The organism is Pseudomonas sp. MWU16-30323 (genome assembly GCF_020515595.1).
GTDB classification, from domain to species: Bacteria; Pseudomonadota; Gammaproteobacteria; order Pseudomonadales; family Pseudomonadaceae; genus Aquipseudomonas; species Aquipseudomonas yamanorum.
In genome coordinates this window covers 1-47,655 of sequence record NZ_JAIWYM010000039.1, presented here as the reverse complement: position 1 = coordinate 47,655, position 47,655 = coordinate 1, and the positions used below count along the sequence as shown (strand labels likewise).

51 protein-coding genes are annotated in these 47,655 nt (G+C 59.7%); 19 read left to right on the top strand and 32 right to left on the bottom strand.

Features of this window, described 5'->3' with window-relative positions:
* Positions 1–60: 60 nt before the first annotated feature.
* On the bottom strand, positions 61–765 hold the full coding sequence (locus LIY45_RS27695) for an SDR family oxidoreductase (RefSeq protein ID WP_226478271.1): 705 nt from the start codon (positions 763–765) through the stop codon (positions 61–63).
* Between the two features lie 100 nt (positions 766–865).
* Between LIY45_RS27695 and LIY45_RS27690 the strand changes: the two genes are divergently transcribed.
* From LIY45_RS27690 to rarD, 3 genes are all read left to right on the top strand, one after another.
* Positions 866–1,768: a LysR family transcriptional regulator gene (locus LIY45_RS27690; RefSeq protein WP_017480392.1), complete on the top strand. Its 903-nt coding sequence runs from the start codon at positions 866–868 to the stop codon at positions 1,766–1,768.
* 76 nt (positions 1,769–1,844) lie between these two features.
* On the top strand, positions 1,845–2,855 hold the full coding sequence (locus tag LIY45_RS27685) for an aldo/keto reductase (protein WP_226478270.1): 1,011 nt from the start codon (positions 1,845–1,847) through the stop codon (positions 2,853–2,855).
* Between the two features lie 136 nt (positions 2,856–2,991).
* Entirely contained in the window at positions 2,992–3,873 is an 882-nt protein-coding gene (gene rarD, locus LIY45_RS27680) for an EamA family transporter RarD (protein WP_226478269.1), read from the top strand.
* A 7-nt stretch (positions 3,874–3,880) separates the two neighbouring features.
* On the opposite strand, the gene LIY45_RS27675 is transcribed toward rarD, so the two are convergent.
* From LIY45_RS27675 to LIY45_RS27665, 3 genes are all read right to left on the bottom strand, one after another.
* Positions 3,881–5,068: a DUF6543 domain-containing protein gene (locus LIY45_RS27675; RefSeq protein ID WP_226478268.1), complete on the bottom strand. Its 1,188-nt coding sequence runs from the start codon at positions 5,066–5,068 to the stop codon at positions 3,881–3,883.
* Positions 5,069–5,226: 158 nt separating this feature from the next.
* Positions 5,227–6,303: a 4-hydroxyphenylpyruvate dioxygenase gene (gene hppD / locus LIY45_RS27670; protein WP_226478267.1), complete on the bottom strand. Its 1,077-nt coding sequence runs from the start codon at positions 6,301–6,303 to the stop codon at positions 5,227–5,229.
* Positions 6,304–6,552: 249 nt separating this feature from the next.
* The gene (locus tag LIY45_RS27665; protein ID WP_226478266.1) at positions 6,553–7,476 is read right to left on the bottom strand and encodes a DMT family transporter; all 924 of its coding nucleotides are present in this window, start codon (positions 7,474–7,476) and stop codon (positions 6,553–6,555) included.
* 77 nt (positions 7,477–7,553) lie between these two features.
* Between LIY45_RS27665 and LIY45_RS27660 the strand changes: the two genes are divergently transcribed.
* The 3 genes from LIY45_RS27660 to LIY45_RS27650 all read left to right on the top strand — a co-directional run bounded on the left by LIY45_RS27660 (position 7,554) and on the right by LIY45_RS27650 (position 10,644).
* Positions 7,554–8,426 carry a LysR substrate-binding domain-containing protein gene (locus LIY45_RS27660; RefSeq protein WP_226478265.1) on the top strand — a complete coding sequence of 291 codons (873 nt, stop codon included), beginning with the start codon at positions 7,554–7,556 and terminating at the stop codon, positions 8,424–8,426.
* A gap of 111 nt (positions 8,427–8,537) precedes the next feature.
* On the top strand, positions 8,538–10,082 hold the full coding sequence (locus LIY45_RS27655; RefSeq protein ID WP_226478264.1) for an EAL domain-containing protein: 1,545 nt from the start codon (positions 8,538–8,540) through the stop codon (positions 10,080–10,082).
* 196 nt (positions 10,083–10,278) lie between these two features.
* Positions 10,279–10,644 (top strand): histone-like nucleoid-structuring protein, MvaT/MvaU family, encoded by a 366-nt coding sequence (locus LIY45_RS27650; RefSeq protein WP_076016182.1) that lies wholly within the window; start codon positions 10,279–10,281, stop codon positions 10,642–10,644.
* A gap of 170 nt (positions 10,645–10,814) precedes the next feature.
* On the opposite strand, the gene LIY45_RS27645 is transcribed toward LIY45_RS27650, so the two are convergent.
* Positions 10,815–11,351 (bottom strand): DUF4946 domain-containing protein, encoded by a 537-nt coding sequence (locus tag LIY45_RS27645; protein ID WP_017480384.1) that lies wholly within the window; start codon positions 11,349–11,351, stop codon positions 10,815–10,817.
* A 193-nt stretch (positions 11,352–11,544) separates the two neighbouring features.
* Between LIY45_RS27645 and gloA the strand changes: the two genes are divergently transcribed.
* Positions 11,545–12,066, top strand: a complete 522-nt coding sequence (gene gloA / locus LIY45_RS27640) for a lactoylglutathione lyase (RefSeq protein ID WP_017480383.1) — start codon at positions 11,545–11,547, stop codon at positions 12,064–12,066.
* Between the two features lie 63 nt (positions 12,067–12,129).
* On the opposite strand, the gene ahpF is transcribed toward gloA, so the two are convergent.
* The 3 genes from ahpF to LIY45_RS27625 all read right to left on the bottom strand — a co-directional run bounded on the left by ahpF (position 12,130) and on the right by LIY45_RS27625 (position 15,462).
* Positions 12,130–13,695: an alkyl hydroperoxide reductase subunit F gene (gene ahpF / locus LIY45_RS27635; protein ID WP_226478263.1), complete on the bottom strand. Its 1,566-nt coding sequence runs from the start codon at positions 13,693–13,695 to the stop codon at positions 12,130–12,132.
* A gap of 127 nt (positions 13,696–13,822) precedes the next feature.
* On the bottom strand, positions 13,823–14,386 hold the full coding sequence (gene ahpC / locus LIY45_RS27630) for an alkyl hydroperoxide reductase subunit C (RefSeq protein WP_003173835.1): 564 nt from the start codon (positions 14,384–14,386) through the stop codon (positions 13,823–13,825).
* 149 nt (positions 14,387–14,535) lie between these two features.
* Positions 14,536–15,462 carry a tyrosine-type recombinase/integrase gene (locus LIY45_RS27625; RefSeq protein ID WP_226478262.1) on the bottom strand — a complete coding sequence of 309 codons (927 nt, stop codon included), beginning with the start codon at positions 15,460–15,462 and terminating at the stop codon, positions 14,536–14,538.
* 161 nt (positions 15,463–15,623) lie between these two features.
* Here LIY45_RS27625 and LIY45_RS27620 point away from each other — a divergent pair, with 161 nt between their 5' ends.
* Positions 15,624–16,631 (top strand): DNA-binding protein, encoded by a 1,008-nt coding sequence (locus tag LIY45_RS27620; protein ID WP_226478261.1) that lies wholly within the window; start codon positions 15,624–15,626, stop codon positions 16,629–16,631.
* Here LIY45_RS27620 and gorA read toward each other — a convergent pair whose 3' ends face one another.
* Both gorA and galU read right to left on the bottom strand, forming a co-directional pair.
* Positions 16,632–17,990, bottom strand: coding sequence for a glutathione-disulfide reductase (gene gorA, locus LIY45_RS27615; protein WP_226478260.1), 1,359 nt, complete (start codon positions 17,988–17,990; stop codon positions 16,632–16,634).
* A 103-nt stretch (positions 17,991–18,093) separates the two neighbouring features.
* Positions 18,094–18,933 carry a UTP--glucose-1-phosphate uridylyltransferase GalU gene (gene galU / locus LIY45_RS27610; RefSeq protein WP_003212579.1) on the bottom strand — a complete coding sequence of 280 codons (840 nt, stop codon included), beginning with the start codon at positions 18,931–18,933 and terminating at the stop codon, positions 18,094–18,096.
* Positions 18,934–19,240: 307 nt separating this feature from the next.
* Here galU and LIY45_RS27605 point away from each other — a divergent pair, with 307 nt between their 5' ends.
* Both LIY45_RS27605 and LIY45_RS27600 read left to right on the top strand, forming a co-directional pair.
* Positions 19,241–19,426 (top strand): hypothetical protein, encoded by a 186-nt coding sequence (locus LIY45_RS27605; RefSeq protein ID WP_003212580.1) that lies wholly within the window; start codon positions 19,241–19,243, stop codon positions 19,424–19,426.
* Between the two features lie 145 nt (positions 19,427–19,571).
* Complete coding sequence (locus LIY45_RS27600) at positions 19,572–19,856, top strand: hypothetical protein (protein WP_003212581.1); 285 nt, start codon at positions 19,572–19,574, stop codon at positions 19,854–19,856.
* On the opposite strand, the gene LIY45_RS27595 is transcribed toward LIY45_RS27600, so the two are convergent.
* From LIY45_RS27595 to LIY45_RS27580, 4 genes are all read right to left on the bottom strand, one after another.
* Positions 19,857–20,087 carry a hypothetical protein gene (locus LIY45_RS27595; protein ID WP_226478259.1) on the bottom strand — a complete coding sequence of 77 codons (231 nt, stop codon included), beginning with the start codon at positions 20,085–20,087 and terminating at the stop codon, positions 19,857–19,859.
* Between the two features lie 63 nt (positions 20,088–20,150).
* On the bottom strand, positions 20,151–21,062 hold the full coding sequence (locus LIY45_RS27590; protein ID WP_226478258.1) for a c-type cytochrome: 912 nt from the start codon (positions 21,060–21,062) through the stop codon (positions 20,151–20,153).
* Positions 21,059–21,709: a c-type cytochrome gene (locus LIY45_RS27585; RefSeq protein WP_226478257.1), complete on the bottom strand. Its 651-nt coding sequence runs from the start codon at positions 21,707–21,709 to the stop codon at positions 21,059–21,061. The genes LIY45_RS27590 and LIY45_RS27585 overlap by 4 nt, the downstream gene beginning before the upstream one ends.
* 195 nt (positions 21,710–21,904) lie before the next feature.
* On the bottom strand, positions 21,905–22,255 hold the full coding sequence (locus tag LIY45_RS27580; protein WP_017480375.1) for a hypothetical protein: 351 nt from the start codon (positions 22,253–22,255) through the stop codon (positions 21,905–21,907).
* 211 nt (positions 22,256–22,466) lie between these two features.
* On the opposite strand from LIY45_RS27580, the gene LIY45_RS27575 reads away from it, so the two are divergent.
* The 4 genes from LIY45_RS27575 (at position 22,467) to ada (ending at position 24,865) form a co-directional block, all read left to right on the top strand.
* Positions 22,467–22,769, top strand: a complete 303-nt coding sequence (locus LIY45_RS27575) for a DUF1883 domain-containing protein (RefSeq protein WP_010171402.1) — start codon at positions 22,467–22,469, stop codon at positions 22,767–22,769.
* 11 nt (positions 22,770–22,780) lie between these two features.
* Positions 22,781–22,945 (top strand): hypothetical protein, encoded by a 165-nt coding sequence (locus LIY45_RS27570; RefSeq protein WP_226478273.1) that lies wholly within the window; start codon positions 22,781–22,783, stop codon positions 22,943–22,945.
* Between the two features lie 98 nt (positions 22,946–23,043).
* The gene (alkB, locus tag LIY45_RS27565) at positions 23,044–23,724 is read left to right on the top strand and encodes a DNA oxidative demethylase AlkB (RefSeq protein ID WP_226478256.1); all 681 of its coding nucleotides are present in this window, start codon (positions 23,044–23,046) and stop codon (positions 23,722–23,724) included.
* A 76-nt stretch (positions 23,725–23,800) separates the two neighbouring features.
* A complete protein-coding gene (ada, locus tag LIY45_RS27560; RefSeq protein WP_226478255.1) occupies positions 23,801–24,865 on the top strand; it encodes a bifunctional DNA-binding transcriptional regulator/O6-methylguanine-DNA methyltransferase Ada in 1,065 nt (354 codons plus the stop codon).
* A gap of 6 nt (positions 24,866–24,871) precedes the next feature.
* On the opposite strand, the gene LIY45_RS27555 is transcribed toward ada, so the two are convergent.
* On the bottom strand, positions 24,872–25,456 hold the full coding sequence (locus LIY45_RS27555) for an ABATE domain-containing protein (RefSeq protein WP_226478254.1): 585 nt from the start codon (positions 25,454–25,456) through the stop codon (positions 24,872–24,874).
* A gap of 176 nt (positions 25,457–25,632) precedes the next feature.
* On the opposite strand from LIY45_RS27555, the gene LIY45_RS27550 reads away from it, so the two are divergent.
* The 5 genes from LIY45_RS27550 (at position 25,633) to modC (ending at position 30,347) form a co-directional block, all read left to right on the top strand.
* Positions 25,633–26,511 carry an alpha/beta hydrolase gene (locus LIY45_RS27550; protein ID WP_226478253.1) on the top strand — a complete coding sequence of 293 codons (879 nt, stop codon included), beginning with the start codon at positions 25,633–25,635 and terminating at the stop codon, positions 26,509–26,511.
* A gap of 110 nt (positions 26,512–26,621) precedes the next feature.
* Complete coding sequence (locus tag LIY45_RS27545; RefSeq protein ID WP_226478252.1) at positions 26,622–27,686, top strand: nitronate monooxygenase; 1,065 nt, start codon at positions 26,622–26,624, stop codon at positions 27,684–27,686.
* Between the two features lie 127 nt (positions 27,687–27,813).
* Positions 27,814–28,581 (top strand): molybdate ABC transporter substrate-binding protein, encoded by a 768-nt coding sequence (modA, locus tag LIY45_RS27540; protein WP_017480368.1) that lies wholly within the window; start codon positions 27,814–27,816, stop codon positions 28,579–28,581.
* A complete protein-coding gene (modB, locus tag LIY45_RS27535) occupies positions 28,582–29,262 on the top strand; it encodes a molybdate ABC transporter permease subunit (RefSeq protein ID WP_076016198.1) in 681 nt (226 codons plus the stop codon).
* Positions 29,262–30,347, top strand: coding sequence for a molybdenum ABC transporter ATP-binding protein (modC, locus tag LIY45_RS27530; RefSeq protein WP_226478251.1), 1,086 nt, complete (start codon positions 29,262–29,264; stop codon positions 30,345–30,347). Before modB ends, modC begins: the two co-directional genes overlap by 1 nt.
* Before the next feature lie 17 nt (positions 30,348–30,364).
* Here modC and LIY45_RS27525 read toward each other — a convergent pair whose 3' ends face one another.
* The 17 genes from LIY45_RS27525 to LIY45_RS27445 form a co-directional block, all read right to left on the bottom strand.
* Positions 30,365–31,501 (bottom strand): OmpA family protein, encoded by a 1,137-nt coding sequence (locus tag LIY45_RS27525; RefSeq protein ID WP_226478250.1) that lies wholly within the window; start codon positions 31,499–31,501, stop codon positions 30,365–30,367.
* 23 nt (positions 31,502–31,524) lie between these two features.
* Positions 31,525–31,965: a type VI secretion system baseplate subunit TssE gene (tssE, locus tag LIY45_RS27520; RefSeq protein ID WP_226478249.1), complete on the bottom strand. Its 441-nt coding sequence runs from the start codon at positions 31,963–31,965 to the stop codon at positions 31,525–31,527.
* A gap of 3 nt (positions 31,966–31,968) precedes the next feature.
* Positions 31,969–32,505 (bottom strand): type VI secretion system lipoprotein TssJ, encoded by a 537-nt coding sequence (gene tssJ, locus LIY45_RS27515; RefSeq protein ID WP_226478248.1) that lies wholly within the window; start codon positions 32,503–32,505, stop codon positions 31,969–31,971.
* Positions 32,486–33,583 carry a type VI secretion system baseplate subunit TssG gene (gene tssG / locus LIY45_RS27510; protein ID WP_226478247.1) on the bottom strand — a complete coding sequence of 366 codons (1,098 nt, stop codon included), beginning with the start codon at positions 33,581–33,583 and terminating at the stop codon, positions 32,486–32,488. The genes tssJ and tssG overlap by 20 nt, the downstream gene beginning before the upstream one ends.
* Positions 33,547–35,316, bottom strand: a complete 1,770-nt coding sequence (gene tssF, locus LIY45_RS27505; protein WP_226478246.1) for a type VI secretion system baseplate subunit TssF — start codon at positions 35,314–35,316, stop codon at positions 33,547–33,549. The genes tssG and tssF overlap by 37 nt, the downstream gene beginning before the upstream one ends.
* A 23-nt stretch (positions 35,317–35,339) precedes the next feature.
* A complete protein-coding gene (gene tssA, locus LIY45_RS27500) occupies positions 35,340–36,923 on the bottom strand; it encodes a type VI secretion system protein TssA (protein ID WP_226478245.1) in 1,584 nt (527 codons plus the stop codon).
* A complete protein-coding gene (locus LIY45_RS27495) occupies positions 36,920–40,282 on the bottom strand; it encodes an ImcF-related family protein (RefSeq protein ID WP_226478244.1) in 3,363 nt (1,120 codons plus the stop codon). The genes tssA and LIY45_RS27495 overlap by 4 nt, the downstream gene beginning before the upstream one ends.
* Positions 40,269–41,279 (bottom strand): hypothetical protein, encoded by a 1,011-nt coding sequence (locus tag LIY45_RS27490; RefSeq protein ID WP_226478272.1) that lies wholly within the window; start codon positions 41,277–41,279, stop codon positions 40,269–40,271. The genes LIY45_RS27495 and LIY45_RS27490 overlap by 14 nt, the downstream gene beginning before the upstream one ends.
* A gap of 107 nt (positions 41,280–41,386) precedes the next feature.
* On the bottom strand, positions 41,387–41,650 hold the full coding sequence (locus LIY45_RS27485; RefSeq protein ID WP_226478243.1) for a PAAR domain-containing protein: 264 nt from the start codon (positions 41,648–41,650) through the stop codon (positions 41,387–41,389).
* Positions 41,647–43,989 (bottom strand): DUF2235 domain-containing protein, encoded by a 2,343-nt coding sequence (locus tag LIY45_RS27480; protein ID WP_226478242.1) that lies wholly within the window; start codon positions 43,987–43,989, stop codon positions 41,647–41,649. The genes LIY45_RS27485 and LIY45_RS27480 overlap by 4 nt, the downstream gene beginning before the upstream one ends.
* Positions 43,977–44,504 carry a DUF3304 domain-containing protein gene (locus LIY45_RS27475; protein WP_226478241.1) on the bottom strand — a complete coding sequence of 176 codons (528 nt, stop codon included), beginning with the start codon at positions 44,502–44,504 and terminating at the stop codon, positions 43,977–43,979. The genes LIY45_RS27480 and LIY45_RS27475 overlap by 13 nt, the downstream gene beginning before the upstream one ends.
* A gap of 3 nt (positions 44,505–44,507) precedes the next feature.
* Positions 44,508–44,732, bottom strand: coding sequence for a hypothetical protein (locus tag LIY45_RS27470; protein WP_226478240.1), 225 nt, complete (start codon positions 44,730–44,732; stop codon positions 44,508–44,510).
* The gene (locus LIY45_RS27465) at positions 44,720–45,253 is read right to left on the bottom strand and encodes a DUF3304 domain-containing protein (protein WP_226478239.1); all 534 of its coding nucleotides are present in this window, start codon (positions 45,251–45,253) and stop codon (positions 44,720–44,722) included. Before LIY45_RS27465 ends, LIY45_RS27470 begins: the two co-directional genes overlap by 13 nt.
* A gap of 3 nt (positions 45,254–45,256) precedes the next feature.
* Positions 45,257–45,481 carry a hypothetical protein gene (locus tag LIY45_RS27460; RefSeq protein ID WP_226478238.1) on the bottom strand — a complete coding sequence of 75 codons (225 nt, stop codon included), beginning with the start codon at positions 45,479–45,481 and terminating at the stop codon, positions 45,257–45,259.
* Positions 45,469–45,996: a DUF3304 domain-containing protein gene (locus LIY45_RS27455; protein ID WP_226478237.1), complete on the bottom strand. Its 528-nt coding sequence runs from the start codon at positions 45,994–45,996 to the stop codon at positions 45,469–45,471. The genes LIY45_RS27460 and LIY45_RS27455 overlap by 13 nt, the downstream gene beginning before the upstream one ends.
* A 70-nt stretch (positions 45,997–46,066) precedes the next feature.
* The gene (locus LIY45_RS27450) at positions 46,067–46,837 is read right to left on the bottom strand and encodes a DUF4123 domain-containing protein (RefSeq protein WP_226478236.1); all 771 of its coding nucleotides are present in this window, start codon (positions 46,835–46,837) and stop codon (positions 46,067–46,069) included.
* Between the two features lie 4 nt (positions 46,838–46,841).
* A partial coding sequence (locus LIY45_RS27445; RefSeq protein WP_226478235.1) for a DUF2345 domain-containing protein occupies positions 46,842–47,655 on the bottom strand: 814 nt, incomplete at its 5' end.

Sequence of the window (47,655 nt, the reverse complement as noted above, 5' to 3'; positions counted from 1 at the left end):
GCATCGGCTTAAGTGAACAGCATTGCGCCTGAAAGCGGGACCTTTTTTATTCCGCTGCCTTTAGAGCAATCCACCGCCGTCGACATCAATCACGCTGCCAGTGATAAACCCGTTCTCCATCGCCAGCACATACCCGGCTGCCACTTCTTCGGCCTGCCCCACTCGCCCCACCGGCAATGCCCCACCCGCCTTGGCAAACATTGCCAGTCGCTGCTCCTCGGATAAGCCCGAATACGCCTCGGTATCGATCACCCCAGGACTCACCACATTGACCCTGCGTGGCGCCAGTTCCTTGGCCAGTTGCTTGCCCAGCGCTTCAGTGGCCGCATTGATCCCGGTCTTGATGAACTGCCCTGCAACCGTTTTGCGCCCCAATTGCCCCGACGTCAGGGTGATGCTGCCGTGCTCGGTGAGAAAGGGCAGCGCCGACTGGATCGCCCGCAGCGAACCCCAGAGCTTCACGTTGAAGTTGTCTTGCGCCAGGGCCAGGTCCGTCTCGATCAAGGCCTTGGCCTGTACCGCCGGCCCTGCCGTGTAGACCAGATGATCAAACGGCCCCACCGTTTCGAACAAGCGCTGCAACGAGGCCGCATCGGTCACGTCTACCGGCTCGCTGCGCACACCGTTCTCCACGGTTGAAGACAAGCGCCGCCCGGCCAGCACCACCTGGGCGCCGCGTGCCACGGCCTGCTTGGCCACGGCGGCACCAATGCCGCTGCTACCGCCGATGACGATGATGGTTTTGCCGCTGAGGGGAGAAGTCATGGAGCACTACCTGGTTGAGAAAATGAGTTTTCATCTTCCCAGCTTGGCAATCGTTGAAAAATCCCGGTAAAACGACAAGATCTTTAAAGGATTTTTACAGATGAGTTCAATCCTCGACCTTGAAGTCTTCGTACGCACCGCCGACACCGGCAGCCTGTCCGCCGCCGCGCGTAGCCTCAGCCTGACTCCGGCGGCCGCCAGCATTGCCCTCAAGCGCCTGGAAACCCGCCTGGGCATTCGGCTGCTGGCGCGCTCCACCCGCAGCATGCGCTTGACCGAGGAAGGCCGGCGCTACCTGGACAGCGTGCGGGTGGCCCTGGAGGCATTGTCCGAAGGCGAACAGGCGATCAAGCAACAAGGCCAAAGCCTCAGTGGTTTGCTGCAGTTGGCTGCGCCCTCGGATTTCGGACGCAATGTGCTGCTGGGCTGGCTGGATGAGTTCAAGCTCGAACACCCGAACGTTCGCCTGCAATTGCTGCTCAACGACAGCAATGCCGACCTGTTTCGCGAAACCGTCGACATCGCCCTGCGTTTCGGCGTACCACGGGACTCCAGCCTGGTGGCGCTGCCGGTGGTGCCCGACCATACACGGGTGCCGTGTGCCAGCCCCGACTACCTTGCGCGCCACGGCACGCCACAGATCCCTCAGGACCTGGCGCAACACAGCACGCTGCGCTATATGCGCCAGGGTCGGGCGAACAACACCTGGTACTTTCGCCAGGGTGAGCGCCTGCAGGAAGTCGAGGTCAGCGGCGATTACCTGAGTGACGACGGTGAGATCGTGCGGCGTTGGGCATTGGCCGGCCATGGCATTGCTTATAAAGCGCGACTGGATGTAGCCCGCGACATCAAGGCCGGGCGCCTGGTGCCTTTGCTCACCGATTGGCAAGGCGAGCCGACGCCGTTCAACTTGATGTGCCCGCATCGCCTGCAAGTGTCGGAACGGGTCAAGGTACTGCATCGCTTCCTGCAGCTGCGCTGCGCCGAGCTATTACCGCAATAACCGTCCCAGGGCTTGTTCCAGAGCCTTGCTGTCTGGTATTGGATAGGGTCTGTCTCCCCCTTTTGAGGTGTTCACGATGATTTACCGCACACTGGGCCAGTCCGGTTTGAAGGTCAGCGCACTGACCCTGGGCAGCATGATGTTTGGCGAGCAGACCAACACCGAGGATTCGCTGCGCATCATCGACAAGGCCTGGGATCAAGGCATCAACTTTATCGACACCGCCGACGTCTACACCGGCGGGCGCTCCGAGGAGATCGTCGGCGAAGCCATCGCCCGCCAGCGCCAGGATTGGGTGCTGGCCTCGAAGGTCGGCATCGGCCCCGTGGACGGCCTGCCCAACCGCAGCGGCTTGAGTCGCAAGCGGATTTTCAACGCGCTGGAAGCCAGCCTGACGCGCCTCGACACCGATTACCTGGACATCTATTACCTGCACCGTGAAGACCACAACACGCCACTGGAAGTCACGGTTTCAGCGATTGGCGACTTGATCCGCGAGGGCAAGATCCGCCATTGGGGCTTGTCCAACTACCGCGGCTGGCGGATCGCCGAAGTGATCCGCGTGGCCGAGCGCCTGGGGGTGGACAAGCCGATCATCAGCCAGCCGCTGTACAACATCGTCAACCGCCAGGCCGAGGTGGAGCAGATCACCGCTGCCGCCGCCTATGGCCTGGGCGTGGTGCCTTACAGCCCACTGGCCCGTGGCGTGCTCAGCGGCAAATATGCGCCGGACGTAACGCCTGAAGCCGGCAGCCGTGCCGGGCGCCAGGACAAGCGCATCCTGGAAACCGAATGGCGCGTTGAATCCCTGCGCATCGCCCAGCAGATCCAGCAATACACCCAGGGCCGTGGCGTGGGAATTGTTGAGTTTGCGATTGCCTGGGTGCTGAACAATTCGGCGGTCAGTTCGGCGATTGTCGGGCCGCGCACCGAGGCGCAGTGGGATGCCTACACCGGCGCGCTGGAGGTCAAGATCACCGCAGAGGATGAGGCGTTTATTGATTCGCTGGTCACCCCAGGCCATGCGTCGACGCCGGGGTTCAATGACGTGGGCCACTTTGTCTCGGGCCGAATTGCCCGGCCATAAGCACACTTTACGGGAGGATCCGAGCGCTCCTCCCGTAAAGCGCCCCAAAACAGAGCAAACATCTCACCTTAAAAGCACTATATTCCCTCCCTGAAATCTCCCCTCTTTTGTATGAATCGGTTTTCGCGAGGACAGCGTGTCTAAAGGTGTTGTGTTATCGGTCTTGGCCTCGGTGTTGTTTGCCGTGATGTATTACTTCACCTCGCTGCTCACGCCCTTGAGCGGCCTGGAGATCTTCGGCTGGCGGATGTTACTGACGGTGCCCTGCATGACGGTGTTCATGATCGTCAGCGGCGAGTGGCGGCGGGTGTGGGAGTTGGTTCGGCTGGTGGCGGCCAAACCCGAGTTGATCGGCGGGCTGCTGTTGTCTTCAGCCTTGCTGGGGATGCAGTTGTGGCTGTTCATGTGGGCACCGCTCAACGGGCGTAGCCTGGATGTCTCCCTGGGGTATTTCCTGCTGCCGTTGACGATGGTGCTGACCGGGCGCCTGGTGTACGGCGAACAATTGTCACGCCTGCAAAAGGTCGCGGTGTTTTTTGCCGGCATCGGCGTGCTTAACGAGTTGTATCAGGTCGGTGGTTTCTCTTGGGCCACGTTAGTGGTGATCATCGGTTACCCGATCTATTTCATCGTGCGCAAGCGCCTGAAGACCGACCACCTGGGCGGGCTGTGGCTCGACATGGCGCTGATGTTGCCGGTGGCGTTGTGGTTCGTGCAAAGCGGCGAACAGGGGTTTGCCGTGCTCGATGCCCACAAGGGCTTGTACGCCTTGATCCCGATGCTGGGCGTGATCAGTGCCTCGGCGCTGGTGTGCTACATCATTGCCAGCCGCATGTTGGCGTTCAGCCTGTTCGGGCTGCTCAGCTATGTAGAACCGGTGCTGCTGCTCGGCGTGGCCTTGTTGTTGGGCGAAAGCATCAAGGCGGGGGAATGGCTGACGTACCTTCCGATCTGGCTCGCGGTGATGGTGCTGGTGTTTGAAGGCTTCAAGCATTTGGTGCGTCAGCAGAAGGCCTGACAGCGCTTTATTTTGCTGCCATTTCCAGCATCGCAGCCGTTTGCGCCGCCCCCTCTCGGATGGCCCCGTAATACGGAATCCTGCCTTGGATTTCGTCGCCTATTTGCGTCAGTGCGGCGTCCATTTGCGCCTTTTCAACGCCAAACAGCTTACCGAGCCGGTTGCCCTGGTTGAGTTCAAGCAAGGTGCCAGTGACGGGGTTTTTGACGATTTTTTCGATGGACTCCGCCACATCCTCAGGCACGCCCAGTACGATCAAGGCCGTCCCAATGCCGGAACCCGGATTCTTCAGTTGGCGGATGAACTCGTCGAACAGCCCCTGTAAATCGTTGGCACCCACATTATCCAGGCTGACACTGACGACCGTTTTCAAGTACTGCTCTCGCGAGATAGGCGACAGCGGCTGGTCATTGTTCAGGCCGTTTTTCACAAAGTAGAAGTTGCCCTTGTCACCTCCTCCATGGAAGTTGCCGTAGGCATCGTACTGATAGAGTACGGTTTCTCCGTCCGGACGTGTGCCTGCGAAAGTCACCCGGCTTTCAAGGGTCTCAACGTTCAGGTAGGTACCCGTCAGCCCGTTGACCGGTACCGGCGGGACGCTTGTGTGCTTGTCCAGGCGATTGAAGATATCGCCCTTTTCGTAGCCAAAAGGCCCGACCACGGCATTGATATCGTCTGCTGCGAAGCGCGTCATTGTGTCTTTTACCCGCTTTGCGGCAGGCGCATTGCGGGAAAAATGCCCGGCAAATATATCCAGCTTGTCAGGGTCGGTGGCGACCTCTTTGAGCCAAGCGTTCATTTCTTCAAGGTTATTGAATTCGAAGAACGAATTGCCCTCCTCGTCAGGAATGTACAACAGGATATTCGTTCCGGTTTCAGAGGCGGGTACACGTTTGATCAGCAGAATGTCGCTCGACTGGATCCCGTCCACCGCGAACGTGCAGACCTGCGCGCCGACGGTTGATGAGGTACCCGGGGCCAATACGGCATTGGCCACTTCGACGCCTGCAGCGGTCAGCTCGCCTTGCGCACTGCTCCATTCCACGTTCGAGGAAAACGTCACGCGGGCGACAGTGGCAGGACTTAATGGGCAGGAAGCAGTTGGGGCCAAGGGACTGATGGTGGGTACGTCGTTGACGGCTGCTGTCTGATTCAGACCTGGAGGTGGACTACCGGTGTGCGTAATGACTGTCATACCTGAACCTCATCTGGGCATATGCCCCTGAGTAATGCTGGCGGCGAATTCCGTTCCTGGCCGCTGGCAAGCACCTGTGTCCCGATGTTTCTACCGGGCAACAAAAAGCCCGACCGGGTGCAATCCCGGTCGGGCTTTTTTGTGTATCGCTCAGGCGATCAGTCAGCGGTCAACACACCACGACGCACTTGGTCGCGCTCGATGGATTCGAACAGCGCCTTGAAGTTGCCTTCACCAAAGCCGTCGTCACCCTTACGCTGGATGAACTCGAAGAACACCGGGCCCATCAGGGTTTCCGAGAAGATCTGCAGCAACAGGCGCTTGTCCCCCGCCACTGACGAGCCGTCCAGCAGGATGCCCCGTGCCTGCAGTTGATCCACCGGCTCGCCGTGGTTCGGCAGGCGGCCTTCGAGCATCTCGTAGTAGGTGTCTGGCGGCGCGGTCATGAAGCGCATGCCGATCTTCTTCAACGCATCCCAGGTCTTGACCAGGTCATCGGTGAGGAAGGCAACGTGCTGGATGCCCTCGCCGTTGAACTGCATCAGGAACTCTTCGATCTGCCCGGCCCCCTTGGACGACTCTTCGTTCAGCGGGATGCGGATCATGCCGTCCGGGGCGCTCATGGCCTTGGAAGTCAGGCCGGTGTATTCGCCCTTGATGTCGAAGTAGCGCGCCTCACGGAAATTGAACAGCTTCTCGTAGAAGTTCGCCCAGTAGACCATGCGGCCGCGGTACACGTTGTGGGTCAGGTGGTCGATGACCTTGAGGCCCGCACCCACCGGGTTGCGCTCGACACCTTCGAGGTACACGAAGTCGATGTCATAGATCGAGCTGCCTTCGCCAAAGCGGTCGATCAGGTACAGCGGCGCGCCGCCGATGCCCTTGATCGCCGGCAGGTTCAGCTCCATCGGGCCGGTTTCGATATGGATGGGCTGGGCGCCCAGTTCCAGGGCCCGGTTGTAGGCCTGTTGCGAGTCCTTGACGCGAAACGCCATGCCGCACACCGACGGGCCGTGCTCGGCCGCGAAATAGGAGGCGATGCTGTTGGGTTCGTTGTTGAGGATCAGGTTGATCTCGCCCTGACGGTACAGGTGTACGTTCTTGGAGCGGTGGGTTGCGACTTTGGTGAAGCCCATGATCTCGAAGATCGGCTCCAGGGTGCCCGGGGTTGGCGATGCGAATTCGATGAATTCAAAGCCCATCAGGCCCATTGGGTTTTCGTACAGGTCTGCCATTTTCGGTGCCTCATCATCATTCTTGTAATTAACAAATGTTTATTTGCCAGCAAGGATGAGGTCAGCGGGTGGCGCACAGGAGATACCCCGCACGCTGCGGGCGAGGAAGTCACCAAAGATGAGGGGGGACCCGAGTAGCTTCATGGTTACATCAGTCTCTGACGGGCGAGGCTTGCGTTAGCGCAAGTCCTTATTCTTGTATGCGTAAATCGATTCTACACAGCGTAAACAGATTTGTCCGTACTCTTATCAAATCCCCATTGCCCTGGCCCGCGCAAGGGGTTTGTTGCACAGATAGATGCCCAGCAGGATGACCGCCCCACCCAGCAGCATCGGTAGGGTCAGTTGCTCGCCAAGCAGCAATGCGCCGCAGATCACTGCCGTCAGCGGATTGAGGGCGATAAATACACCCGCACGGGTGGCGCCGATGCGGCGCAGGCCATCGTAGTAGCCGATGTAGGCCAGTGCCGAGCCCAGCACGCCCAGGTACAGCAAACTCATCAGTTGGGGCAGATCAATCCGGCCCAATGCGGTCACCGTTAGTCGACCCGTCACCAGCGTGGTGAGCGTCAGCATCAGCGTGCCCAACAGGATCGACCAGGTCACGGTTTGCAACGGGCCCAGGCGCTGGTTGAGGCCCCGGGAAAACAGCGAGTACACGCCCCACCCCACCACGCAGCCGAAAATCAGCAGGTCACCGACCCACGCATCTGCCGCGCCCTGCAGCAACTGCGGGTTGCGACTGACGATCACCAGCCCTGCGCCACCCAGGCACAGCGCGATCCCCACCAGCTTGAAGCAGCCCAGGCGTTCCTTGAACAGCAGCCACGAGGCCAGGCCAATCACTGCCGGGTTCAGCGCTACGATCAACGACGCCCGGGACGCATTGATGTAATGCAGGCCGTAGAAAAAACACAGGTTGTAGAAAAAGATCCCGAAAAAGCCCAGCACCATCAATTGCACCCATTGCGCGGAGGTCGGACGCACCAGGCGAATACGCGCGACGCCCAGGAAGACCAGCAGCGCAAGGCTGGCCAGCACAAAGCGCACGGTCGCCGCCAACAGTGGGTCCAGGCCTGCTGCCAGATAGCGCCCGGCAACGAAGGTGCCGCCCCAGATCATGGTCACGGCCGCCAGCTTCAGATACGTGAGACGGTCAGGGCTCGGGGTCATCAGATTTCTACTCACAGGACACGGGATTGGCTTATTGTTTGGCTAATTCCCGATCATCGTAAAATGAGTAAATACTCATGACCCTTACCCAACTGGAAATCTTTTCCCTGGTGGCCGAACTGCAAGGTTTCACCAGCGCCGCCAATCGCCTGGGCATCAGCCAATCGGCGGTGTCCCATGGGATCAAATCCCTGGAGCAGGAACTGGGTGTGGAGTTGATCCGACGTCATCAGTCCCAGGTCGAACTCAGCGATATCGGCCAACAACTGCTGCTGCGCGCCCGGGCCATGCTCGGGCTGGCCAATACACTGCGACAGGAAGCCGCCGATGCCCGCGGGATGAAGCGCGGTACGCTGCGCATTGGTTCGTTCGGGCCGACTTCATCGATTCGCCTGTTGCCGAAGATTTTGCAACGCTATCGCGAGCGGCATCCGGGCATCGAGGTGCACGTCGACGAAGGCCCTGATCGGCAGGTGATGCAGTGGCTGGAAGAGCGACGCATCGACGTCGGGTTTGTGGTGCTGCCTGAAGAGCGCTTCGATACCTTCCCGCTGATCGAGGATCAGTTGGTCGCACTGCTGCCATCGGGGCATCACCTGGGCGCGCAGCCGAGTGTCAGCCTCAAGGCGCTCTGCGGCGAACCCTTCATCCTGACCCAGGCCGGCTCGTCGGAACTGGTCTCAAGACTGTTCGTCGGGGCCGGGCTGCAGCCGGATGTGCGCTACCGCTGTTCACAATTGCTCAGCACCCTGGACACCGTGCGCCGGGGCGACGGCGTGACCATTGTCGCCGAGTTGTCATTGCCTGAATCCGCAGCGCCGGATTACCTGATCAAGCCGCTCAAGCCTGCCGTCAAACGCCAGGTCGGGCTGGCAGTTCTGGATCGACGACAGTCCTCGCCGGCGACCCTGGCGTTTATTGAACTGGCCACACGTTTGCAGCTTGATTGAGCAGGCAGGGTCGCGTGCCGCCATCTATCATGGCCAATACCAATACGCTTTGTTGGACGTCCCGACCGCATTTGAGCGTCTTATCACCCCCTCCCGCTACAGGCTGCACAAATGCCACTGACCGTCAAAGGCCCACGAAAAACCAGCACCCGCCTCCTGATCACCTTGCTCAGTGGCGCACTCCCGATTTTGCTGGGGGTGCTGATCCTGTACTGGCAAGCCGGGCGCACCCTGGAGTACAGCACCGCGCAAACCGCCCGGGAAGCCGTGCGCCAGTTCGACCTGATGCTCGACAACACCGCCCTCGCCGCCAAGGACTTGCTGCCGCTGGCCGGCCATGAATGTGATAACCCGACACAATTGGCGCTACGGGAACAAGTCACCCGCCGGCCTTTTGTGCGCGCCACGACCTTGTCCTGGCAGAGAAACATCTATTGCAGCTCGTTGTTTGGTGGCAACTACCAGTCGCCGGTCAACCCTGAAGACTACGTCGACGGCCGCCTTTGGCTGATGAAAGGCAACCCGGTGACACCTGACACCGCATTGCTGGTGTATCGCCTCACCGAGGGCGACCGGGGGGCCTTTGCCTCCATTGATGGCTACCACTTGACCAACGCCTTGCGCCTGATCAGCCGATATACCGACCTGGTATTGCAGGTGGGGCCTAACTGGCTGGCGTCGGATGGCAAGGTGCACAGCACAGCGCTGCCGACATTTTCCGTCGCGCACCATCATCTCGACTCCACGCGGTATACCTACAGCGTAGAAGCCGGGATGCCGGAGGGTGAAACCTGGCGCTACATGCAAGCGCGGTATCCTGCACTGTTCGTCCTGGTGGTGTTTTTCGGCGTGTTGGCGGGCATCCTCGCCCACTGGCTGCAAAAGCGCTCATCGGCACCGACCCTCGAGCTGCAACGTGCCTTGGGAGCCAATGAATTCGTGCCCTATTACCAGCCGGTGGTACGTGGCCAGGACATTCGTCAGTGGGCCGGCTGTGAAGTGCTGATGCGCTGGAACCACCCCAAGGAAGGCCTGGTGCGCCCCGACCTGTTCATTCCCCTGGCCGAGCATTCCGGCCTGATCGTGCCAATGACCCGTGCCTTGATGCGCCAGACCGCCCTGCAACTCGCGCCCCACGCCGCGCAGTTCGCGGATGGCTTTCATGTCGGGATCAACATCACCGCCCGCCATTGTCACGACCTGGAACTGGTGGAGGACTGCCGGGAATTCCTCGCTGCCTTCCCGCCGGGCAAGGTGATTCTGGTGCTGGAATTGACCGAGCGCGAGTTGATAGAACCCACGGATGTGACCCGCCAACTGTTCCAGGCGCTGCACGACCTGGGGGTAATGATTGCGATCGACGACTTCGGCACCGGTCACTCGAGCCTGGGTTATTTACGCAACTTCAATGTCGATTACTTGAAGATAGATCAAAGCTTTGTGGCGATGATCGGGGTTGATGCACTCTCACGGCATATACTCGACAGCATCATTGAACTGTCCGCCAAGCTCGACTTGGGCATCGTTGCCGAAGGTGTCGAAACACCAGAACAATGCGAATATCTTGCCGCCCAAGGTGTTGATTTCTTGCAGGGCTACCTGTTTGGCAAGCCAGTACCTTGCAATGAGTTCATTAGATTCCTGAACAGCCATTGAATAGCCATCCACTTCAACAGAAATATTGTTATTTATACAAAAGACATGATTTACTCATGGCTGATTAACTACTACAATTTTTCCTGCCTGTGCTGAATTGGCAGGAAGGCCACTTTTGTTGAGTCGCCTTAAGGCTCTTGGCTTATCGCTTTGTTTGCAGTAGATATCAGCCAAATACACTATTGGAGTATAGATTTTGTCCAGACTCGCCGAATTTCGCGCAGCAGAAAAAGCCCTTCAAGAGCAGCTTGCCCAGCTGGAATCCCTGAAGAACGACGCAGGCCTGAAGAAAGAAATCGAATTCGAAGAAAAGCTGCAAGGGCTGATGAAAACCTACGGCAAAAGCCTGCGCGACATCATCTCCATCCTGGATCCTAACGCGGGCAAGTCCGGCGCTTCCGTCGCCACCGCACCAAAACAGCGCCGTGCACGTGTGGTCAAGGTTTACCACAACCCACACACTGGCGAACTGATCGAAACCAAGGGCGGCAACCACCGCGGCCTGAAGGCATGGAAAGAACAATACGGCGCGGCCACTGTTGATTCCTGGCTTCGCGGCTAATGCTTTGCAGCTAGTACAAACGCACTAAGAAAAGCCCTGCACCTGCAGGGCTTTTTTGTTTACAGGCATCGATATTGAAACAAAACAGGACTCGGACACTTTCAAAAACGAACTTTAAAAAACATTTCACTTTGTTCAAATCGACTAATTTCCTGCCTTGCCTACAGCGCTCAAAGTTTCAGGCTGTCACGCACCGAACTGACTTCATCCTTGCTTGATTCGTAAGCCTGGGCCTGGCCTGCGTATGAAAATACATAGGCCTTATCGGTGTCGACCGCTCCCACCAGGGTTTGCGACAGCACATGCCGACCGTTCTCGGTGATGACACAAGTAGTTTCCAACGCCTCGAGGCGGCTCAATGTTGTGGGATGCATCTTGGTGCACACACTTTGATAACCGCCTTGGGCAAAGTCCTTCTGGATGGACTTGCGCATTTCCAGCAACACACCTTGAAGATTGACCGTATGCCCCGCTTCGATCGGAGTGCCTGTCAACTCCATGACCATCAAGGTCGCGCCATTTTCATCATTCTTGATCGCACGCTGGCGAGACACTGCCGAAGGCTGCGCCGGAGCCTGATCGTCGGGCACCACCTCCTCCACCTGCCAGCCGCTGGGCCAGTGAATTTCCGGGTCAGCCGCCCATGCAGCAGTGCTGCCCAACAACAGGCCCAGGGTACTTAACAGCGGTGCGCGAAATCCGATCATTGCGAAAAACACTCAAGGTTCAAGCGACAAAGTTTGGGCCCCTGCACCCGCTTGCCGCAAGGGTTGCGTGACCTTTTTCATTTGGCGCAACCGGCAGGGCTGCGTATCATGGACCGGCTGCACGGATGCCAGCCGCAAGCCAAGGGATGCTCCAACCGGAGCCACGTTTGCCCCATTTTTCTCTGGAGGGCCCATGAGCCTGCACGAACTGAACACTTTCCCGGGCGTCACCGCCCAGCCTGACACCGCCACCGCGAACTTTGTGTTCAACCACACCATGCTGCGGGTCAAGGACATCACCAAGTCGCTGGATTTCTACACCCGCGTATTGGGTTTTTCCCTGGTTGAAAAACGTGACTTCCCGGAAGCCGAATTCAGCCTGTACTTCCTGGCGCTGGTGGACAAGGCCCAGATCCCGGCCGACGCCGCCGCCCGCACCCAGTGGATGAAGTCGATCCCGGGCATCCTGGAACTGACCCACAACCACGGCACCGAAAACGACGCGGACTTTGCCTACCACAACGGCAACACCGACCCGCGTGGCTTTGGCCATATCTGCATCTCGGTGCCGGACATCGTTGCTGCCTGCGCGCGCTTTGAAGAACTGGGCTGCGACTTCCAGAAGCGCCTGAGTGACGGCCGCATGAAAAGCCTGGCCTTCGTGAAAGACCCGGATGCGTACTGGGTTGAAATCATTCAGCCAACGCCGCTGTAAGGTTCCGCCGGCAATAAAAAACCCCATGATCACTCATGGGGTTTTTCATTTCCGGACCGGAATTTACGCCGGGGCGGAAGTGCGGATCAGGTGATCGAAAGCACTCAGGGAAGCCTTGGCGCCCTCGCCTACTGCAATCACGATCTGCTTGTACGGCACTGTCGTTACGTCACCGGCGGCAAAAACGCCTGGCAGCGAAGTCTCACCACGTGCATCGACGATGATCTCGCCACGAGGAGTCAACTCCACAATGCCTTTGAGCCAGTCGGTGTTAGGCAGCAAACCGATCTGTACAAAGATGCCTTCCAGGTCGAGAGTCTTGAATTCGCCACTGTCGCGATCCTTGTAGGCCAGGCCGGTCACTTTCTGGCCATCCCCCTTGACCTCACTGGTCAGCGCACTGGTAATCACGTCAACGTTCGGCAGGCTGTACAGCTTGCGCTGCAACACGGCGTCGGCGCGCAACTTGCTGTCAAACTCAAGCAAGGTGACGTGGCTGACGATACCGGCCAGGTCGATGGCTGCTTCAACGCCGGAGTTACCGCCGCCGATCACCGCCACGCGCTTGCCCTTGAACAGCGGACCGTCGCAGTGCGGGCAGAAGCACACGCCCTTGGCCTTATATTCCTGCTCGCCCGGCACACCCATTTCGCGCCAGCGGGCACCAGTGGCCAGGATGACGGTCTTGGACTTGAGGGTCGCACCGCTTTCGAAACGGATTTCGTGTAGCTCACCGTTGTTTTTCGCCGGGATCAGCGCAGTAGCACGCTGCAGGTTCATGATGTCCACGTCGTACTGACGCACGTGGGCCTCCAGGGCGCTGGCGAGTTTCGGCCCTTCGGTTTCCTGTACCGAGATAAAGTTCTCGATCGACATGGTGTCCAGCACCTGCCCGCCGAAGCGCTCAGCTGCAACACCGGTACGGATGCCTTTACGTGCAGCGTAGATAGCCGCTGCCGAACCCGCTGGGCCACCGCCGACAACAAGCACGTCGAACGCATCCTTGGCGCTGATTTTCTCGGCGGCTTTTTCGATGCCGCTGGTGTCGAGCTTGGCGAGGATTTCTTCCAGGCCCATGCGGCCCTGGCCGAAGTTCACACCGTTCAAGTAAACGCTCGGCACCGCCATGATCTGACGATCATCGACTTCGGCCTGGAACAGCGCACCGTCGATAGCGACGTGGCGGATGTTCGAGTTCAGTACTGCCATCAGGTTCAGCGCCTGGACCACGTCCGGGCAGTTCTGGCACGACAGCGAGAAGTAAGTCTCGAAGCTGAACTCACCTTTAAGGGCACGAATCTGTTCAATCACTTCGACACTGGCCTTCGAGGGGTGGCCGCCGACTTGCAGCAGTGCCAACACCAGCGAAGTGAATTCATGGCCCATTGGGATGCCGGCGAAACGCAGGCTGATATCGGCACCCGGGCGGTTGATGGAGAACGATGGCTTGCGCGCATCATTGCCATCGCTTTTCAGGGTAATCAGCGTTGAGAGGCTGGCTACGTCCTGCAAGAGGGCAAGCATTTCCTGGGATTTCGCACCGTCGTCGAGGGAGGCGACGATCTCGATCGGCTGGGTGACCCGTTCCAGGTATGACTTCAACTGAGCTTTAAGATTGGCGTCCAACATACGGGCGATTTCCTATTAATTCGATTTATTGCAGACAAAAAAACGCCCGAGCGAATCTCGCCCGGGCGTTTTGAGGGCTGATGCAGCTTACTTAGGTGCGGTCATCCGCCCTTGGTACTTCACAGACTTAGATCTTGCCGACCAGGTCGAGGGACGGAGCCAGGGTGGCTTCGCCTTCTTTCCACTTGGCTGGGCACACTTCGCCCGGGTGAGCAGCAACGTACTGAGCAGCCTTGATCTTGCGCAGCAGCTCGGAAGCGTCACGGCCAACGCCGCCATCGTTCAGTTCAACGATTTTGATCTGGCCTTCCGGGTTGATCACGAAGGTGCCACGGTCTGCCAGGCCAGCTTCTTCGATCAGTACGTCGAAGTTGCGGGAGATGGTCAGGGTCGGGTCGCCGATCATGGTGTACTGGATTTTGCCGATGGCTGGCGAAGTGTTGTGCCAGGCTGCGTGGGCAAAGTGGGTGTCGGTGGAAACGCTGTAGATTTCGACGCCCAGTTTCTGGAATTCGGCGTAGTTGTCAGCCAGGTCTTCCAGTTCGGTTGGGCAGACGAAAGTGAAGTCGGCTGGGTAGAAGAAGACGACAGACCATTTGCCTTTCAGGTCAGCATCAGTCACGTCTACGAAGTTGCCGTTTTTGTAGGCGGTAGCTTTGAACGGTTTTACTTGGCTGTTGATGATAGGCATCGTTGACTCTCCGTCAGGTTTGTAGAAGGGCTTAGTAAGTTGATGGGGTGAATCCTACCCACTCTCCCGGCCGGTGGCTCATTGGCAAACCTGATGCTGACGATTGGTTTTCACTATCAAGGGACGGTATTAATAGAAGAAACCTTAAATCACTCGAGGGATGCTCGGGTCATGCCGAGAAAGGGTGTCGCTTCAACATAGCGCATGGCCGATTTCATGTCTTTCCAGCCGACGTAAGTCATCAGCGACTTCAAGTCCCAGCCGCTGCGGTGGGCCCAGGTGGCAAAGCCCCGGCGCAGGGAGTGGCTGGTGTATTGATCCGCTGCAATGCCGGCGCGCCCCAGGGCCTGGCGCAACAGCGGGATCACGCTGTTGGGGTGCAAGCCCTCCTCGCCCAGGTTGCCCCAGCGGTCTATGCCGCGAAATACCGGGCCACGCACCAGGGCTGAAGCGCTGAGCCACTCGCTGTAGGCCTGAACCGGGCACAGGCGCAGTAACGCCGGCGTCTGGTACGTGCGGCCCAGGTTCTCCCGATCGCTTTTACTGCGTGGCAAATACAGGGTGATGCCCGAGCCGGACACTGCCTGCACATGCTCGATATTCAGGCGGCACAGCTCGTCACTGCGAAAGCCGCGCCAGAAACCCAGCAGGATCAACGCAGCATCACGTTTAGCTCGCAGCCACCGCGGATGATCTTCGGCGCGTCGAGCATCGTTGCCTTCCTGCTCGAGAAACTGAATCACCTGTTCCAAGTGTTGGAGCTGCAATGGCTCCGCCTGTTTTTCCTGGGCCGGGTGCACGGCGCGAATCCCTTTCAGGACTTTACGCACCACCGGCGCCTTGGTCGGATCGGGAAAACCCTGGCTGGTATGCCACTGGGCCAGGGCCGACAACCGCACCTTCAACGTGTTGACCGACAACACGCCCGCATGGGCCACCAGGTAGCGCGCCACGCTGTCGCTGGTGGCCGGCAGGAACCCGCCCCAACTGACCTCGAAATGCTCGATTGCCGCTCGATAGCTGCGGCGGGTGTTATCGCGGGTGGCCGCATTCAGATAACGGTCCAGCTCACTCATACCTGTACTGCCATTGGGCGCTGTCCACTTCAAAACCTTGATCACACGGGATAATACGCCAATATCCCATCTGTTAAATCATCAATTTCGGCTTAAATTTAATCATGATATAGTACGTATATACATACTACGTACCACAGTACTAAATCGACGGAGACTCCATGGCTCGCGGCGGCATCAATAAAGCAGTAGTTCAAACGGCACGCCTGGCGATCCTCGCCCGCGGCGAGAACCCCAGCATCGATGCAGTACGCATCGAGATGGGCAATACAGGCTCGAAAACCACAATTCATCGCTATCTGAAGGAACTGGACGAAAGCGAAAGCCGCCAGACCATCACCGAAGCGCCCATCGACGACGAGCTGGGCGAACTGGTGGCACGACTGGCTCAGCGCCTGAAGGAGAAGGCCCAAGAGCCTATCGACCTGGCCCTGGCGCAGTTCCAGCAACAGAAAGCCGCCCTGCTCGCTCAGGTTGAAGAACTGGAAGCCGCCCACAGCCAGCTCAAGCAACAATTCGATATCCAGGCAGCCGCCCTGGCTGACGAAAGCGCGGCACTGCAAAGCACCCGCTCCAGCCTGCAAACCGAGCAAACCCGCAACGCCGGGCTGAGCCAGGCGTGCAGCGATTACGAGTTGCGGATCAACGACAAGGACGAGCAGATTCGCTCATTGGAAGAGAAGCACCTGCACGCCCGGGATGCTCTTGAGCATTACCGCAACGCAATCAAGGATCAGCGCGAACAGGAACAGCGTCGCCATGAGGGTCAGTTGCAGCAGGTACAGGCAGAGCTACGCCAGGCTCAGCAGAGCGCGATGGTGCGCCAGGACGAGATCACCCAGCTGCATCGCGATAACGAACGCCTGCTGATTGAACATCGAGTGACGGTGAAGGAATTGAACGCACTGCAGGAACAGGCCCGCCAGGACCGCGATCAGCAGCGGCAGCTAAGCGAACAAGTGAACGTGATCGACAGCGAACGCACCCTGTTGCAGGAGCGCTTGCGGGTTGCACTGCTGGAAAGTCAGACGCGCCAGGAAGCGCTGGCCGAGCATCAGCAGGCCAATAAAACCCTGGAGCTGGACCTGGTCAAAGCCCAGGCCAGCATCGAGGCGTTGCGCCTGGCGGCCGTCGTTGCGACGGCGCCAGAGGCAACTACCGAGGGCTGATTACTGCGTCACCGGCGTGCGCATGGTGACGAACTCTTCCGCCGCCGTCGGGTGCACGCCGATGGTTTCGTCGAAATGCTGCTTGGTCGCACCCGCCTTGAGTGCGATCGCCAGGCCCTGCACGATCTCCCCAGCGTCAGGGCCGACCATGTGGCAACCCAGGACCTTGTCGGTCTCGGCGTCCACCACCAGCTTCATCAGGGTCTTTTCCTGACAGTCGGTCAGGGTCAGCTTCATCGGCCGGAAGCGGCTTTCAAAAACCTGCACCTTGTGACCGTCTGCACGGGCCTGCTCTTCGCTCAGGCCCACGGTGCCGATGTTCGGCAGGCTGAACACCGCCGTCGGGATCATCGCGTAATCCACCGGGCGATATTGCTCAGGCTTGAACAGGCGACGTGCCACGGCCATGCCTTCAGCCAGCGCCACCGGCGTCAGTTGCACGCGACCAATCACATCACCAATCGCCAGGATCGACGGCTCGGCAGTCTGGTACAGGTCATCCACCTCGACAAAGCCACGCTTGTCCAACTTGACGCCGGTGTTTTCCAGCCCCAGGTTATCGAGCATCGGGCGCCGGCCGGTGGCGTAGAACACACAATCGGCTTCCAGCACCCGGCCGTCTTTCAAGGTGGCCTTGAGGCTGCCGTCGGCCTGCTTCTCGATACGTTCGATGTCGGCATTGAATTGCAGATCCAGACCACGCTTGGTCAGCTCTTCTTTCAAGTGTGTGCGCACCGAACCGTCAAAACCACGCAGGAACAGGTCGCCGCGATACAACAGCGAGGTCTGTGCACCCAAGCCATGGAAAATCCCGGCGAACTCGACCGCGATATAACCACCGCCGACCACCAGTACCCGCTTGGGCAACTCTTTGAGGAAGAACGCCTCATTGGAGCCAATGGCGTGCTCGCGCCCCGGAATGTCCGGGATCTGCGGCCAGCCGCCAGTGGCCACCAGAATGTGCTTGGCGGTGAAGCGCTCACCGTTGATTTCCACCTGGTGCGGGTCCACCAACCGCGCATGCCCTTCGTGCAGGGTCACGCCGCTGTTAACCAGCAGGTTGCGGTAGATGCCATTGAGGCGGTTGATCTCGCGATCCTTGTTGGCGATCAGGGTCGCCCAGTCGAAGTTTGCTTCCCCCAGAGACCAGCCGAAACCGCTGGCTTGCTCGAAGTCTTCGGCGAAATGCGCGCCGTACACCAGCAGCTTCTTCGGCACGCAGCCCACGTTCACGCAGGTACCGCCCAGGTAGCGGCTTTCAGCCACTGCCACCTTGGCGCCAAAACCTGCAGCAAATCGTGCAGCGCGCACACCGCCGGAACCGGCGCCAATTACATAAAGGTCAAAATCGTAGGCCATTTCACTCTCCTCGGCAGGACAACAGCATACCTGCTTACATGGGACCGAAAAACGAAAAAGCCACCCGAAGGTGGCTTTCCCAGATCAAGCAGGCAACCGTGAATCAGTAAGCCTTGCCAGTCTTGTAGAAGTGCTCGTAGCAGAAGTTGGTTGCTTCGATGTAGCCTTCAGCGCCACCGCAGTCAAAACGACGACCCTTGAACTTGTAGGCAATCACGCAACCATCTTTGGCCTGCTTCAACAGGGCGTCAGTGATCTGGATCTCGCCACCCTTGCCCGGCTCGGTTTCTTCGATCAGCTTGAAGATGTCCGGAGTCAGGATGTAGCGACCGATAATCGCCAGGTTCGACGGAGCATCTTCCGGCGCTGGCTTTTCAACCATGTCGCGTACGCGGATCAGGCCATCGCCGATATCGTCGCCGGCGATCACGCCGTACTTGTTGGTTTCCTGAGGATCAACCTCTTGAACCGCGACGATGGTGCAACGGTACTTCTGGTACAGCTTGACCATCTGGGTCAGGACGCCGTCGCCTTCCAGGTTTACACACAGGTCATCCGCCAGTACCACGGCGAAAGGTTCGTCACCGATCAGCGGGCGGCCGGTCAGGATTGCGTGGCCCAAGCCTTTCATTTGGGTCTGACGGGTGTAGGAGAACGAGCACTCGTCGAGCAGTTTACGGATGCCGACCAGGTATTTTTCCTTGTCGGTGCCCTTGATCTGGTTTTCCAGCTCGTAGCTGATGTCGAAGTGGTCTTCCAGGGCGCGTTTGCCACGGCCGGTCACGATCGAAATTTCGTTCAGGCCGGCATCCAGTGCTTCTTCCACGCCGTACTGGATCAGTGGCTTGTTCACCACCGGCAGCATTTCTTTGGGCATGGCCTTGGTCGCTGGCAGGAAGCGAGTGCCGTAACCGGCTGCTGGGAACAAGCATTTCTTGATCATATGAGTCCTTACAAAGGGCTGTGCGTACGAAATTCGGCGCAGTCTAATCAGGCCGCAGTCACCTTACAATGGGTCCTGCTGGCGTTGCGATGTCAACATAGAGGAAAAATGTCGGCGTAAGTTCCGCCGGCATTCAATCCAGTACCTTCGCCGCTGTTAGAAATCGTCGACTTGTGCCCGTCATTCAAAGGGCTTAAACCTTTTTAGCACGCTTTATGGCGATCGGCACTGACCTGCAACATCTTGCGCCGCCCCGCGCTGTTTGGCGCTATCATTACCGCCTTGAACCAGACAACGAGATTGATAGATGTCAGAACCCAAAGGCGTGAACGGCTACCTGATCACCAAGCGAGCAGATGGCTGGCACTTGATCAACTTCCACGGCGACAGCGTTGCCGGGGCATTCGCGACCGAAGCTCAAGCCTGTGCCGTGGCCGAAGTGTTTGTGGATGAAGCGGGCCATGCGTCGAGCAAGCGTCCCAAAACCAAGTAATACCCGCAGAAACGCCAATCAAGCCTCGTTTATCGAGGCTTTTTTGTGTTTGTCTGTACCTTGATGGCGGTTCGCTATAATCTCGCCTGAAACGCCCCACGACAGTGTCAGCGCTTCCCTTCAACACCCTAATGACGACTCCTACATGAACAAGATCCTGGCACTGATTGCGGTACTGGCGCTTACCGGTGGCTGCACCACCACCTCCGACACCGTGCTGAAAAACGGCGAACAAGGGCTGGCCATCGATTGTTCCGGCGAAGCCAACTCCTGGGCCAGCTGTTATGAAAAGGCTGATGCGTCCTGCGCGGGTACTGGCTACCGGATTGTCGGCACCGAAGGCACACCGGCCCTGAAAGAAAGCGACAAGACCCTGGGCAAGGATGTCGGCAACTACAAGACCCGCAGCGTGACCGTGGTCTGCAAATAATTACATGTGAATTTCGGCGAATTTGATGCCCAGGCCGCGAATGGTCTCGATCAAGTCGTCCAGGCGAGAAAAGGATTCGACTTCGTCCTGGTCATCCACCAGGAAATAGCTGCGGCCGCCGCTCTTCTTGAAGAACACGATCCACTCGCCCGTGTCCGCGGGGTTTTGAATCACATGGGTCGCAGATATATGCCCCCCTGTATGCTGTTCTCTGACTTGCTCACGCTTCATGACTGAACTTCCGAAAAGACAATGCCGCTGATTCAGCGGCATTTTTTGTGGGTGACCGACAGTCTAACGGATGCCTTGGCCGATCAGTACGCCATCGACCGTCTGCCCGTATAGATTGACGCCGTCATTGGCGTGGAATTTCAGCCGGGTTTTCTCCACGGAACCCTCCACCAGGCGCGGGTCCTGGGGGCGCTCGTGGCGGTTGACGTAAGCTGCGACGTCCCAGGCTTGCTGATCGGTCAGGCTGCCGCCCTTGCCCAGGGGCATGTTGTGCTTGATGAAGGACGCGGCGGTGTTGATCCGGTGCATCCCGGCGCCCCAGTTGTAGGAATCTTTACCCCAGAGCGGCGGCATTACGTAGCTGTCACCGACTTTCTGGCCCTGGCCTTCGGCGCCATGGCACACCGCGCATTGGCCCTTATAGACCGCCGCGCCCTGGGCCAGGTCGTAACCCTTGGCGGGTGTCGGCACGTCCGGATAACCACGCCCCGGCAACTCGACGCCCAACGGCGCCTTGCTCGACAGCCAATAGGCATACACCGACAGCGCAGTAATTTCCGGGCTGTCTGCGGCCGGTGGCGTGCCGCCATTCATGCTGAACTGGAAACAACCCTGCAAGCGCTCGGCGAAGGTGTTGACCTTGTCGTTCTTTTTTCGATACGCCGGGTACATCGGGTAGGCACCCCACAACGGCGCGGAATTGGCCAGGCGGCCCTGGTCCAGGTGGCAATTGCTGCAATTGAGGCCATTGCCGACAAATTGCGGCGCCAGGCGCTTGGTGTCGACAAACAGCGCGTATCCCTGTTTGACCAGCTTGCCGTAGGCGTTGTCTGGCAGCTCGCTCTCTTGGGGCGGCTGGAACTGCGCGGCAGCCGTCGAACGGGCGACTGGCTGCAACTGTGACTGGTCTTCCATGGCGATGGTGGCGGCATGGACAGGCACACTGGCGAGGGTTGCCAATAATAAAAGCTTCATGGCCGGGCCTCCTGGCCGCTCAACGACGCAAAATAGGTGGCCACGGCCTGCACTTCTTCAGCGCTGAGGGATTTAGCGATATGGCCCATCAAATCGTTCGGATCGTTATGGCGCGTGCCACTGCGCCAGGCATTCAACTGCGCCGCCAGGTAGGCCGCGGATTGCCCGGCCAGGGGCGGAAATGCGTCGCCAACACCCACGCCGGCCGGCCCATGACAACTGACACACGCCGGAATCTGACGCTCCCACGCGCCTTGCAGAGCAATCTTTTGCGCAGCTTCGGTTGGCATCTCGCTGCGGTACACCGAAACGGCCACCGGCGCAGGCATTGCCGCCAGCTCCCGGGTCACGGCGTTGATTTCCTCTTGCGTCAGGGCGTTGGCCAGCGGCTGCATCACCGAGCTGTTACGGGCGCCGCTTTTAAAATCCTCCAGTTGCTTGCGCAAATACCCCGCCGGCAGCCCCGCTAAACGCGGAAAACCGGCCGCTGCCAGCCCCAGGCCATCAGCCCCGTGACAGGCCACGCACGGCGCAGCTCCTGGCTGCGAACCACCCTGCGTAAATACGTTTTTCCCCTCTAGCGCGTGGGCATTGCCCAACATCAGCAGCAGCGCGCTACCCAACAGAACTCGTTCCAGAGACATCATCACGACTCCATTTTTATAGTTATATGCTTAGGCGAATTAGGCATAAGCCTACAAATGGTAGGGTAATGATTCGATAGCCACAACACCCAGCACTGAAGGAAAACGGCTACGTACTGAAAATCCCACACAAAAAACCCGACACTGCACTGGCAGGTCGGGTTTCTTGGTCGGATTCGAAAGTGGGCGGCTATAGACTCAGCCGGAAATGCAAGCCTCCCCTGCCGCCTTCACGTCACCCGGACGAATAGGCACATTGGACATGCTCTCGTAGAGTTTGATGCTGCTACCGCTGGAGCGCTCTTCAATTTCGAAAATGGCAGACGGATCAGCAGAAAACTTCTGCGGAACGATCACCTGAACGCCATCCTTGTGGGGCTCGATCTGCGATGGCCTACGGGTTTTCGACAGCTTCTGGACGATACACGCCGCGTATTCCTGTGGCTTTTTCCCGGAGATCACTGCCAGCGTCGGTGGGGTCTGCTTGATATCCGCCACCGAAGCACATCCACCCAACGCCAAGGCCAGAACCAACACACTCCACTTCATAAAAAACCTCCGATAAAGACCCTACGACAGCGGGAAAGGTATTTTTCTCCCGTCAATGTAGGATTTATCCCTGATAACTCGGTAAATAACTGTTTTAAATTGTCGAACTCGTCGACGACGGTCCGATAATAAACGTGCTGGGGCTGATAAACTCCATCTTATCCTACGTATCGTTCTGATTTTTCAGAAAAAGCCCTTCTGGAGACACCTCATGAAATTCATCCACCAGCGCGAACACCTCAATGAAGGAGACATTGTCGTCATTGAATGTTCGCAAACGTGCAATATCCGCCTGATGAGCGACGCGAACTTTCGCAGCTTCAAGAACGGTGGCCGCCACACTTACCACGGCGGCGCGTTCGACAAATTCCCGGCAAAAATCACCGCGCCGAGCACCGGCTTCTGGAACATTACCCTGGACGTGGTGACCCGCCGCGCCATCAGCGTGACCAAAAAGCCGACCTTGTCCCACAAGATCCGCATCGTGCGCCGCACCCATTCGAAACTCAGCTGACAGGAATGCCCGTGACAACTACCAAATATGTGATCAAGTACAAACTCAACGGTGAACGCCGCTTCGAATTTGCCCAACTGCAAGCAGGCAGTATCGAGGAAGCCAAGGTCGCGCTGGCGAAAATGCACGATGCCAGCGATGAAATCACCGATATCACTGTGAGCAAGGCCCTGTAATTCGAGCGCAAGCATCGGCGTGTCGTAACGCTGGCGACTTCCTGGACTGGCAGCCCTTATCCGCTGTACGCGGCACACCTTGGGAGTGTTTTTTCACGATGCGCAGTAAGACCGATCCTGGAGCAACCGCCGATTTATTCGCCGACGAGGCCTTGCAGCAGCCCCCGGGACGCGAGCAAATCGGCGAACAATCCTACGTCCTCAGGGGCTACGCCCTGCGCTGGGTCGAGGGTTTGCTGCCGGAACTGCGGCGCGTATTGGCTCAATCGCCGTTCCGGCAAATGGTCACGCCGGGGGGCTTTACCATGTCGGCCGCCTTGAGCAGTTGCGGTGAGCTGGGATGGACAACCGATTCCACAGGTTATCGCTATTCCCCGATCGACCCCAATAACCAAAGACCCTGGCCAGCCCTGCCGGCCACATTGCGCGAACTGGGCGTGATGGCGGCGGCCGACGCGGGCTTCGATGATTTCGAGCCGGATGCCTGCCTGATCAACCGCTATGTGCCAGGCGCGAAAATGTCCCTGCATCAGGACAAGAACGAGCGCTGCTATGCCGCTCCAGTGGTCTCCGTGTCACTGGGTTTGCCGGCGATCTTTCTGTTCGGCGGCCATGAGCGGAGCGACAAGGCGCAAAAAGTCTCGCTGTTCCATGGCGATGTCGTGGTATGGGGCGGTGTGGATCGCTTGCGCTTTCACGGCGTGATGCCGATCAAGCCCGGCACTCATCCGGTCATGGGGCCGCAGCGCATCAACCTGACGTTTCGCACGGCCGGATGAATTTGACCGCAAGCATCGGAGTGATGGGAATGCCCCCGGGGACTAACCTGGCATTCTTCAACCAGGAGCCACCACCATGACCGCGCGCCACGCCACCGAACAAGACCCACGCTGGGCCGCCATCGTCGCCCGCGACGCCAAGGCCGACTTGACCTTCGTCTATGGCGTGAAAACCACCGGTGTGTACTGCCGCCCCAGCAGTTCCGCACGGCGGCCGCGCCCGGAGAACGTCGAGTTCTTCGACACCCCGCAACAGGCCGAAGCCGCGGGCTACCGCCCCAACAAACGTTCGTCGGGCGACCAGACCCAGGTGGCCGCACGCCATGCGCAACTGGTGGCAGCCGCCTGCCGGCACATCGAACAGGCCGAAATCCTGCCGGCCCTTGAAGACCTGGCCACCCTCGCCGGCTTGAGCCCGTTTCATTTCCATCGGGTGTTCAAGGCGTTGACCGGCCTCACACCCAAGCGCTACGCCAGTGCCCATCGCTCGCGCAAGGTCCGCGACGGGCTCAAGGACCAGCACTCGGTGACCGACGCGCTGTACGACGCCGGCTTCAACTCCAACAGCCGTTTTTATGAGGCCGCCGACCAGTTGCTCGGCATGAAGCCTGGCGACTACAAAGCCGGCGGCACCAACACGGATATTCGGTTTGCCGTCGGCCAATGCTCGTTGGGCGCAATTCTGGTGGCGCAGAGCAATCGCGGTGTGTGCGCGATCCTGCTGGGGGATGATCCGGACAAACTGGTGCGCGACCTGCAGGACCAGTTTCCCCGCGCCAATCTGTTGGGCGCCGATCACGACTTCGAACAACTGATCGCCCAAGTGGTGGGCTTTATCGAGGCGCCGGCCCTGGGCCTGGACTTGCCCCTGGATCTGCGCGGCACCGCGTTTCAGGAACGGGTCTGGCAGGCCTTGCGGGAAATCCCGGTGGGGTGCACCGCCAGCTATGCAGAGATTGCCCAGCGTATCGGCGCCCCGACCGCCTATCGCGCCGTGGCCCAGGCGTGCGGTGCCAACAGCCTGGCCGTGGCGATTCCCTGCCATCGGGTGGTGCGCGCCGACGGTAATCTATCGGGCTACCGCTGGGGCGTTGAGCGCAAGCGGCAGTTGCTGGAGCGCGAAAGCCCGGCCGGTGCCTGACGACCGCTACAAGCGTTTGCGCTTGCGAAACTCGGCCACCTTGTGCCGGTTGCCACACAGCGCCATGCTGCACCAGCGGCGCTTGTGGCCCTTGGTCCGGTCGTAGAACCACAGCACGCACTCGGGGTGTTCGCAGGTGCGGATCAGGCCGAAATCCCCTTCCACCAGCAACGTCGCCGCGGCTTCGGCGATCGGCGCCAGGAACTGCTCAGCGGTTTGCTGTTTGCGCTGGCGCTCCAGGCGCAACTCGCCCGGCGCCGGCCAAGCCAGCTGCGGATGGCTGACGGCCTTGCGCAAAAATGCATTCAACGCAGCAGGATCACCCTGCTGGCCGGCCTTGCGTTGCTCCAGCAACAGCCGGATCACTTCCCGCAACCCCCGCGCCGCGCCCAGTAAAGCGCCCTCCTCGAATACCGGCACCGCGCCCTCTTCGCACCAGCCCAGTCGCACCAGCCAGCGTTCGACATCGGCGTCGCCTTGCCAGAATTCAACGGGCACACCGTCGACATTCGCCCGGGTGTTGAGCATGTCCAACACCGGATGGTCAGCCAGAACGTAAGGTTCCAGCGGGGATGGTGTGATGGCGATCATGGCGAATCCTCTTCAAGTCCGCGTCATCGTAACCGCTGACAAGGCTTTTGGATAGTTACCAAACACGTCGACAAGTAACCCATTAAAATAATTTGACAGGTTACTTTTCCGAGCGCAGCCTGTAAAACCAGTAACCCACCAAATCAATTTATCCAGTTACACAGAGGATTCCGATCATGTCGATTTCAGCCCCCGTTGTGCGCTACCAGCATGTTGATGCCGATGGCGTGCGCGTGTTCTACCGCGAAGCCGGCGACCCGTCTGCGCCCGTGCTATTACTGCTGCACGGTTTTCCCAGCTCGTCCCATATGTACCGTGACCTGATCCCGCTGCTCGCCACCCGCTACCGGGTCATCGCCCCCGACCTGCCGGGTTTCGGCTTCACCGAAGTCCCAGCCGAACGCAATTACCACTACAGCTTCGACAACCTGGCGATGACCGTCGGCCATTTCGTCGACGCCCTGCAGCTCAGCCGTTACGCCCTTTACGTGTTCGACTATGGCGCGCCGGTAGGCCTGCGCCTGGCGGTAGCACACCCGGAACGGGTCAGTGCGCTGATATCGCAGAACGGCAATGCCTACCTGCAAGGTCTGGGTGACGCCTGGGACCCGATCCGGGCCTATTGGGCCGAGCCCAGCCCAGCCAATCGTGAGGTGATTCGCAACGCCGTCATCAGCCTGGAAGGTACGCGCTATCAATACCTGCATGGCGTCCCGCAACCGGAGCTGGTTGCGCCTGAGTCCTACATGCTCGATGTGCTCCTGATGCAGCGTCCCGGCAACGACGAAATTCAGTTGGACCTGTTTCTCGACTATCGCAACAACCTGACGCTGTACCCGGCGTTCCAGGCATTTTTCAAGGCCACGCAAGTGCCGACGCTGGTGATCTGGGGCCAGAACGATCCCTTCTTCATCCCGCCGGGTGCCCGTGCCTATCAAGGCGATAACGCCAACGCCGTGGTGGAATTGCTCGACACCGGCCACTTCGCCCTGGAAACCCACGCGGCGCATATCGCCCAGCGGATTCATGCGGTGCTGGGCGCAGCTATCAACTGATAGCTGCCCACGAAACCCCGGATTCGTCCAGTGAATAATACAGACTGGCCGGGTGCTGCATGGCCCTGCTAAAACGATGGAACAGCATTCCACCGTTGGAGAAGCGTCCCATGAGCACCTGGCCAGACACCCGAATTCTTGACCTGCTGGGCATTGAGTTGCCGATCATCCAGGCGCCCATGGCGAATGCCACGAGCACCGCCATGGTGATTGCCGCCAACCAGGCCGGCGCCCTCGGTTCGATGCCGGCAGCAACGCTCAGCATCGAGCAACTGCGCGAAGCACTCACCACGATTCGCCAGGCCAGTTCACGGCCGCTGAACGTGAATTTCTTCTGCCATCAGCCGCCGGCGCCGGACGCTGATCGCGACCTTCAGTGGAAGAACCTGCTGGAAACCTACTACCGCGAACTGGGCGCCGACTTTGACGCCCCGACGCCCGTCTCCAACCGTGCACCGTTCAACGACGCTGCCTGCAAAGTGGTGGAAGAGTTCCGCCCGGAAGTCGTGAGTTTTCACTTCGGCCTGCCGGAAAAATCCCTGCTGGACCGGGTCAAGGCTACCGGGGCGAAAATACTGTCGTCGGCCACTACGGTGGAAGAAGCCCTCTGGCTGGAACAGCATGGCTGCGACGCAATCATCGCCATGGGCTACGAAGCCGGTGGCCATCGCGGGATGTTCCTCAGCGACGACCTGAATAGCCAGATCGGCACCCTGGCGTTGGTGCCACAGATCGTCGACGCCGTCAGCGTGCCGGTAATCGCGGCCGGCGGTATCGGCGATGCGCGGGGCATCGTCGCGGCCTTTGCCCTGGGCGCGTCGGCGGTGCAGATCGGCACGGCGTACCTGTTTACCCCCGAGGCCACCGTCTCGAAGTCACACCACCACGCGTTGCGCAACGCCCAGGCCAGTGAAACCGCGCTGACCAACCTGTTCACCGGGCGCCCGGCGCGGGGCATCATCAACCGGGTAATGCGTGAGTTGGGCGCGATCAACCCCACAGCACCTGCGTTCCCGTTGTCTGGCGGTGCATTGATGCCATTGAAAGCCAAGGATGAAGCCGGCTTCAGTAACTTGTGGTCGGGCCAGGCGTTGCGCCTCGGCAAGGACATCTCCACTTATGACCTGACGCTGGAGCTGGCCGCGCAAACCCTGGAAAAAATCGGCCGACGCTGAACCTGAACTCCCGGGACAACTTTGCACTGTACCGGCAGTGGCCAACCGCTATATATTCTCATACATAGCGATAGCCACCTCTGCCTATAACAAGCCGCAAAGTCGGTAACCCCCAAGGAGCTTCTTGATGATGATTCGCGCCTCACGCCTGGCACCCACGGCCCTCGCCACCCTGATCGCCGCGTTTGCCTTTTCCTCGGCGAATGCCGATGAAGTCCAGGTGGCGGTGGCCGCCAACTTTACCGCCCCGATCCAGGCAATTGCCGCCGACTTTGAAAAAGACACCGGCCACAAGCTGGTCGCCGCCTACGGTGCCACCGGCCAGTTCTACACCCAGATCAAGAACGGCGCGCCGTTTGAAGTGTTCCTCAGCGCCGACGACACCACCCCGCAGAAACTCGAAGCCGAAGGCGACACCGTCAAAGGCTCGCGCTTTACCTACGCAGTAGGCACCCTGGCGCTGTGGTCGGCCAAGGAAGGCTACGTGGATGCCAAGGGCGAAGTGCTGAAGAAAAACCAATTCCAGCACCTGTCCATCGCCAACCCGAAAGCCGCGCCTTACGGCCTGGCCGCCACCCAGGTACTGGCGAAGGAAGGCCTGACCGAGAAGGTCAAGGACAAGATCGTCGAAGGCCAGAACATCACCCAGGCCTATCAGTTCGTGTCCACCGGCAATGCCGAGCTGGGTTTTGTAGCGCTGTCGCAGATCTACAAGGACGGCAAGGTCACCAGCGGTTCCGCCTGGATCGTGCCGTCGTCGATGCACGACCCGATCAAGCAGGATGCGGTAATCCTCAACAAGGGCAAGGACAGCGCCGCTGCCAAGGCCCTGGTTGAATACCTGAAAGGTCCGAAAGCCGCCGCCGTGATCAAGTCCTACGGGTACGAGCTGTAAATGCCGCTGTCGAGTGCCGATTTTTCCGCGATCTGGTTGACCGTGAAGCTGGCGTCACTGACCACGGTGATCCTGCTGATCATCGGCACTCCAATCGCCCTGTGGCTGTCGCGCACCCGTTCGTGGTGGCGCGGCCCCATCGGCGCGGTGGTGGCCTTGCCGTTGGTGTTGCCGCCCACGGTGATCGGCTTCTACCTGCTGCTGACCATGGGGCCCAACGGCTATTTCGGCCAGTTCACCCAATGGCTGGGCCTGGGCACCTTGACCTTCAGCTTCGCCGGGCTGGTGATTGGCTCGGTGATCTATTCCATGCCGTTTGTGGTGCAGCCGTTGCAAAACGCCTTCTCTGCCATCGGCACCCGCCCGCTGGAGGTGGCCGCCACCTTGCGGGCCAATCCCTGGGATACATTTTTCACGGTGATCCTGCCCCTGGCGCGTCCGGGGTTTATCACCGCGTCGATTCTCGGCTTTGCCCACACCGTCGGTGAGTTCGGCGTAGTGCTGATGATCGGCGGCAATATTCCAGACAAGACCCGGGTGGTCTCGGTGCAGATCTACGACCACGTCGAAGCCATGGAATATGCCCAGGCCCACTGGCTGGCCGGGTCCATGGTGGTGTTTTCATTCCTGGTGTTGTTGGCGCTCTACTCCAGCCGCAAAACCAAAGCGGGCTGGAGCTGATGTCGATGATCAAGGTGCGCCTGCAACTGAAGTATTCCGGGTTTGCCCTGGACGTCGACCTGCAACTGCCCGGTCGCGGGGTGACGGCGCTGTATGGTCATTCCGGCTCCGGCAAGACCACCTGCCTGCGCTGCATCGCCGGGCTGGAACGGGCTGAAGAGGGCTTCGTGCAGATCAACGACGAAGTCTGGCAAGACAGCCGCAAAGGGTTGTTCGTGCCACCCCATAAACGCGCCCTGGGCTACGTGTTTCAAGAAGCCAGCCTGTTCCCGCATTTGTCGGTGCTGGCCAACCTGGAATTCGGCCTCAAGCGCATCCCGCGCCAGCAGCGGCGAGTCGACTTGGCACACGCGACTGAGTTGCTGGGCATCGGCCACCTGCTGGGCCGTCATCCGCAGCACCTTTCCGGCGGTGAACGCCAGCGCGTCGGCATCGCCCGCGCCCTGCTCACCAGCCCGAGCCTGTTGCTGATGGACGAACCGTTGGCGGCGCTGGACAGCAAACGCAAAAGCGAAATCCTGCCGTACCTTGAACGTTTGCACGACGAGCTGGAGATCCCCGTGCTGTACGTCAGCCATGCCCAGGACGAAGTGGCCCGCCTGGCCGATCATATCGTGTTGCTCAGCGACGGCAAGGCCCTGGCCAGCGGCCCCATCGGCGAAACCCTGGCGCGGCTCGACCTGCCCATGGCCTTGGGCGACGACGCCGGCGTGGTGATCAACGGTACGGTCTGCGCCTACGATGAGCATTACCAGTTGCTGACCCTGCAACTGCCCGCGAGCCAATTGCAGATGCGCGTGGCCCACGCACCGCTGGCGCTGGGCAAACCGTTGCGCTTCAAGATCCAGGCGCGGGACGTCAGCCTCAGCCTGCAGGCCGAGGAACACAGCAGCATCCTCAATCGCCTGCCGGTGACGGTGACCCAAGAGATTCCTGCGGACAACGCAGCCCATGTGCTGGTGAGCCTGGATGCGGCCGGCACGCCGCTGCTGGCGCGCATCACCCGCTACTCACGGGACCAGTTGCAACTGCATCCCGGCCAGACGTTGTGGGCGCAGATCAAGGCCGTGGCGGTACTGGCCTGAGTTGCACTGTGCGTCGTTCACAGCGGCTTGGTCAGCCCAGTATCAGGCGCTGAACACGCCTCCACCTGCGGCATCAGACGTATATCCACCCGCCGGTTGGCTGCTCGTCCGGATGCGGTGTCATTGCTGGCGATCGGCTGCTTGCCTGCCGCCCCCTGGACAGCAAAGCAATTATCCGCAAGATCGCCCATACGCTGCATCCAGTCGCGTACCGCCGAGGCACGGGCGTAGGAGAGTTGGAGGTTCTGTTCGGCGTCACCGGTTGTGTCGGTATGCCCGACAATCACGATCAACCAGCCCGGCTGGGCCTTGATGTTGACCAATGCATTGATCAGCACCTTGGTCGAGCCGGGCTTGAGTTCGGTGCTGCCGGCATCGAACAGCGACAGGCTATCCAGGTGCACCGTGTCGGGCACCGCCGGTTGCGGCTGGACACGCTGATCAATCCACCAGCGGTACCCACCAGCCAGCGCCACTAAGGTGATCAATGCAAACAGCCACAAAGCGATACGACGCTTTCGGGAGGTCGCGGGTGGCAACTCCGGCATTGGATGGGCGGGCAGAATCACCACCGGCATCACAAAAGCCGGTTCCGGAGCCCTCATCAGTATCGGGCCCGTTCCACCTGCATGTTGGGTTCGCTCCAAGCGTTGCATCAAGCTACCAACCTGATGACTCAGGGCCTGCAAGCTGACCAGAGGCGCTTGCCCCTGGCGTTCCAATTGCGCCGCCAGTTGATCCAGTTCGCGGCCCAGGCGTTTAAGCACCGGCAGTGTCTGACAGGTCACTTCCAGGCTGCGCAGCAACGGCTGCCATTGGCCAAACAGCCAGGCAAGAATACCCAAACGCACCGGAGCCTTAGGCGGCCACACCGTAGTCCATTCGCGGCATAACGCCTCGATCAGCGTCACTCCTTGGGCCATGCCCTCCAGGCCGTAGCGTTGGCTGCGCGCCAACGCATAAGAGGCGGCGGTTTGTAGCTCCGCACCGTTGTTCTGAAACAACGTCAGGCACAACTGCTCAACCCTGGCCCAGTCAACCTCCGGGCACGCCGGATGGCTCAGCTTGGCCAACTCATCACGCAGGGCGGTGAATTCACCAAAACCTCGCGGGTCACCCCCCACTCGAATACGCATTTCAAATAACGCTGTCATCCAGCTTCCCTTCCGTTGCAGGCTTACGGCTTTGCCAGGTAGTCCTGCTGCCTTAAATGACGAACCAATACGTTGCCCTCGGGTGCCAGGGTTGTGCCGAAGGTCGCGCGCTCGCCGTTTTTCAGTTGGACATCGAGGGCATATTCCAGATGACCTGGCTGGGTCTGGGGCAGCAGTTTGATGTAAACGGCTTCCAGGCGCGGTTCGTACTTGAGCAACGTGTTGACCAGCGTGCCCATCAACCCATGTGCCGAGCCAGGCAGCCCTTGCAGGGTCTGCGCCATGTCCGGCAGGCCATAATCCGGCAGGTGGCTGAGGGATCCCGCCCGGCTGTTGAGAATGCGCCGCAGGTTATCCAGCACCGATAACGTGTGTTGGTCCTCTTCCCGGACGCGGTACAGGTCCAGTTCGCCGTCGAAATTCTGCAAAAGCATTTCGTAAAGCGAAGGGTTCAGTTCGCTCACGACTTACTCCTGTGCCGATGGCTTCAGCGCCAGTCGATGGTTGCCGAGCTCAATCACCCTTGCCCGGTCCGGGTCAAGATCGTCGCGGCTCAGGGTCAGGCGCCACGTGTTCATCCGGGTATCGGGCGTGCGGAACAACGCCACCACGGTGACGAATTGAGCGTCTTTATCCAGCGGCACATCCAGCTGTGCGCCCTCCCCAGGTTTGATCACTAAGGCGTGCTGGTCCAGCAGGTCGGCACGCAGCACGTTGTCAGCATTGCTCAACACGCTGTCGTAGGTCGCCTTGTCCATGGTTGTGTTGTCGCGCAGTTGATACACGCGCACTGCCGTCGGCACAGTCAGGCCTGTCATGTCCATCACATCAGTGTTGGTCCCTGCTCGGCCGGTAAAGTCCAGATGCAGGGTGTTCACTTGCTTATAGAAGATAGCCTTGGCCACAGACGTGGTGGTATCGCTCACCGTCTGAGTCAGCCCGCATCCACTCAGCAATGCGCCAAGCAGCGCCACTCTCAATAGATTAAAAACCGTACGCAACATGCTGTGCCTCTCTAAACCGGGGGTTACTGTGCAGGCCTTGGTATCGGCCCAGATTGATGGTGATGGTTGGGTGTTCCTCAATCTGCAAGGCCTCGCTGCCCAGCCCCAATACGCCGGTCATGCCCAACAGCACCGGCGGGCCACCCAATACGGGGTTGGGGAGGCTGTTTATCGGCAGCGACAGTTGCAATTTCGCGGTGCAACGCCAGCCCAGATATACCCGCAGCAACACCAGCAAGTCGCTGTGCAATGGGTTGCCCGGCAACCAGCCCCGCGCTTCGGTCAAGTCCTCGGTGAACAGCGCGAGATTCAACTGACTGTTGGCATCAACGCCGACGCTGCCCAACGGCGTCCCCTGGGACAAACTCACCGGATGCCGCCTCGACAGGCTGGCCGGCAGAACCAACGCTACTTTTTGCGGCTCATGGGGCGTCACCCGTACCTCGGTGTTGGGCGCCAACAGCTTGACCAATGCACTGATGCCTTCGGCATTGCGGGTGGGCAGCCGCATGACGCCGAGCAACGCCAGGAAGCGTGAAACCGGCGTGGCAATCTGTTTGGCGGTTCCGGGAATCCCGAGGCCGATCAGTCCCAGCAGGCATTGTGAAGTTGCGTCAGTGCCACCCGCCTCGAACGTCGCCGGGTATGAATACTTGCGCCAGATACGATAGAACTGGGTGAAGATCCGGTGGTTGAAAATATCCAGGAACGCCTCCAACGCTTCATGGCCTTCTCGACGCTGGGCGATATCGTCAAGGAAGCTCGTTGGCATCGGCGAGTCGACGCCGTAAAGCCCCATCAGGCACGTGCGAACCGTGGCAGGCAGTTCAGGCTTGTCCTCACACGTCTCGATGGCCTTTAGTTCCCCCGCAGGAAATCCCATGCCGGGGTCAGGCCGAAAGCGCACCGGGTCATCCGCAGGGTGCGCGGTACTCCCCAGAAGCGGCTGATCGGGCAAGGCTTTTTCCAGCAACTGGCAGAACCGGTAGAGGTTGGCCTCGGCGATCCGTCCGCCCAGGGCCTCAAGTAAACCGGCGGCTTTCAGCCGGGAATACGCTGACTGTGGTTCTCGTTCCATCGCAGGCACTTTCCAGTAGGTTGCAGGATCAGCGTGAGCTGGTTGAACAAATGAATATCGGCATACAAGCCAAAGAAACGATGGAGCATCTCGCCGAACAGGCTGATGTCGCCCTCCCCTGAAAAACCATTGGCATCGAGGACGATTTCGATATCCACCCCACGCAGCAGAAAGCCTTTCTCGAAGCGCTGAACCAGATGGTGGCGCACCTCGACAATCGCCTCCAGGCGACGCCTGTTCAGCTCACTGCCGGTCCAGTCGTACAACGCCAGGGTGCCGCGCAGCACCTCGGCATTGTCGAGCATCGGCAGGAAGTTGGACCCCAGATGGCTGAGTACGCGCCAATGAAAACGATCACGGCTGGGTGGGTAGCACGGCAAGCTGGGTGCACACAGGTTGCGGACCCGCAAACCGGTTTGGGTGGACTGCACGACGGTGTCGAGCAAGGTGCTTTGCAGGGCCTTGCGGGGTAACAGGCCGTTGGTGCCGGTCAAGCGTAACGACAGGCTCTCATGGTTACCCAGTTGATCCTTGTCGAAACCGTCACCGCCGAGGATCAGCCAAGTGTCATGCAAGCCCTTGGCCGAACGTTTTAAACGGGTATGGAAATACCATTCAGGCGCGTCATCACGCAGCAAGCCGCCCTTGTGGCGAAAGCTACTGAAAGGCACATAGTCGTGGCGTACGTTGCTCTTTGACGAGGTCACCTGGTCGACCGAATAAATTTCCGTGTGACCGTCCTGCAAGCGCATGGGCCGCAGCAGGTAGTCAGTTTGCAAAGGCTCCAGGTTCAGCGGGTCGGCCTCCAGCGGGAACAGATTGATCACCGGCACCGCATGCAGGCGAATGTGTTCGCGGCTCACACTGAATTCACGCGGCCATGCCTCACGCAACACCACGTCCAGTTCGAACCAGGGTGTACCGGCGTCGGGGCTGAGTTGTTCAAGACCACACAGGGTCACGAACATGAACTTCTCGCGAAACGTGAAGTACTCCAACAGCAACTGGTAGCCGCTGAACGCGCTATCGCCCTTGGGCCACAAGCGATCTTCATCGGCGAACCCCTTGGGCACAAAATGGCCGTCCAGTGCGTGGCGTTCCTGCTGTTCCGGCCAACGCACGTACAGCGCCTGGGTGTTCAGCGTCAACGCCTGGTGCAACGCGCTGGCCAGTGGCGCATCGGCACTCAGGTACAGCGGCAGGCGGCTCAGGTCGATCTGGCTCCAGTCCGACAATGCGCCACAGGCAAAGCGCAGGCGCAGTAGCGAACGGCCGTCTGGCTCATACGCCAGTCGCACCGACTCCAGGGCCAGTGGCTGCAAGGTCAGATCCTGAGTGGTGGTGTAACGACAACGGGTGCCTTGTGGGCCGATGGGTTGGGACAACACTTCAAAGCCCTTGCCAATTGACTCGCTGCGTTTCATCTGCGCCAGCTCCGGTACCAGCTCGATCACCGACAGCGACGGAATGGTGCGCAAATAGTGCGGCCACAACAGGCTGACCAGTCCTTCGGTCAGCTCCGGCAAGTCATCATCAAGTTTCTCCCGTAGACGCCCCATCAAGAACGCAAACCCTTCGAATAGCCGCTCCACATAAGGGTCTTGCGCACCCGGTCGATCCAGGTTGAGCTGGGCCGCGCGTTCCGGGAAGGCTTCGGCGAACTCCTTGCCGGCCTCGCGCAGGTAACGCATTTCGGCGTCGTAGTAGTGCAGTGTCACATTATCCATGCTCAAGGAAGACTCCAGATGAAAAAGGGTTAGCTGCACAGCACAGCCGCGCTGACCGGATCGATTGCGACCAGCGCTGCCAGCAGCGCCTCGGTGCGCCGGGTCAGGGAGGGTTTGTCGGCATCGGTGCGTTGCGCCTTCAGACGCAACAGCTTGAGCAGGCGTGCCTTGACCTCGAAGTTCAGCTGCGGCTCCCACACAGCCAACCCGTGGTGCTGCGCGCTGGCGTCCAGCTCTCCAAGCAGATGCATGGCCAGGTCGTTCTTGCCGTAGCACTCCGCCACGCGCGCCATCAACAGGCGCAGCAGCCAGCGCTGGCGGCCGGTCTGCACGTCGGGCCGGGCAGCCAGCCACGCGAGTGCGACGTCTACGCCGTCGCTGTCGGCCTGCGCCAGGGCCTCACTCTCCAACGACAGAATGTCTGCGTCCGCGCTGCTTGGCGCCGCCTTCGGTGCGGGCAACCATTGCTGCCCGCGATTGCCACTGACGTGCTGGGTGATCCAGTCACGGGTCATCTCGTCCGCGAACGGCGTGCCGTCGTTCCAGTGCAACAGTTCCAGGCCCGGCAGGCGGTCAAGGAACATACCCAGGTCACGCTTGATGATGTCCGCCCAACTGTCTTGCGGCGCGGGCTGCTTGCTGAGTGCCTGATAGAGGTACCACTGCAAATCCAGCCAAAAATGGTTCACGCCTTCGGCGTATATCCGCTCGACCTGATCGAGCAGTTCAGTCCAGCTCTGTTGCAGGTACAAGCGCTTGAGCTGTGCCCGATAGTCACCACGGGGGGGCGCCAGCCGCGTATTGCCGCTGGCTTCCTCAGGCGGCGCCTGGTGCACCGTGTCCCAGCGTAAACTCTTCATCAGCCGATGGGCCGCCAGCCAACCCTGGGGCTGCTCGCGCAAATAACCCGCCAGCGCCCTGCCGCTGTCCAACAGATCGCGCCCGGACTTGATGGCCGTGGCGGTCGACGCCGTGTGCACATTCGACTCATGGCTGGCGCTGTGCTGCGGCACCAACGCATCCACCCCGCCGGACTGCATCAACCGGGCGGACAGTGCACCGTACAACGCCCCCAAGGCGGGTCGCTGATCCTGTGGCCAGGCTTCAAGCCCGCGTTCCAGCCAGGCCAGCGCCGCCACCGTGCGCTCCGCTTCGCTGCGCACCACTTCGGGGTACAGCGACAGACTGTCCAACACCTTGCCGCTGGCCAGCCACTCCAGGGCCATCTTGCGGCTATTGGAACGCACAGGCAGTACATCGGCGGCGAAACGCTCCACCAATGCAGCAAGCAACGTCAGGCCATCAGCCAGTCCGGCCTCCCCGTCCTTTTGCAAGCGCGCCCATAGGTAATAGGTGGCCACGCGCAGGTCTTTGCAGGTGTGGACCAGCAGCTTTTCTGCCAGTTGAGCCACCCGCTCCGCATCCGCGCCGGACAGTTGGTTGATCTCCTCGCGCATGCGCTGAAAGTCATCGTCATAGCCTGGGTCTTCGCCTGCCGGCGAGTGGGGGCTGATGGGGTGGAGCCAGGGTTGCCAGCGTCCGGCCTGACTAAGAGCCAAGGCGAGAGGGTCGCGACTGCCTAGACATTGGGTGATTAAGGTATGCAGGCTCATTCAAAGCCCTCGTTCCGTGCATAGGGTTCTGCTACAGCGCCCTCGTTGAGGAATATCTGCGGCGGCAGCGTGAAGCCCCGCAGCTTGAGCAACGCCAGCGGCCCGGCGTCCAGTTCGGTGCGCAGGTGCCAGGTCAGGTTCAGGCCGTCAGGCGCTTTCAGGACCATGCGGTAACGGCTCTCACCGTCGTCCAAGGGGGTGACCTGAGCTTTCTCCAACAGGCGAATCAGGCCCCAGGTGCCCTGGTAATCGCCGAACAGGCGCTCGCCGGTGTGGACGCTGGTCCAGCTCAGGCTCGCCCCTGGGTAGTCGCTGCGCCCCGGCCAATTGAAACGCTGCCAGCTTTCTTTCTGGTTGAAGTAGTGGTGCCGTTCGCCGTTGAGGATGAAGGTGGTTTGCACGATGTCCCGGGCGGCCTTGCCCTGGAGTTCGAAGCTCAAGCCCATGCCGCCGTCGGTATAGATCACGTCGGCCAGATGACTCAGTTGATTGATCGCCGCCAGAAACTGCGGATTGATGCGTAACCCCTGACTATGACGCGGGTCGGCGACCCAGCGACTGCCTTCCTTGCGCAGCACGCCACTTAGTTGGCTGCGCAAAAACTGTTCGATGCGCCCGGAGTCGGCGCGGATCATCTGGCCCAGCATGGGCAGCGAGGAATCACTGCTGGTTTGTGCAAACGGGTAGCGCCCGGTGAACGCACTCTGCCAATCACGCACAATCGAACGCTGCCACTGACGATTGAGGCCCGCAGCCGAAGGTTGCAACACCCGCTGCCAGGCTTCGTCCAACGGCTGCACAAACAGGGTGTGGCCGATCCCGTTCCATTCAGCCCCCAGACTGGCCGCGACCAGGCTGCCGTAGGCCTGGGTTTGCGTCAGGTCTACGCTTTTGCCCTGAAACACGGTTTGCGCCAGTGCCTGGGTCATTTCCTGCGGGTCGGGGGCGTTGCTCACTTGCTGCAGTTTCAAGCGCAGCCGGGTGACACGGGTCAGGAACGCTTGCAGACTCAACCGGTCGTTGTCGGCCTTGCCCTCCGGGTCTTTGCCCAGCAGGGTCAACAATGGGCCAAAGGTGGCCTCCAGCGGACTGCGCGGTGCGTGTGCCAGTGGGTCTATCACGGGCGCCTTGTCGTTGCCGATCAGCTTCTGTGCGGATTGCACCAGCGAGTCGGCCAGGGCCTGGCTGCGGGTGCCGGCTTGCCCTTGATAGGCCAGTGTGTTCATCAGGGCAATCAAGGGCGATTGGCGAACATCCGTCATCAGCGTCAGTTGGTCGATCACCTCACTCAGGCTGCTGGCCTGGTTCCAGCGCAGGCTGTTGAGAACATCCAGCCAGGCACTCGCGTAGTCCTGGAAGTAACGTTCAGTGAGGCGTTCCCTGAGCACATCCGGGGTCAGTTGGGTGGCAATATCGGCTTGGTTGTCGCTGAGTACCCAGTCGATTTCTTCACGGCGTGCCTCGGCGATATCGTCAATGGCCTGACGGACCTGCCCTTCCCAGGCCTGGCGGGTGAACACGCCAGGCACATGGGCGTTGGTATGGAATAGCGCCAGTGCATCCGTTTCACCGACCATACTTTGCACGCCCAGCGCCGGGTATTGATTGGTCGCTGCGTCGAGGACCTGCTGGTAAAGATGGGTTTCGGCGTTGCGCTGGCCCAACTGGCTGAGCAGGACCTGACGGGCTGACGACACCAACCTCGCATCGGCCTGGATCGCCCAACCGGGATGTGCCGCCAAGTGTTCGCCATAGAACCGCCAAAGGTTAGGCGACAGACCGTCGCGCACTGGCTCGGCGTTGGCCAACGTGTTGACCAGGAAGGCGGCGTCGGCTTTTGCCGGGCGCGCCATCATCAGGTAAGCCTTCAACTGTTCGTAGGCCGCCTGAGCACGCTCCGCCCGTTGTTCGCTGCCAGGAGGCAGGCTGATCAACGCGTTGAGCTGGCGTTGCAAATGGGCGGCGGTCGGGTCTCGGATCAAGCGGTTATTGGCTTCGACGTAGCGCGGCCACAACGCATCGAGCAGCGCCTGATTGTGGTTCAGGCCAAAGCGCTGGTACCAGGGAGCGCCGTGCTCAGCGCGGTAGGCCAGACGGTCCAGTTCGCGCACCAGTTCGTTCAGCGCCCTCAGTTGCTCGTCGCGACTTGCCGCCTGCTGCACTGCAGCCAATGAGGTTTTTACCTGGGCGATCTGTACACGGTTGCTGGCGAAGGACAGCAGCAACCCGGCGCCCCACACCAGCGCCAAACCCAATATCAACGCATACCCGACTCGCGGTGCGCTCCAGCCCAGGCGACGATGGCCAGGGTTATCGCCGAGTACACCGCTCCAGACCGGGGCCACCGACCAGTCATGTTGCCGATCATGGGGTGATGGCTGCACCGGCAGGCTGAACCACAGGCCACGCAGCGGCACATCATGGGCAAACGTATCGCCGAAAGGCGCCAGTGTGTGACGCCAGCGGGCGATGCCCTCGCTCTGCAAATCCTGGGACAGGCGCAGCAGAAAATCATGTTTCATCACCGTGCTGATCTGCGCCAGGCCCTCGCGACGCAGAGGCTCCAGCAAGCCGGTCAGGCAGGTTTCCAGCGCTGGCGCCGAGAAACGCTCGGGCAGCAGGCAGCCCACTGGGCGCGCCTTGCGCGTGTCCTGAGGCCACTCACTGTCGCAAACCTGCCAGAGGTATAACGGCAACTGCCACTTCAGGTCGCTGGCCAGGCGCTGTACTTCGCGCACGCCTGCGGCCATTGCCGCGTCATCGGCGGTTTGGGTTTTATTCAGCGCCCAGACCACACCGTCCAGTGCGCGCCAGCGGCTCAGGCCATTCCATTGTTGAGGGAATAATTGATCCAGCCTGGCCTGGGCACTGCCGCCCCACAGCAGGACGGTGCCTTGGCCTGCCAGCCACTGCTGAGCGGCCAGGGCCGGAGCGATGGCTTTGATTTGATCGGGTTCGCCGATGACTAAAAGCAGACGGACTTTGCGGCGCCAGAAATAGCCATAGCGCTTGCCCAGGTGCTTGCGCAACGCTTCTGCCTTAGCCTCAACTGGCGATGAGGGTTGCTGGTTCAATCGCGAGGTCGGCGTTTCGGCAACCGACCCCACAACCCGCCCCGCCAGGCGAAGCGCCAGACGATCCCAGGCCAGCAAAACGACTGGGCAGAACCAGCAAAGCGCGAACCACACCCCCAGCCCCCACAGCAGCAATTGCCTGATGGGAATTTTCGGCCAGCCCAGATAGCCGCTGCACAAGCCATACAACAGGCCACCGAGCAGCACCACCAGCGTCATGATCAGCAGATAACCCAACCCCACGCGCACCAACGAGCCCTTGCTTACGTCCTTAACTGTTGCCATGAGGCACCGCCACTCCAATCGCCAATCGTTTGTTTCCATCCTGGCTCAGCCAACCACAGGGCTGACCAGCCACTCCTGCTTGAAGCAACGCCAGGGACATCCCGATAAACGGCGCCAGGTCTGCCAGCACACCCCATTGCTCCGTCAGTTGATGTTCCACCGCCGACCAACCGCCCGCCACGAATGCGTCCTGGCTGGTTTTATCCAACGCCAGGCAGGTGTTTGGCGGCGCTTGCAACCCGGCGTAACGCTGCAACTGCGTACAGAGTTCGGCTGGCGACTCGCCCGCCTGGTACTCACCCCGATGCAACAACTGCCGGCCCTGTCGGCTTACCCGCCAGAGGAAGCCGGCTTCGCCGGGCAGTTCGCCTTCGTCGGTGCTCTGCACCGACACCACGCCGGCGCACAGCACCCAATCGCCCTCGTCACGGCAATCGCGATGATAGGTATCGATCAGGTCATCCAAATCAGTCAGGTTCTGTAATGGCAAACGGGGCTCCGGCAACACCAGTCCCGCTCGGGCCAACGCCTCTGCGAAAGCCGCCCGGTTGCTCTCATCCCCCACCCAGGCAACCGCCCGTAACTGCGGCCAGCACTCCGGTAACCCATGGAGCGTCAGGCTCAAGCGAGCCAGGCGCTGGGCCAAGGCAGGGGCACGCTCGGTGATCACCCCCAACGACAGCGCACACCGCAGCCTGGGCTGGGCGGCGCCGGGTATCGCCAAGGGTGGCTGGGCGCCGCGCATCACATTCAGGTAGTTTTCTTGCCTGTCACCCGCAGGGCCCAGCAACAACACGTCCTGCACCGGCAAACCGAGAGAACGCCGTTGCCACCAACGCTGCAGGGTGGCTTCCACGGTGCGCAGATACACCTTGCGGTTGAACAGCTCAATCTGCCAAGCCAACACGCGCACAGCCAGCACCAGCGCCCCGCACAGCGGCAACACTGCACCCCAGAGCCATGACTCCAGGCGCGTTTGCTCCTTGGGCCACAGCATCAGCAAGACGGCCGACTGCACCCCAAACAGCAGCGTCAACCCTAGCCACCAGCGCCTCCAGCGTGGTTCGCCCGGTTCGATAACGTCGGGGTATTGAGGGGGGCCATTCATGGCGCGACACTCATAAACGTAACCGCCAGGGTGCTGACCAACTCACAGCCGCAGGCACAACGGTGCCCGTGCAGTGCCACCGGTTTGCCGTCCATGGTAGAACCCGAAGCGCCCTCGGCAATGTGCGTCATGCCATGCAGATTGCAGCGCACTTGATCGTCTACACAGGCCACGGGTTTACCAAAGGCCTCGTAGTGTCCCGACAACACTTCACCACCAAAGGGCCGCAACGGATCACCCACCCGCACCAGAGGCATCATGACACCCGCTCCTGAACCTGCTCGACCAAGCCACCCGTACGTTTCAGATAGTCGAGCATGTTCTGCATGCGCAGGGACTCTTCCGCCTCGATAAGGGCTTGCGTTTGCTGGGCCACCACTTCACCGATCGCGAAGGTCGGTTGCAGGATTTTCTCCGCCCCCGGCAGGAAAGGTTCGACTTTGCCACTGACGACGTTGATCACCTGGTACCCCACCGACGCCGCGCCCAGCGTGCCCGCCATGCCTTTCCAGCCATGGCGACGGAGGCTGTACGCCCCGCCCAGCACCACTGCGATGCCCACCACACGCCCGGCCACCACCATCGGGGTCATGCGCTTGTTGGTCTCGCCGTCGAAATACACCATGCGGTAACGGAAGTAATCCCCCCACAACTCCCGTGAACTCGTAGCGTCGTGCAAAAACCAGGCACGCGAGTCATGCACCTGATCATCAAACAGCGCGACCACCGCAGCCTTCTGCGGCGAATCGCTGACGCGAAACTTATTGAGGTTTTTCCCGACTTCAACAAACAGCTCATTGGCGCGCATTTCACCCTCGGCCTTGATCCGCTCATGCTCACGCTGCTCGTCGTCATCATTGAGCAGGTACACCGTGTCCCTGAGCGCCACATCGAGCACCCAACCTTGCACGCTGGTCTGATCGCGCCGCCAACCCTGGTAGTCGTGTTCGAACTCCACGGCGGCTTCGCGGATCTGCTGCTGGTCCTTTACCGGCTCGTAAGGAGGCGGGCTGGCCATCCCCAACAGAAGCTGTGCTTCGTTCTCCTGACCACCTACCTCCTTGCGTTTTCTTTTGGCGTCGGCGATCTCTTTGTCACGTATAGCCTTTTGGGTTTTCTCCTGCGAAGCATTGGTCTGCGTGGCTTCGCCGAAGAAGGGCTGATTGACATAACTGCCACGGGCCAGGCGCTCGATGCGCCAGCCGGTAAGCCAGGCCAATTGCGCGGCCATGGCGTCTTCGAGGGACTGACCCAGGCGCAAAGGTTCGGCGACCGATGGGGTTGGTGGGGTGTTTTCTTCGGCCAGGCCTAAAGTGCTGCGCCAGGCGTTGAAGCGGCCAATCAAAATCGGAGAGAAGTCGAACTCGTTCCCGGTACCGGGATCCATTTTTCGCGAAGGTTGAATCTGCCGCAGTTTATCCGGCAGCACCTTCTCAGGGACCATCAACGGTGCACCGGCCGCAAAAGCCTCCGCATACAGGTCATGCAGCACGATCTGCGACAGCAACTCGCTCGAACCACCTCGGGCCTTGCCCTGGTCCCCCGGTGGGTAACCGCCCCCCACATCCGAGTGCACGCCGGGGTAGATCACCTCCCGGGCGTAAGGGGGATAAAGGCCATCGGCGTAGCGGATCGAATCCAGCGGGAAACACAAACGTTGTTCGTGGGCAGCGACAAAATGCCGGCAGACCTTGATCCATTCGGGGAACGTCTTGACGTCGGGCAACCGCTGCGTGCCATCAGCCCAGTCCATATGCCCGTCGGCAAAGGGGGCGGCATGGGCGCTGCCCACCGAGGCCACGGTGTCCAGCAGGCCAAGGAACTCAATGGTCAACGGCAGCCCGAGCAATGCCTGCTCAGGGTGTTCGGCTCCTTCCGGGGTATCGAACAGCTCGCTCAACCAGGTAATGAAGGTACGGGCCTCCGCTGCGCCACGGGAAAAACCATAGACGTACAGCTTGATCGCCAGCACCTTGGGCTGCACGGTCGCGACCTTGGCCCGCAAGGGTTCCAACAGCGAGGCCATGGCCTGGCGTCGACTGTTTTTGCCCAGTGCAGTCAGCGGCCAGGTGGTGGCCATTGTTTTGAGCTTGGCCTGGGCAACCGACAGATCCAACCGTTGCTTGTTGTTCAGAGCGAAGGACATCGCATCTGCGATTCGCAACAACCCCCAATTGATCCTGTCCTCGCCTCGATTGGCGAAGGCCAACCCGAGCGTGCTGAAGTCCATCTCACCGATTTCGGGGAAGGGAGTGCCCACGCCGGGGATGTAATAACTAAAATAACCGGTTTCCTGCTGCTCCAGGCTGGCGTGGTAGAGCCGGGCGATATTGGTCGGATGTGGCGGTATGGCCTTATAGGTGTCGTAGGGTTCGTTGTTGTTAGTACCGTCAAAGAACAAGCTGATATGCAAACTGCGTGCGCAGGTGGAAGCACCACGCAAACCACGTTGGGCATTCAACGCCTGGCGATACTTTTCCGTCTCGGCCATTTGCAGGTCGTAATTATCGCTTACCTTCTGTGGATCACTGGGCAGACGCCCCGCCGTTGGAAACAAGGGCGGCACATACACTGATTCGATGTTGTTCACTTCGGACATACGGCTGGCTCCTTCATTTCCAAAGGCTCTTTGATTGGACTATTAGGCGACGGATAAGCCCAGCAAGAGGTGGATACCTTGACTTGATTGCAAGGCAAAAAGTGCACTTCCAACGCACACAGCCTGTCTTCATAAGGTGGTAGATCTACTATTACGCTGTGCTGTTGGTAACTGGTTTTATGTATGGCATACGCTACTCGGTACGCATCAGTCCCTAAAGGGGGTAAATGCGCATTTGGGTTCGGATCAGTCTCCCACTCCACTTTAAGTTTCAAGCCCGGCTGCCAGTGCCTTGGCAACATCGCACAGCACATCCCACCACGGCTGCCATATGGAGATATATTGGGGCCACCATAGCCATTCACGGAAAAATAATTAATGGCTGCCGATGTATGATTAACCCCACCCAAATCACCCGCCAAAAATTTTGACTCACCCAGCGAACATCCGGTGAGTAATACGAACAAACAACCAGCTAACCATTGGCACACTGCGTAGCCCTTCAAATAACTCATCCCTTACTCCTTATTCGGCCTGGCCATATGGGTGCCGTAGTTCGTAACGTCGCAGAACCAACTGAGATACAAACTGCACTGGGCATTAAACTTCTGGTGACACTTCTCCGTCTCGGCCATTTGCAAGTTGTAATTATCGTTCACCTTTTGTGGATCACCGGGCAGACGCCCCGCCGTTGGAAACAAGGCCGGTACATAAACTGATTCGATGTTCTTCACTTCGGGCATACGGCTGGCTCCTTCATTTCCAAAGGCTCCTTGATTGGACTATTAGGCGACGGATAAGCCCAACAAGAGGTGGACACTTTGACTTGATTGCAAGGCAAAAAGTGCACTTCCAACGCACACAGCCTGTCTTCATAAGGTGGAAGATCCACTATTACGCTGTGCTGTTGGTAATTGGCTTTATGTTTGACGTAAGCCACTTCATCAGGCCCGTACCCGGATGGTTTGCGCTTGAGCCTTGCATAAGGATCAGGATCAGTTTCCCACTCCACTTTAAGCTTCAAGCCTGGCTGCCAGTGCCTTGGCAACATCGCACAGCACATCCCACCACGACTGCCATATGGAGATATATTGGGGCCACCATAGCCATTCACGGAAAAATAATTAATGCCTGCCGACGTATGATTAACCCCGCCCAAATCACCCGCCAAAAATTTTGACTCTCCCAGCGAGCATCCGGTGAGTAACAGGAGCAAACAACCGGCTAACCATTGGTACACTGCATAGCCCTTCAAATAACTCATCCCTTACTCCTTATTCGGTCTGGCCCTATGGGTGCGGTAGTTCGTAACGTCGCAGAACCAACAGAGATACAAACTTCGCTGGGCATTTAACTTCTGGCGATACTTCTCCGTCTCGGCCATTTGCAGGTCGTAATTATCGCTTACCTTCTGCGGATCACTGGGCAGACGCCCCGCCGTTGGAAACAAGGGCGGCACATACACTGATTCGATGTTCTTCACTTCGGACATACAGCGGGCTCCTTCATTTCCAACGGTTCCTTGATTGGGCTATTCGGTGACGGATAACGCCAGCAGGACGTGGAGACCTTGACTTTATTACAGGGCAAAAAGTGCACTTCCAACGCACACAGGCTGTCTTCATAAGGTGGAAGATCCACTATGGTGCTGTGCTGTTGGTAATTGGCTTCATGTATGGCATACGCCGCTAGGTACAGGTCGCTTCCTAAGGCAGGTAAATGCGCATTTGGGTTCGGATCAATCTCCCACTCCACTTTAAGCTTCAAGCCTGGCTGCCAGTACCTTGGCAACATCGCACAGCACATCCCACCACCATAGCCATGTGGAGATATATTGGCGCCACCGTAGCCATTCACGGAAAAATAATTAATGGCTGCCGACGTATGATTAACCCCGTTCAAATCACCCGCCAAAAACTTTGACTCGCCCAACGAACATCCGGCGAGTAACACAAGCAAACAACTGCCTAGCCATCGGCACACAGCACTAACTTTTAAATAACTCATCCCCTACCCCTTATTTGCGCTGAGGTCCGAAAAAACTTGTGTATCCCAATAGAAAACCGACGGCTTTCCGCTAGGTAATATCCTCGCTACTCAAATGCAGCTTTGCGTATACCTTCAAATCACCGAAGTAGTTTTCCTGACTCGCTTGAAGCACCAGGCGATAGCACCAGGCAAAACATTGCTCATGGGAAAACTCCGAAAACCTGGCCCTGGCGACGTCTAACAAACTTTGTGCATCACTGAGGCTGCCCAACCGGTCAAATTGAGCGTCATCCAAGTGGATGGGAGGGCAGGTTTCAGCCAGGGTCTGGTTCGACCGATAGGTGCCAGGCTGCCAGACGGGCTGCTGGTCGCGGTCCAGCCAGCTCCAGAACAGGGTCACCCGCAGGAATAGCGCTTTCTGTTCAGGGCTCAACACACTGGCCAACAACTCTGGCATTACGCGGGGGTCATAAAAGCGCAGTAACCCAGACTGGCCTCCCCACTCAAGCTGCGAGAGCCCCTGAAGGGACTTGGCCAAAACATCAAACGGCATCGGTGAAATCAACAGCATGAGGCGTGGCAGATGCCCAACCTCTCCAACCAGTTCTTCCAGCCAGGCGGTGTGTCGCCAGTCGTCGAGTTTGATTCGCATCAGGATGGGCGCCTGCGTCAACAGTGCTTCTTCTGGCGTTGCGCTGAACAAAGAAAACCAGGACATGCCCGGTTCCATAAGGCGAAGGGTCGGCAGTATGGATACGTCCCAGGCGGCTTGATCGACCAGGACATCGACATGCCCCACGTTCGCGGAGCTGCACAGGCTTTCTATCTGCTTGATCCAGTGTGTGTAGTGTTCTTGCATGTTTCTACCCTCCGCGGGCGGTGCGCATGACTGAGCCCGCCCCTTGCGTTTGGCCGATCTTCAGACACTCTTCGCACACCGACTGCGGTAACTCGGGCATCGGGAAACGCTGGCTGGTGGTGGTTTCCCAGACGTGCTGGCCCTTGAGGTTCATTTTGCCGGGCGTGTGGATGTCGATGGCTCCGGCCGGGGTGATGCGGATGTAACCGCCGCCGCAAGCCAGGGTGATGCCGTTTTTGGCCGTCAATTGCAGATGCCCCTGCACCGACTGCAGGGTGATGTCCTGCTGGGCGATCAGGTTCAGCACATCGCCGTGGGATTCGATTTCCAGCGGCCCTTTGCCAGACACCAGGCGCATGCCTTCCTGCTGGGCCAGCAGAGAGATGGCCTGGTTGGCGTGAAGGGACAGGCGCTGGGCAGCGGCCAGGTTGATCTCGTCGTTGCTTTGCACGTACAGCGCCTCGCCGCTTTTGAGCAGCAGGCTGGCCGGTGTCACTGCGCCGATGCCCTTGGGCGCACTGAGCAGGATGGCCGAGGCCTTCAGGTCTTTGGCGCTTTCCTCAAACCGTTGCAAGCCATCAATGGCGGGCGGGCGACTGCGGTGTGACTGGGCGATTTGCTGGCAGTCGGCGATTTGCTGCTTTGCCCCTGCGACCAGTGCCGTGGCTGGCTGCATGCCGAGCACGTCACCCGAAGCCTTGGCCTGTTCATCCGCGCTGATCAACACACCCTTGGCGCCGCGAATCGCCCCCCAACCATCCGTACGCAGCTCAAACCCTTCCCCACGCTTTTTGCGCCTGGCATCCACCAAATGCCCC

Coding starts and splice junctions, on each gene's coding strand:
- LIY45_RS27660 (WP_226478265.1), top strand. CDS start 7,554: ATGACCCTTACCCAACTGGAAATCTTTTCCCTGGTGGCCGAACTGCAA.
- LIY45_RS27460 (WP_226478238.1), bottom strand. CDS start 45,481: ATGTCCGAAGTGAAGAACATCGAATCAGTGTATGTGCCGCCCTTGTTT.
- LIY45_RS27595 (WP_226478259.1), bottom strand. CDS start 20,087: ATGAAGCGTGAGCAAGTCAGAGAACAGCATACAGGGGGGCATATATCT.
- ahpC (WP_003173835.1), bottom strand. CDS start 14,386: ATGCCTATCATCAACAGCCAAGTAAAACCGTTCAAAGCTACCGCCTAC.
- LIY45_RS27525 (WP_226478250.1), bottom strand. CDS start 31,501: ATGACAGCGTTATTTGAAATGCGTATTCGAGTGGGGGGTGACCCGCGA.
- alkB (WP_226478256.1), top strand. CDS start 23,044: ATGCGCAGTAAGACCGATCCTGGAGCAACCGCCGATTTATTCGCCGAC.
- ada (WP_226478255.1), top strand. CDS start 23,801: ATGACCGCGCGCCACGCCACCGAACAAGACCCACGCTGGGCCGCCATC.
- modA (WP_017480368.1), top strand. CDS start 27,814: ATGATGATTCGCGCCTCACGCCTGGCACCCACGGCCCTCGCCACCCTG.
- LIY45_RS27575 (WP_010171402.1), top strand. CDS start 22,467: ATGAAATTCATCCACCAGCGCGAACACCTCAATGAAGGAGACATTGTC.
- LIY45_RS27495 (WP_226478244.1), bottom strand. CDS start 40,282: ATGGCAACAGTTAAGGACGTAAGCAAGGGCTCGTTGGTGCGCGTGGGG.
- LIY45_RS27580 (WP_017480375.1), bottom strand. CDS start 22,255: ATGAAGTGGAGTGTGTTGGTTCTGGCCTTGGCGTTGGGTGGATGTGCT.
- LIY45_RS27685 (WP_226478270.1), top strand. CDS start 1,845: ATGATTTACCGCACACTGGGCCAGTCCGGTTTGAAGGTCAGCGCACTG.
- LIY45_RS27555 (WP_226478254.1), bottom strand. CDS start 25,456: ATGATCGCCATCACACCATCCCCGCTGGAACCTTACGTTCTGGCTGAC.
- LIY45_RS27695 (WP_226478271.1), bottom strand. CDS start 765: ATGACTTCTCCCCTCAGCGGCAAAACCATCATCGTCATCGGCGGTAGC.
- LIY45_RS27470 (WP_226478240.1), bottom strand. CDS start 44,732: ATGCCCGAAGTGAAGAACATCGAATCAGTTTATGTACCGGCCTTGTTT.
- tssG (WP_226478247.1), bottom strand. CDS start 33,583: ATGGAACGAGAACCACAGTCAGCGTATTCCCGGCTGAAAGCCGCCGGT.
- galU (WP_003212579.1), bottom strand. CDS start 18,933: ATGATCAAGAAATGCTTGTTCCCAGCAGCCGGTTACGGCACTCGCTTC.
- LIY45_RS27480 (WP_226478242.1), bottom strand. CDS start 43,989: ATGTCCGAAGTGAACAACATCGAATCAGTGTATGTGCCGCCCTTGTTT.
- LIY45_RS27490 (WP_226478272.1), bottom strand. CDS start 41,279: ATGCTGTGGCCCAAGGAGCAAACGCGCCTGGAGTCATGGCTCTGGGGT.
- modB (WP_076016198.1), top strand. CDS start 28,582: ATGCCGCTGTCGAGTGCCGATTTTTCCGCGATCTGGTTGACCGTGAAG.
- LIY45_RS27465 (WP_226478239.1), bottom strand. CDS start 45,253: ATGAGTTATTTGAAGGGCTATGCAGTGTACCAATGGTTAGCCGGTTGT.
- modC (WP_226478251.1), top strand. CDS start 29,262: ATGTCGATGATCAAGGTGCGCCTGCAACTGAAGTATTCCGGGTTTGCC.
- hppD (WP_226478267.1), bottom strand. CDS start 6,303: ATGGCAGACCTGTACGAAAACCCAATGGGCCTGATGGGCTTTGAATTC.
- LIY45_RS27645 (WP_017480384.1), bottom strand. CDS start 11,351: ATGATCGGATTTCGCGCACCGCTGTTAAGTACCCTGGGCCTGTTGTTG.
- LIY45_RS27455 (WP_226478237.1), bottom strand. CDS start 45,996: ATGAGTTATTTAAAAGTTAGTGCTGTGTGCCGATGGCTAGGCAGTTGT.
- LIY45_RS27665 (WP_226478266.1), bottom strand. CDS start 7,476: ATGACCCCGAGCCCTGACCGTCTCACGTATCTGAAGCTGGCGGCCGTG.
- tssA (WP_226478245.1), bottom strand. CDS start 36,923: ATGAGCCTGCATACCTTAATCACCCAATGTCTAGGCAGTCGCGACCCT.
- LIY45_RS27585 (WP_226478257.1), bottom strand. CDS start 21,709: ATGATGTCTCTGGAACGAGTTCTGTTGGGTAGCGCGCTGCTGCTGATG.
- gorA (WP_226478260.1), bottom strand. CDS start 17,990: ATGGCCTACGATTTTGACCTTTATGTAATTGGCGCCGGTTCCGGCGGT.
- LIY45_RS27590 (WP_226478258.1), bottom strand. CDS start 21,062: ATGAAGCTTTTATTATTGGCAACCCTCGCCAGTGTGCCTGTCCATGCC.
- tssJ (WP_226478248.1), bottom strand. CDS start 32,505: ATGTTGCGTACGGTTTTTAATCTATTGAGAGTGGCGCTGCTTGGCGCA.
- LIY45_RS27625 (WP_226478262.1), bottom strand. CDS start 15,462: ATGAGTGAGCTGGACCGTTATCTGAATGCGGCCACCCGCGATAACACC.
- LIY45_RS27655 (WP_226478264.1), top strand. CDS start 8,538: ATGCCACTGACCGTCAAAGGCCCACGAAAAACCAGCACCCGCCTCCTG.
- LIY45_RS27475 (WP_226478241.1), bottom strand. CDS start 44,504: ATGAGTTATTTGAAGGGCTACGCAGTGTGCCAATGGTTAGCTGGTTGT.
- LIY45_RS27545 (WP_226478252.1), top strand. CDS start 26,622: ATGAGCACCTGGCCAGACACCCGAATTCTTGACCTGCTGGGCATTGAG.
- ahpF (WP_226478263.1), bottom strand. CDS start 13,695: ATGTTGGACGCCAATCTTAAAGCTCAGTTGAAGTCATACCTGGAACGG.
- LIY45_RS27605 (WP_003212580.1), top strand. CDS start 19,241: ATGTCAGAACCCAAAGGCGTGAACGGCTACCTGATCACCAAGCGAGCA.
- LIY45_RS27600 (WP_003212581.1), top strand. CDS start 19,572: ATGAACAAGATCCTGGCACTGATTGCGGTACTGGCGCTTACCGGTGGC.
- LIY45_RS27485 (WP_226478243.1), bottom strand. CDS start 41,650: ATGATGCCTCTGGTGCGGGTGGGTGATCCGTTGCGGCCCTTTGGTGGT.
- LIY45_RS27675 (WP_226478268.1), bottom strand. CDS start 5,068: ATGACAGTCATTACGCACACCGGTAGTCCACCTCCAGGTCTGAATCAG.
- LIY45_RS27690 (WP_017480392.1), top strand. CDS start 866: ATGAGTTCAATCCTCGACCTTGAAGTCTTCGTACGCACCGCCGACACC.
- LIY45_RS27550 (WP_226478253.1), top strand. CDS start 25,633: ATGTCGATTTCAGCCCCCGTTGTGCGCTACCAGCATGTTGATGCCGAT.
- gloA (WP_017480383.1), top strand. CDS start 11,545: ATGAGCCTGCACGAACTGAACACTTTCCCGGGCGTCACCGCCCAGCCT.
- LIY45_RS27620 (WP_226478261.1), top strand. CDS start 15,624: ATGGCTCGCGGCGGCATCAATAAAGCAGTAGTTCAAACGGCACGCCTG.
- LIY45_RS27450 (WP_226478236.1), bottom strand. CDS start 46,837: ATGCAAGAACACTACACACACTGGATCAAGCAGATAGAAAGCCTGTGC.